This is a genomic window from Paenibacillus sp. NPDC056722 (assembly GCF_042790635.1).
GTDB lineage: Bacteria > Bacillota > Bacilli > Paenibacillales > Paenibacillaceae > Paenibacillus_AQ > Paenibacillus_AQ agri.
This window is the reverse complement of record NZ_JBHTYV010000014.1, coordinates 1-56,523: the sequence shown is the minus strand read 5'-3', so window position 1 is coordinate 56,523 and position 56,523 is coordinate 1. Positions and strand designations below refer to the sequence as shown.

Genomic DNA, 56,523 nt, shown 5'->3' with positions numbered 1-56,523 from the left:
ATGCTGTCTACCCCTGTCTACCCCTGTCCATTTTGCTAGACTCGTTGATCTTCTAAAAACAATAGATAGCGCTTACATACTATGTTATATACCACTCACGATAGTCGTAATTCTGTGTAGAACAGAAAGGATGAGAGTGATGGGCGTCAATAGGCATAGCCGCGCAGCAAAATGGATGAGGGACAAAGAAATACAAATGAAAGGGCGTGGTCCGCCTGGAGAGGAGGGTATGGATAGGCTACTAGATTTTAAAATTCAAACCAAAAAGGAGAATTTGTGATGAACAAAAATCGAGTTAGCACTACCCCATCTATCAGTAAAATAGTTATGCTCCTCTTCTTGTCTTTCATTCTTGTGTCTTCGAGCCTTGTCGTGGGGCCAGCACAACAGGCCGATGCCGCTCCTCTTCCTAAGAAAATCATCGCTTATGTAGCCGGCTGGGCCAACTTGACCGCGAATGATATCAAAGCAGAGCAATTGTCTCATATCAATTACTCCTTTGCCCTGATCTCCAACGGCAGAGCCACTATTACGAATAATGACCGTACGAATCTGCAAACTATGGTCGGACTGAAATCCAGAAATCCGGATTTAAAAGTTCTATTATCTGTCGGGGGCTGGGGTGCGAACGGTTTTTCAGATGCTGCACTTACAGACGCCTCCCGTACAACCTTTGCCGACAGCCTTGTGCAACTGGTGACCGCCAATAACTTGGATGGCGTCGATCTGGACTGGGAATATCCAACTAACCCTGCAGCAGGCACAACTGCACGGCCGCAGGATAAACAAAATTTCACCCTGCTTCTCTCGAAGGTTCGCGACAAACTGAACGCCCAAGGACAAATTAATGGCAAACAGTACCTGCTGACTATTGCCGCTGGAGCCAGCAGCAGCTATCTGAATGGCGTAGAAATCAATAATATCACGCCTCTGCTGGACTGGATCAATCTGATGACGTACGATTTCCACGGAAGCTGGGATGCGACCACCGGTCACCATACGAATTTGTCCGGAAGAGATATTAGCGTAACCTCAGCGGTCAATTTATTTCGAAATGGCGGCGTTCCCGCAAGCAAACTGGTCATTGGCGGAGCTTTTTACGGCCGGTCCTGGACAGGTGTGCAGAATAGCAATAATGGCCTCGACAGACCTGGCTCCGGGGGCTTCGAACCCGATTACAACACGATTGTCAGCCAGTATTTGAATAAGAACGGATATACACGGTATTGGGACAGCAGTGCACAAGCCCCTTACTTGTTTAATGGAAATACCTTCATCTCTTATGACGATCCGCAATCGCTCACTTTGAAGGTACAATATGTGAAGAATAATGCTCTGGGCGGCATTATGTTCTGGGAGTACAGCAATGACAGATCTGGTGCACTGCTTCAGGCCATTTACTCCGAGGTAACTGGTAATGTGACACCCAATCCAACAGGATACTCCTATCTGGTTGCCCAAGCCAATCAGCAAATCGTCTCTGCTGAAAACTACGGTAATGAGCAATTGGTTGCCAACAGAGCAGCCGCAGGAGACTGGGAGCTTTTTGAATTAGTCACGAACTCGGATGGCACCGTGTCCCTCAAGTCCAAAATCAATAGCAGGTATGTCACCGCTGATCTCAATACAGGTGGTGCACTGATCGCCAAAGCTACAACCATCCAGCAGTGGGAGAAGTTTAATCGTGTGGATTTAGGAAATGGCACGATTGCACTGCAAGCACTGGCCAATAACTTGTATGTTACTTGTGATTTAAATAACGGAGGCAAGCTGGTTGCCAGCCGCACGGCTGTGGGCGGAGCATGGGAGGCTTTCCGGGTGAGCAACAATTAATCGAAGAGCACGGGAGAGGCTGGCCTTCACCTAAGTGAACGGTTGAATTTCTCCATGATCTGCTCGATGAGCGGAGGCTATTATTCACAGATACAGCAAAAGCCAGCCGGTCTCCAGTAACAATGGGACTCGCTGGCTTTTTCAATATTAGGTGTATATCTAATTGCCAATAAAATTTCTCAACTGCTCTAGTAGAGCATCCATCTCTTCATCCGTCCCCACGCTGATTCTCAGCTTATCCGAGAGCCGCGGGGCGTCAAAATAACGGACATAAATATGCTTCGACTTCAAAAAGTCGTAAACATCACTAGCTGCGTGTTGCTGTGGCTTACATAGAAGGAAGTTTGCCTGCGAAGGCAGCACTTCAAAACCAAGATGAATCAGCGTCTCACTGACCCGTTCGCGGGTAGAAACAACCTGCTTAATGGTCTTTTGCAAATACAGCTGATCTTCAAGGGCCGCAGCGGCCATCAGCTGACTGAGATGACTGACATTGTAGGAATCCCGACATTTATCCAAGGCATCCACCAGTATGGGGGCCGCTAAGCAGAACCCTACTCGAATACCGCACAGTGAATAGGATTTGGAAAAGGTCCGCAGCACCACGAGATTCGGATAACGTGCAACTAACTTATAAGCTGATGTGGTTGCTGGCGCAAAGTCGATATATGCCTCGTCGATAACTACTAGCCCCTCATAGCTCTGAAGCAGACGTTCAATCTCGGCAAGCGGTAACAGCAGTCCCGTCTGTGCATTAGGGTTAGCAATAAAGATACCTTTAGCCCCTGTATTAATAAGAGCTTCTATATCAATGGAGAAATCATCACGTGTCGGCACATATTCGGTTTGCACTCGATGAATGTCCGCGATCGTCTTGTACAGGGTGTATGTAGGATAAGGAGTGGCGATAGAATCTCCTTCTTCCAGACAGATTTGAAACAGATACGCAATAATCTCGTCAGAACCGTTGCCGCAGAACACATGCCCGGAACTAAGATTGAAATGCGTCCCGATTAACGTCCGTAATCTTTGGCTGGTGGCGTCCGGATAATAGCGAAGCTGTCCATAATCGAACCCGCTCAGTATCTCCTTCACCCGTGGCGACGGCGGATATGGATTCTCATTGGCGTTAATCTTGATCACTGGCCCGTCCATCTGCGGCTGAATCCCCGGCACATAAGGCGCTAGCTGCTCTATCGTCTGCTTAATGTACATAGACTCTCTCCCCCAACTCAATAAATTGAGATTCTTTCAAAGAGAATACCAAGTACAGGAAAATAATTCAATTATAGAATGCTAGACCTTTGCAACAATCACCAATCCAAGCCGTGCGCTTCAATAAACTTACTGGTTGCATCTGCCCGTTATCTATAGATACCTTTCCTGATGTAACGTATAGATCTGCTCTAATTGCTCCTGTAGCCGGTCGAAGACTACAAATCTGTCGGCTCTGATGTACTCCCTCTGACCTGCCATTAGCAGCATCACAGGCACTGTGAAAATCAAAAATTGTGACGCCACCTCTTCCACCACATTAGCATCAATATGTCCGAGGTGAATTTGCGGGTATGCATCCAGCAGTTCTCTTAGCTTGGGCAGGATCGCATGGCATACACTGCACTCCGGTCTGGACACGTACAGAAAGCTCAGCTCATTCTTTTCAAGGAACTCATGAGTCATTTCGATTGAAATTATTTCTGTAATTTCTTTCATACGGAACCTCCATTCAAAGGTTCTTGAACACTGCTCAAGTGTCTTAGAACCGGGCCGCGAACAGCATATAATCGGCGAAATCCCCTTCTGTGCAGAATCCGAGCGGCCTTCTTGCTTTTACAATAATTATCCGCCAGTATCATCACTGCATCCCCGGAGGATAAACTCTGATTCCACACAAAGGGCAAGCGGCCCAGCGATATGTTAATCGTGTCAGGGATGTGTTCCTTGTCGTATAAAACGGCATCCCTGACATCGAGTACTTTAATAGAGGATGGCGCAACCATCAAACTGTCCTGTAAATTCATTCGCAAGCACGATAACGATGGAACCGGCCAAAGCTGAAGCACCATCCATACTAGAGCAATAATAAGGGTTGTATATATAACAATCATGTCTTTGGCTATCGCTTAATGTCCCAACGCATCGACAAACTTCTCACTGTCAATGGCCGCCATACTGCCACTGCCTGCTGCAGTAATCGCTTGCCGATAACGGCTGTCCTGTACATCTCCACAAGCGAAGACCCCGGGAATATTCGTCTCAGATGTACCTGGCACCGTTATAATATATCCGTTATCATCCGATGTGATCTGTCCATTCAGGAAACCTGTGTTAGGTCTGTGCCCAATAGCGACGAACACACCGTCCGCATGTATCACTTCTTCTTCCCCAGTAGTATTGTTGATGACTCTCAGTCCCGAGACTCCCCGCTCACCAGCAGCGACTTCTATAGGTGTTTTATTCAGCGCCCATTGTATCTTTTCGTTAGCGCGGGCACGGTCCTGCATAATTTTAGAAGCCCGCAATTCCTCACGACGGTGAACCAATGTGACTTTGGAAGCAAAACGGGTCAGGAAGTTGGCTTCCTCCAGCGCAGTATCTCCCCCGCCGACTACAATCAGCTCTTTACCACGGAAAAAGAATCCGTCGCAGGTAGCGCATGTACTTACGCCACGTCCGACATTTTCTTGTTCGCCCGGAATTCCCAGGTACTTGGCGCTTGCCCCAGTAGAGATAATCAATGTTTCCGTTACAATCTCACCTTTGCCCTCCACTTGCAGCTTAAATGGACGTTCGGATAAATCTGCTTGGTTCACCCAGCCTGTAAAAAATTCAGCGCCGAAACGCTCGGCTTGTTTACGCATATTGTCCATCAGCTCGGGCCCCAGAATGCCTTCTGGGAAACCGGGAAAGTTCTCGATTTCAGTTGTAGTGGTTAACTGACCTCCTGGTTCGGGTCCTTCAATCACCAGTGGATTCATATTGGCACGAGCCAGATAGATCGCTGCGGTCAGCCCGGCAGGACCTGTACCTACGATTACGGATTTATACATTTTGCACCCCTCCATGTTTATTATCATGCTGGTACGATTCATTTTAAATTTAATAATCACTTACAATTCGAAAATAACTATTCAATTGAATAATTGAATTATAATCCTGATGGGGTCCTTCGTCAAGCCACAAGTTACTATTACAAATTAAAGTGCTTCATCTTCGCTTCATAGGCTTCTCAATCGTCATTTACCAACAACAAAAGCACAGCCTTAAGCGGCCGTGCTCCGAATCAACTCTATAAGCGTACAGACTCATACATGTGTTTGGTACAACTGAATGACTTCGGAAACCGCCTGTTCGGCTGACTGAAGCGCACCTTCCAGATGCCCGCCGTGTTCAAGCGAGGTTTCGGTTCCGGCAAAAAAGATTTTCTTGCTCCAAGCCCCCGCTCCGCTCAGGCGCCCATAATTAGGGAAGTCGGCGAGTGGTGTGGAATCCTCCTCCACAGCTGTCTCAGGGTCCATCGACCAATCTTTGTAAAGGAGCCCGCTCATCGCTTCAGCAGATGGACCAAAGAGGCGAGACAGTTGCTCAACCACGAGGCTCAGGACTTTGTCCTCCCCAAGTTCCCGCCTCATCTCAGCCCTCATCCCGAAGAAGCCAAAGAGCGCACCGGAGCCTGTAGCTGGCGAGGCATCATGAATCTCCTGCAGCGGTCCAACCCAACTGGAAACAAGACCGGAAAGACCATCTTGCCGCCAAAAGGGGGTGTCATAGACTGCAACCACCTTGGCCTGTCCCGCCATCCAAGTCGGTTTGTCCATCAGACTGGCCATAAGTTCAGATGAAAGAGCCGGCGAAAATGTAATATGACGAGCCACGAGTCGAGGTGGTAACGCCAGGATCACTGCACTTGCGGCTATGCTTTTCTGTGTACCATCAGGAAAATCCGCTCCAAGGGTAATGGTCTGATCTTCGTCAGCACGTATCGAGGTTACCCGCGTGTTCAGTTGAATCGTACCTGGTGGAAGCGTAGCTGCTACAGCATCAATAAGACACCGCACCCCTCCGGTGAGGCGGATAGAACGTTCCACTGCACCTTCTGCCAGCATAAAACGCTGCGCGGGTTCATACTTGTATCGCTCGGATAACATGGCTCCTTCGGTATGCTGAGCAAAGACTTCTAAATCTAGCTCTTGAACCAGACGGGCGATCATCGGCTCATATTGCGGCCAGAACCATGTTGGTCCAAGGTCAAACTTGCCGAGTTCAGGCTTATCCGGGGCTTCTTGGCTTAAGACTCTACCGCCGAACCGCTCTCGTGATTCCAGAATCACGCAAGGAATGCCTTGTGAAATAAGCAAAGACGCCGCACGCAGTCCGCTTAAGCCAGCTCCGACAATGACCACTGGATCATTACTTTTCTCTTCTATCTCTACTTTCACCCTCAATAAACCTCCAATAATAATTACAAAAGCGTAGTAAATGCTCTCGATCTCACATCTCTGGAATTCATCAGTCTCTATTCCATTCGTGTACGCCTTCATCTATGCGATAGGCTGTGAAGCCTCTATTCTGCATATGCTCTACAGCCTGTGTTGTATAAGAGCAATAAGGCCCTCTGCAATAAGCAGCCAGCTCAATATGACATGGTACCGTATGCAAATACTCATCCAGTTCCTCCAAAGGAACAGATAGAGCCCCTTGAATATGCTCGGCTTCGTATTCATCCCTTGGGCGAATATCCAGCACAATTACTGCATTCGTCTCCATCTTTTGCAGCAGCTCCTGCTTTGAAATCGTCTGTACCCCTTCATATTGCTTCAGCAGATCCTCTTTGATCCGCGGCAAATCAGAAAGCCGGTTCTCAGAGACGTTCCACAAAGACATTAGAAAATCTATAACTGCAGGATCGCCCAACGAATAGATGGCATAGGTCCCTTTTTTACTGAACTTCACTAATCTTGCTTCCAATAAAATTTGCAGATGACGCGATACGTTCGCCACACTCATCCCGGTCTGCTCAGCCAAGCACTCGACGGTTTTGGACCCATTGGAGAGAAGATCCATAATCTCAAGTCTTTTATCACTGGATAAACATTTACCGATGCGAGCATATTGCTGATAGACCCTCTCTTTGATAGATGTATCACTGTTGATGGAATTCATACAAATTCCCTCTTTCCTAATTCAATTGAATAATTGAATTATAACTTTTTTTCATTTATACTTCAAGTGTTCCTAATGAACACGGATATGCATACTTATTATTACCCCTAAGGAGGAAAATACATGAAGACGATGAAAGCCTTCTGACAGCGAGCTCATTATTGTAGCCGGCTCCGGACAGTCACTGGAATGGTCAACAATGGACTTTTTGAAGGGCCCTCATACCGTTCGCGGCTCTTTTACTGGACATGCTCCAGAGGTAGAATAAGCCATTAAATTCAGCCTTTATAAAAGAGGTGGATTGTCCTATTTAAAGAATAGGGCGTTCTTTTTCATACTACTATAGGGTTTCTCGATACAAAAAAACCGACAGCGCTTGTACTAAGCACTGCCGGGATTTTTTAAACCCTAGCAATTACACCAGGTTTAAGATTTTATCCTTCAGAACATTCTTCGGATTGACGCCGACCATTGTGTCCACCAGTTGTCCATCCTTGAACAACAACAGTGTCGGAATACTTCTGACGCCGAACTGTGACGCCAACTCTGGCTCATTATCCACATTCACTGTGGCGAGGGTTGCTTGATCCTTCATTTCGCCTGCCAGTTCTTCAACGATTGGAAGCTGGATTTTACATGGCCCACACCAAGGGGCCCAAAAATCAACCAAAGTAACACCAGATTGAATTTCGTTTTGAAAAGATTGTTTAGTCAGTGCAGTTGCTCCCATAGGAATAGCCTCCTTGTGTATATGAATATAATATATTCAATTGAATAATTGAATTATAGACAAAAGATGATTTTTCGTCAAGGGGCAATCTTATTCTGATATACATTCATGCACAGAAAGAGCCCATCCTCAGATGGACTCTTTCTGACACTTAACTAACAGGTGTACGATGAATTAATGATAAGAAAATCGGACTAATGCTTACTGCTGCGAAACCAGTCAATTGTTTCTGAGATAGCCTGAGCATGCGGAGTGGTATGATCTCCGAACTTTTGCACATACTTGCTATGGTTTACTACATAAGGAGTCGTATATATATACTCAACCTCTTTCATTTCTCGCATAAAGGGATTGAACAAACTCATTAATTGAAATACCAAACTGGGAGCAGCACGCACCTTAGACGGAATCTGGAGTTGTGAGTAAACTTGGGAGATTAAATTTCGGGTAGTAGTTGTTTCAGCACTGGCTAGATGCCAAATCTGTCCTAATGCGTCATCGGCTAATGCTAAATTAACAAGACCTGCGGCAAAATCTTGTATGTATATATGGGTATGAGGAACATCGATATTACCAATGACTTGCGCTGGCTTACCCTGTAACGCCTTCTTAAATACCATGTCCCCGCCCAAAATGGAATGCAGTACGCCTGGACCATAGAAATCGGATCCTCTACCGATCACCGCGCGAAGCTTCCCGCTTCGATATGCCTTCAGAATTTCATCGGCCATTTGTGCCCGGGTTAGTCCTTTACGCTCTACAGCTTGATTCGGCATTTTCTCATGATATGCCTCTTTGGAGGGTCCATACATATATAGATTATCTGCATATACCAGTTTGGCTTCGGCCTTCATCGCTCCCTCCATTATTCCTTTCGTAAGCCGAGGGAATTCCTCAGGCCATTTCGTATAATTCGGTTTAGCACAATGATAGACCACGGCAGCTCCTTTAAACACCTCACTTGCCTGTTCGGCATCCCCAACATTCGCGTGAGTTAGCTCTACCTCAGGGGGAACATCGACAATGCTGTTCAGATTTACTACCTTGGTTCGGATCCCTCTCTTAAGCAATTCATTCATAACGGCCACTCCTAGTGGACCACTCCCAACGACAACATGCAGTTGATTAGCATTCAAACTGATTTCACCACCATCTAAATTTTTACATTAAATTGTATTAGGTAAAGTATTGCCTAGACCAATTCTCATTGTCAATGTTTCCCTTATATGTATCTGCTCTATATTTCTCGAATGTTATGAATATAAAAAACTCCTACTCGAGAAAGCTCTCTAGTAGAAGTTATGTTGTTTAACTCTAATCCTCCAATAAAATACTTAGCAACAGCTAGTCTTAGGTCCACAGCAGCCCTCATTGGTGCGTGATCCCGGCAGTATCGAGACTCCGTCTTTATTCATCATATGTTGCTGCTCACCACCGTGCTCCTCGTTGGATTGCCAAGGCAATACAACATAGTGGCTACCCGAGATTTCTTCCACTCGCTGGATCCAAGTTCGCTCACTTGCTGCGCGTTGCTGTAGAATGGCATCTTTGGTTCCGGTAAGGGCCATGCTTTGGTTAATCAACCACCACTTGGGATAAATCCCCGCTCGTCTTAGATCAGCCGTGAGTCTTTCCGCTTCGAACACCGGCGTAACTTCTGCATGGGTGACGATGATGACTGCCGTCTCCTCTTCGTTTCTCAAGCGTGGCAATAATTTTTTCACAGATGGCGGTACTTCCCCGGAAGCGTTCGCAATTTCCTTATGATACGATTCTGTCGCATCGAGCAGTAACAGCGTATGACCGGAGGGCGCCGTATCAATCACTACGATTTCGTTATCTGCTCTATCCACCAGAACAGCAAACGCACGAAACACTGCAATTTCTTCTGTACACGGAGAATTTAATTCTTCCTCGGCATAAGCAATGCTGTGTTCGTCCATAGTTTCTCGCGCTTTATCCAGGACTTCTTGACGATACTTCTCCACTTCAACTTTTTGATCAATTTTGCTCATGCTGAGTAGGCCTTTAATGTTGTCGTGCATGATTTGGTCTAGCTGTGTTGCAGGATCTGTCGTCGTAAGATGTACCTTTAGACCACGTGCTGCCAAACCAACAGCGATAGCGTTCGCAATCGTGGTTTTCCCGACGCCACCTTTTCCCATTGTAAAAATAACACGTTGACCCTTAGCTTCAATGTCGTCCAAAATTGCCGCCAGACCTGAAACCTTTAATTCTGTCGTATTCACTTCAAGATTAGGAACATCTTGCTCATCAGCGAATAAACGACGAACATTGGCGACCCCGGCCACATTAAACGACACCAATGGTACGGCATAGGTTGGCAGAGATTGCAGTAAAGTAGATTGTTGAGCTAGTGCGTCTTGTTGCCGCTTCGTATAAGCTGCCGCTGTGTTATCACCAGCTAGTGGCTTCATTAATAGCCCGTTGACAATAAGTATTTGATTCTTGATTCCTGTCTCCGCCAATTCCTGGGACGCACGTGCAGCTTCTTCCAGCGGTGCGTGATCCGGCCGTGTTACAAGTACAAGAGACGTTTGCCGTGGATCGCTGAGCACATCGACCGTTTGCTTATACACCTCTTTACGTTTATCCAATCCGGCTAGCAAGCCCCCCTGAGTTGTACCTTCCTTACTGTTGTGCAGAAATTCATTCCAGGCATTGGGGAGTTGCAGAAGACGCAAGGTATGTCCTGTTGGCGCTGTATCAAAAATAATATGATCAAACGATTCCGTTAACGCCTGATCGGTTAGCAAATGAGAAAATTCATTAAAAGAAGCAATCTCAACTGTACAAGATCCGGATAGCTGTTCTTCCATCTGATTAATCACTACCTCAGGTAGCTTACCGCGATAGGGTCCCACAACATCCTCACGATAACGGGACGCAGCCTCCTCCGGGTCCAGGTTAGTGACGAACAAATTAGGAACTTCCGGGATCGACTTATAGTTCATATCCAAATCCATCTGAAAAACATCCTGCAAATTAGAGGCTGGATCGGTGCTGACCAACAGCACTCTTTTCCCCTGATCCGCCAAGGCTACTGCTGTCGCACATGCCGTTGAAGTTTTCCCTACGCCCCCTTTTCCTGTGAAAAATAAATAAGGTGTAACTTGGATTTGGCTCACATCAAATGAAGGTATCATATCGATTCTCCTTTGCCTTCAAGTCGTTCAAGGGACATTGTCGTCCACTCAGATAGTTCCTCATTGGTAGGTAATGAACGTGTCTTCACAACAACGCCATTGAGTAAAGTAACAGGCAGGCTGCTGGGATCACTCGCTAGTGCTTCCTTAACCGCCTCATTTTCTTCAAACTTCGTTGTATCACTCAGAAGGTTATATCCACTAACATCGAACCCTGCTTGAGATAACTGGCTAACGGCTACCGCAAAGCGAATCGATGCCCGTTTTTCTTCCGGGTTAGTGACACCTGTTGAGCAGCAGCCTCCGGATTCGAACACTTCTATTTTGATCATTTAAAAAAGACCTCCAATTAATCAATTTTTTTTGATGTATTATTTAAAAATTTTACCCGCTTATCCTTTCGGCGGGTAAAAAATACAACAAACGTCGTCAGACAATAAATACTGCATGGCCTCTTCATTAATTCTGTAGTAATTCCAGCGGCCCTCTTTGCGGCATTTCAGCAAATCTGCATCGAGCAACAATTTGAGATGATAAGATAGCTTAGATTGCGGCAGATCCACGATCGCCTCCAAATCACACACACATACCTCAGAACGCTTATTGATCTCATATAAAATCGACAAGCGCTTCTGATCTGCTAACGCTTTGAACTTTCGTTCATAGTTAGCAAACAGTAGCGAATGCTCCATGGTTATTATCACCATCCAATTCATCAATTTTTTTTGATGTATTCATCATATGCTACATAACTGAATAAGTCAAATCATAATACTCAATCGTATCAAGTTCATCCAATTCATAACCACATTCCGGCAACCAAACTCCATATATATAGTTGTATGTATGTTTTAGATTATTTAGTGAACCCTTATGCGTGAAAACGGCATACTTTGAGCTTAGTATTGTTCTTTGGGTCATTCCGGAAGGGACTGGTGCAAGAACGTGCACCTCAAGGCATGCAATATAAGTAAACTCACTCTTGTCCGTAATCTCTGGATTGTTTAACGAGAACAAATTATTTCCTGGCTAAATACAAGTCGATCGTATCATAAACAATTAATACATCACCAAATTTTATAATGGCTTCTTTAATCTCATCTTCAAACCTTTCTTTTGTAATGGATGGCATAGTTCTATGGTCTGAGTATGTATTCAATAATGCGATATAGTCAGTCGAAGAAAAGCTTCTGGTTAAATGATATAGCTTAAACACAACATCCCTAAATCCATAGGCATGAATAGTTTTGGATATGTTATTATATCTTGCAGTGTCATTTTCTATAATCGTGGTATTAGAAGGTCTATATTTTTGATAGATGGCTTGAATATTCTGATGTAATTCATCATTTTCTCGTGCTACAAAGGGCCGGTTCCAAAATAATGCTAGTGTCCCATCGGTTTTTAATAATTTCGAGACTTTAGGATAGCTCACTTCTTCTGGAATCCAATGAAATGCAGTAGCTGAATAAATTAAATCTATGCTGTTATCGGGGCATTCAAACTCTTCAAATGTAGTATTGCATACCGTAAAATTTTCAAACTCTCGGAACTTTAATCTTGAATATTCTGCGAGATCTGTTCCTAATTCAATTGCTGTTAATTCACAGCCTGTTTCCAAAAAAGGTCTTGTAGCCTGACCTGTGCCAATACCAACCTCAATTGCTTTGTTATCTTGTTCAATTTGAGCGTGGGCCATAATATCTTGGAATAACTTATCACAATAGGTGGGTCTCCACTTATCGTAGTTCTCCATATCCTCATTAAATGTAAGTCGCTTATCCATAAATATCATCCTCCCGCTCAATCACTCACTTATATTCTTCATCATAATAATATCTCTGCCGTATTCTTCAGATTCAACTACATCGATTTCATGATACCCAAGCTTCTCATAGAAACTTTGTGCCGTTATACTACTAGGTAATTTAAGCGATGTGATTCCAGTATCACGGGCAATTCCTTCAATGAAATTAATAAGTATCCGTCCAATGCCTAAATGATGATGGTCTTTATCAACAAAAAGAGTATAGATAATATCCTTATCCAAACTAATAGTTCCGATAATCGTATTATTCATAACAGCCACAAACACTTTCCTCTGCCCGGCTAGACTAACGAGATACTCCGGCGTAAAAATACTATACATATTAGTAATAATCTTCTCGGGATAATCTTTACTGTTAACGTGTGCTAGATTGTCTCGAATAATGGTTGAGATTTTTTGACTATCCTCTTTAGTGAATTCTCTAATTTTAATTTTTTCATTCATGAAACTCACCCCTGTTTATTCTAATGGAACATAATGCTTCAATTCCGATTCAGTAAAACCTTTTTCTCTGCCTTCTTGTGTCAATCTATGACTAAACTGCAGGACTTCATTATGTGCAAAATATACATATTCAACATCTGGTTCATCTTTAAAAATGACTACCGCATAAAATGGCGGTAATTTTATTCCCCATACTCCTTTTACGGACGCTATTTCTTCTCTACTATATTTCTTTTCTTCTATCAGATAATCCGTTACTCTATTTGCATATACGATTTTGTTTACCTGAACGTAAGCAACAGGTGTTATTACTAATGCGGTTACTAGAATGCCTACTATGATTATTAGAATTTTTATTTTCGTCGTCATTACAATAATCCTCTCACCTTTCTCAATTTTTATTTTGAGATTTTCTTTTCTTGGGACTTCAAAATTTAGCCACCTCATCTCCACAAAACAACCCAGCCTTAGATAACTCTTATCTTAAGCCGGGTCGTTTGTTGTCTCTATCGAATTATTTTATTTTTTTCATAAGGTCATTTAAGTTTCGTACTATTGAATGTCTGGGACTAGTAATCCTATTATATAAATACTGCTTTATATCCCGGCTCAATACCATAGAGTGAACGCCAAGCTTCTCAGCCCCATCACAGTTTCTAATGTTATCGTCAACAAATATAGCCTCAGATGGAGAGACTTCTAGCTCTTCAAGAGCAGCCTTGTACATTAGCTCATGTGGTTTGCTGACCCCTTTTATTGAGGAAATAATAAAGGATGAAAAGTAATCCCTTAGCCCGGCTTGTTTAAATACATTATCCAAAGATGGCCAAGCATCCGAAACAACAGCCAGCTTATAAGTTTTGCTCAACTCTGGTATTAATTCTATAGCATCACTATAGAACTTGTACTTATCATAATTAAAAACTAAATCAGACGCGATAGCTTTGATCAGTTCCTCATCTAATCCTAACTGAGGTAATTCAGCTGCGAAAATTCTATAGAACTCAATGAAATGAAGCAATTCTTCATCTTCATTTCTAATCATACTCTGCCTTGATATATATGTATTTGCTTTATGAAATGCTTTATTTCTAATCTGCTTGTCTATTGATCGGAATATCTTCTCATCGATAAAGTTAAAAAAGTTGGGGCTAATAAACCAATGCCCTGTAACAGGACCATTTAACACCTTACCTGAATCGAAAAGGATTGCATTAATACCGGTATTAGAGGTTCGATAACTCATATTCTTATACCCTCTTCTCGAAAATGTATAGGTCATCTTCTAACCTATCTTTGCTGAATCCGCATCCGGCAATTCCTTTCAAAGCTGGCTCGCCTAGAATTCTCATTTAATTGTTATGTTTTGCCGCCTTAGCCATGCCTTCAAGTCATTTCTATGAGTTTCTTTTTCTATGCCCTTAAAATCAAACCTGATCACACGCTGAGACCAGCTTTTCTTACTGGTTTCAAATTCTATGAAATATTTATTGATATTGGTATACTTTATTTCATTAGCTTCAAGAGACACACCATCAATTATCACGTTGTTATCTGTTATAACAATGCTTCGTTTTTTCCTAATCTCTTTTATCATGAATACTCCAACGACGCTTATTAATACGATTAATATTGCTATGTAAAATTCTTTCCATTGCTCTAGATCCCAAATCTGATGAATTAATATTGAAAAAATACCCATCATACTAAAAAATGCTGCGTATTTAGCCCCTAAGTACGGCAAACTAATTTGATATTCATTGTTATTTATATAGTTTTTCATGCTGCTCCTCCTTTTAATGTTCGCTTTTCTAAAAATCTATCCCAAAATTATTTTTTCCTTTCTAACTCTTCATCAAGTTCTTTTAAATGTTGTTCAGTTTTTATAATCAAGAGTGTGAATGGTACAAAGATCAGTCCAGTAACAACAAGTGAAAGATATGTACCTTCGAATAGAAGGCTTAATATTAAGCCAATTAATGCATACGCCAGCCCATATCTGATCATTAATTCTGCACTGTATCTATTGGCTTCATCCCATAATAACTGACTTTTCATCGATCTCCTGGTTCTGTATCCATATAGTGAATTTATCGTTTTCGGAGGTTTTTTCTTCACAATGAATCCGGTTACACAAGTGATTAGTCCTATTAGAAGAGTGATAATTAAACTAGCTATTTGACTATCGTTCATGAGTTACCCCACTCTATTCAAGTTTTTAACTCACTTTTTGAAAATCAGTTCAATTACCGGCGGTCCTGATTCTTGAGGATAAACATTTAAAGTTATTGATATCGTTATCACTATCAACATGATCCATATCATAAAATTTAAAAACGGTTTAAATTTCTTTTGAAGGATCATTCCAACTACTATTATGGATGTATTCATGACATAAATCGTTGGTAATGCTACAATCCTCCCTAAACCTGTATTTGGATAGTAATGAATTAATAATGATATTACTATGATCGTGGGTGAAATGCATAAGAGATATTGGATTAAGAATCTCACCATACTATTCTTATTTAATTTCTTGATTTCAATTAGAAAGATATCCATTAAATTTCTTAACACTCTATTCAATTCTGTTCTCCTATCTCATTTCCTATTAAATTTAGTTGGCTCTTACATGCTTAATGATGCTTATATTTGGGTTATCTTGTTTTAAAAGTACATCCAATAGTCCATCTGGAACCAACTTTATATCTGAATCTGTTTTGAAAAAGTTCAAAGGTTTCCATTGAGCTTTATATTTAATATCTCCTTCTATTCCCTCAATTTCATCAAGATCATATAACGTTTTTTCTTTCAGTTTCACTTCATAAATGAAATTCACTTCATGTCCCCTATCATCCTCAGTACCAAATATATTTTCTATGACAGAAATTAATGTAGGCTCTTCAATTTCTTGATTCAGTTCTTCCCTAATTTCTCTTATCAATGCTTGTTTGCTATTTTCACCAAACTCAATAGTCCCACCGATAGGTCGGTAGAAAGTTGTACTTATACCTGGGAAATTGATTACTTGAACTAAAATGTCTTCTTCTCTGCTAATGATTCCTAGGGAAACTGATCTAATTCTCATATGATTAAGTCCTCCATCCATTTATTCCTATAAGGGAGTCCGCTTTCTTCCATACTTTCACAAATTTATTTCAGTCTATATTCAAATTCTATCTCAAGTTTAATTCCAATTCCATTAAATTCATAGAAATCTATAATTTGAATAAGACCCAGTCGATGAACTCAACCGGGCCTTTTCTAATATTAAGTATGATTTTGCTTCAGAAATCTTCTACAGATGGTCTCACATAGATCTCTTATACCTTCCGAACAGTAGGCGAGTAAAATACATCACTATGCATATGCTGAATTTTGTCCCAGTTGCCAGGATTGGTCGTGTCTGGAGAGCGGTGCTCCAGAATGGCCTGATATAGGGCCGTTTTTTCTTCCATATGGGCAACGTGCTGTTTGGCTTCTTCGAGCTTAGCAAGCGCCACTTCTTTGTGCTCCATCATAAGTGCGGAGCGCTGCGGAATGGTTGAATCTCCTTTGAGACAAAGATCGACGTATATTTTTATGACTTCAATCGGCATACCGGATTGCTTGAGGCATTTGATGCCATTTAGCCAGTTGATCGATTCTTCGTCGAACATCCGAATATTATTATGGTTGCGCTGTACGCTTGGCACCAGACCTTTATCCGTATAAAAGCGTACAGCGTGCTCGGTTAGTCCCGTTATTAGGGCGGCTTCTTTGACTGTATGCATTGTGAATCCTCCTTGGAAAATAAATATTTGAAGACGCCTTGCCTTCGTGTAACACGAAGGTACTAAGATCATTGTAATGCAAATGGGCTGTAAGTGGAATTTCCCTCTGCAGTACCCGCTTCAGTGGACACATGCCGTTTGCTATTCAACATTTAAATATTAGGAGGAATTACAATGCAAACCGTAACATTAAACAATGGTGTAAAAATGCCGATCATCGGCTATGGTGTCTACCAAGTTCCGAATGCTGAAGAATGCGAGAACGCGGTATATGAAGCGCTGATGGCCGGATACCGCTTGATCGACACCGCCGCCGGTTATCTGAACGAGGAAGCGGTCGGACGCGTAATCAAGCGCAGCGGTGTACCGCGTAAGGAGCTATTCATCACGACCAAGCTTTGGGTTCAGGATGCTGGTTACGAGAGTGCCAAGCTGGCGTTTTCCAAATCCTTAAATAAGCTACAGCTCGACTATCTCGATCTGTACCTTATTCACCAACCGTTCGGCGATTACTACGGCGCTTGGCGTGCGATGGAAGACCTGTATCGCGAAGGCAAAATCAAGGCGATCGGTGTCAGCAACTTCCTGCCCGAACGACTGATGGACCTCATCGTGCATAACGAAATCGTGCCCGCGGTCAACCAGGTCGAAACACACCCTTTCTACCACCAGATCGAGAGTGCCGCTTTTATGAAAGAGCATGGAGTACAGCACCAGTCATGGGCCCCGTTTGCTGAAGGACTTAACAACTTGTTTGGCAATGATGTGCTGGCCTCGATCTCAGAAAAACACAACAAGTCCGTAGCCCAGGTCGTGCTTCGCTGGCTTGTTCAACGTGGAGTCGTTGCTATTCCAAAATCAGTGCGTAAAGAGCGAATCGCTGAAAACTTTAACATTTTCGATTTTGAGTTGAGCGCAGACGATATCGAACAAATTTCCACTCTTGATACGCAGGAAAGTCTTTTCTTATCGTACCGCGATCCGGAAGTCGCCAAGATGATGGGGAACTGGAGAGTCGAACTGTAAACTTGATCGAACCGTTAACTCATCACACGTTTATCCTCATCTATTAAGAAAGGACAGGGCAGGTTCCTCACACTTGATCCTTTAAGCCTTCCATAATCCTTTGTTTAATTTGTAAAAAGAGGGCAGCCTGAATCGTTCTTTCAGGCTGCCCTCTATCTTGTTGTTCCACACTTTTATTTCAGATATTACTTCATATCACTTAATGTACCTTGAGACACACCAAACATTAATGAGAAATCGTTCTGACATAACTTGTTCATTTTACGAACACGTTTTAACTTTTTTCCTAAAGTCACATTTATTTTCATAGCTTTAATCTATGAGCATTTTGCATAAGCTCCTCAAGTTAGTACGTACTCTTCTTCACTCTATGTCTGCACTGAATTACCAAATTACCATCTCGGATTCAGGAGACTTATAAAAAACTAAAAATATCTTAAGCATCAAATTTAATCTCTTTGAGCAATACGATAGTCTATACTAATATCACCACCATTAGGCGTTGGTACAGCTTTAAATTTATATTCGCTACCTAAGGAACCAACTGGAGCACTAATGTGGCCACTCTTACCTGGTGCGAGAGTTCTTTTCTGATCTCCATTAATTGTGATTCTCACGCTTACATTCCCAGTATTTTTAATCCAGAAGTTTACTTTTTCCCCATTACTCTTTTTTAATCGGTATGTAGCCTGAAATTCAGTTCCTGAAGAACTGCCACTTTTAGCTGCATAATCTTTCGACGAACTTTCAGTCGATTCCGCAAAAGCAGGTATAATACTAGTTCCAGCAATTAGACAAACTACCAGAGCAGATGATACTACTCCTTTGAAAACGGATTTAAAATTCACGACCAAGCACTCCTTATTAAATTTATATGTAACTATTCCGCCTTTAGATAGTTACTTTTTTTAAAATTACATGTCTGTACATTCCTGTTTCCGTAGTGGTAGTTCCGTAACGGAGTGCCTCTATTTGTGCTGTCTGTTAAAAGACATGTGATGAAAGGCCGAAATGGAAAGTATGGAACCGACAATAATTACCATGTGAAAAAAGTTGGAAACTATCACTAACTAAAACTTAGCAGGTCAGTGAAAATCTTTAACTTCGTCACCTGTTATTCTCTCTACTTCTTGAAAATAAATCATAATTTTTGTGAGGTTTAGCCAATTTGAACAGTGGTGTGTTTTAACTGATAATAAGTTACATCTTGAAATCCTTGTCTGGTTAGTGAATCAGAGTACTCGGCTACATCAATAACATATTCTCCTGCAAGTTTATTCTCCTTAGAACCCTCTATTACAATTTGATGAATTCGAGACTTAGGTGATATTAAACGCAGACACCGGCGGGCAGCCCAACGGTAATGAAAAATATCACCGGCTCTTGAATACCTAACAAGTTCGTTCTCCATTAATTATCCCCCCAGCTAAATCAGAAGCAATTCACATCATCTATGCGTCCGAAACTTATGTGGAATCCCCTTCTGTTGTTTAACCTTCCAAAGAAAGTCTCCAATTACAAAAACGCTGGCTTTATTCATTTTTGCGGAATATCGCTTTTCTTGTGCATCCACTAACAAAAGCTCGAACACATACTCTTCAGCACATATTCCGTGCTCATCAATTTTTAGTCTAAACGGATCTGATGATTCAAAGCCAACCATCAAGTGTCCAACTATTTCTGTTTTTGGTGGTAACGATAATTTGAAATCCGTACCTATAAATTCATCCAATCCATATACGTGATGCCTTGACAGTTCTTTTCCTTGATCATTGCGGACATACAATGTGCCACTGATTATCGTAATAGGCAATTCTGTTGTATTAGCAAACACAACTTCAATAGATGCGCAACCCTGTGCATCATGTACAGCGTGTAGCGCATAATCTAGAAATCTTATCTCGAACTGTCCTTTGTTTAAATACATATAATTATAGTCACTGCGTTTGGCTACTGTATTCGTACTACCTTTGCGAATTAGGCAATATCCCTCATTCAGTCTGTCAAATTTCTTCCTCATCATGTATGGCTTATTTTCATTTTTATAAATCTTAAACACACCTAACACCACATCTTTATATTCATATTTGAAATAATCAAACTGTATTTCTGGTTCGATATTATTCAGAACCACCTGCACATAATTAGATGAATCTATAAATTCTTTCGGATCTATTCCTCTTATCTCCTTACCTTCTGGTCGATCCTTGACTCCAATAATAATAAATTTATCTCCATTATGCCGGGAATTGGCCATCGCCATTATATCCATTAGTAAATCCATACTCTTGTCTTTATGGTATTGTCTCTCTTTAAAGTCCAGATAATCACACTCATAGCCAAATTCGATTAATTCAAAAATCTTATCCATCCATAGACACCTCACTATAACCTTATGTACAACGGACTATATGTTTACTTGAGAAATTCGACATAAAATAAGGAAATCCTACTTTATTCACAAGAATTATCCAAAACAATGTCTATGGCATCATAATAAAAGAATAAGCAAAGTAGTTATATTTTGCTATTCTCATCCTTTCTATAACAGAATAATCAAATGTCTTTAAAGCAGCTTATCTACAGCTTCTTCCCGCTTTCTCTAATTAAACTTATCTTTTTATTTTTTAGTGAGACTTCGTTCTCATCTTCTCCCTTAACTCCACTATCAACTAAAAAAGAAAAGCCGAGCAGACTGGAGTTAATCCAGAATCTGCTCGACTCTAATTCATCTATAATTACTTTTTCAAGTTTTATTTACTGGGATAACTTTTTACGTAACCCCTATCCCTTACTCCACAGTAACACTCTTCGCCAAATTCCGTGGTTTATCCACATCGTGGCCCAAGGCCAGCGATGCGTAGTAAGCCAGCAATTGCAGGGATACTACGGACAGAGCTGGTGTCAGCAGCGGCAGGGTTTGTGGAATAACGAACGCCTGGTCAACAGACTTGAGCAGGTCGGTAACATGCTCTTGGTGGGTTATCGCCATCACGTCTGCGCCGCGGGCTTTCACTTCCTTGATGTTGCTGACTGTCTTCTCAAGCACGCTCTCTTGAGTAGCCAGAGCGATAACTGGAACGCCATCTTCGATCAGCGCCAGGGTACCATGCTTCAATTCACCTGCAGCGTAAGCTTCGGAGTGAATGTAGGAGATCTCTTTCAGCTTCAGCGAGCCTTCTTGAGCGACTGCGTAATCTACGCCGCGGCCGATGAAGAAGAGGTGCTTGTGCTCAGAAATTTGCTCCGCATAGTTCTTGATGGCTTCTTTTTGAGCCAGAATTTCTTCTACTTGCTCTGGTAGAGAATCCATAGCTGCCAGGATTTCTTTCACTTGTGCTTCGGACTGTGTACCGCGAACTTCTGCCAAGTACAGACCCAGCAACGTGAATGCGATCAGCTGCGAAGTGTAAGCTTTGGTAGAAGCAACTGCGATTTCCGGGCCAGCCAGGGTAACCAGTACACTGTCTGCTTCACGGGCGATGGAGCTGCCCACCACGTTGGTAATAGCCAGTACATGCGCACCATTCGCATGGCCTTCACGCAGAGCTGCCAGGGTGTCAGCAGTCTCACCCGATTGGCTGACTACGATAACCAGCGTTTCTGGGCTTACGATCGGAGCGCGGTAGCGATATTCCGAAGCGATATCATTTTCTACTGGAATGCGCACCAGAGTTTCAATCAGGTTACGTCCAACGAGACCCGCATTGTAGGCGGTACCGCAAGCGACGATTTGAATGTTACGAATGTTCTTGATTTGTTCTTCAGTCAAGTTCAGCTCAGGCAGAATCACTTTGGTGCCTTCTGCGTTGATGCGACCGCGCATAGTGTCACGGTAAGCTTTAGGTTGCTCGTGAATTTCTTTCAGCATGAAATGCTCAAATCCGCCTTTTTCTGCGGTTACAGCATCCCAATCGACAGTAATCATTTCCCGAGAAATAAAGTTACCTTCAATCGTCATCAATTCGACAGCATCCCGTGTCAATACAGCCATTTCGCCGTCGTTCAAAATATATACGTTACGAGTGTATTCCAGCAGTGCCGGAATGTCAGACCCGATAAAGTTTTCGCCTTCTCCAAGGCCGATAATGAGCGGGCTGGCTTGACGCACAGCAACCAATTTATCCGGTTCATACTCTGTCAGAACTCCCAGTGCAAAAGCACCACGCATAAAGGTAATCGCTTTTTGTACAGCCTTCACGATATCCCCGTTATACTCGCGGGCAATCAGGTGGGAAATAACTTCTGTATCTGTCTCGGAAGTGAACTGGGCGCCTCCGGCGATCAGCTCTTCTTTCAGCTCCAGGTAGTTCTCAACAATCCCGTTGTGCACTACGGAGAATTTGTGGCTATTGTCCGTGTGTGGGTGGGAATTCTCGTCAGAAGGTTTACCGTGAGTAGCCCAGCGAGTGTGCCCGATGCCAGCACTTCCTGCCAGTGGACTGGTTTCCAGCTTGGATTGCAAGTTCGCCAAACGGCCTTTTGCCTTAACTACTTGCAGACCTTCCTGGGTGAACACAGCGATTCCCGCGGAATCATATCCACGATACTCCAGCTTCTTCAAACCCTCGACCAAGATTCCTTGCGAATTCTGATTACCAATATATCCTACAATACCACACATTATATTTTCCTCCGTCCAAGTTATCGTAATGTGGGCGGCAATAGGAAAGAAACGTGCCGTGCGGCATGTTGATGAGAGTTAGCCAATATTCTGTTGTAATTCAGGCGCAACAAAATAAACTTTCACTACTTCACAAAATCATGAAATGTACAGCTTTCCCCTCTGCCGTGGCAGAACTATAGTGTTTCCCTCTGCTTGCGCACACCCATGAATTATTAATTTTATGCACCCATGAAAGCGTTGTGTGTAAGGTCGCCCTTGCATTTTCCGCTTGCATTCACGGCTCTGGTGCATCACCGGGAGGTCCCCGCCGAACATTTCGAACACCTCCACCTCGTCAGCTTACGTCTGCCGTGATCCGTTCAAGCTAATTAATCCTCAGCTTTCCCTTCTCCCCCGCGCAAGACCAAGCTCTGGCGCTTGTTATTGCTGATACCTCACGATCCTCGCTTTCCTTCTTGAATGAATAACACTTTATCTATTATATGCACCTTGTCGTACTTTGGCAATGCTGCTGACAATGTTTTCTTTCTGAAACAATGACATCTTAATTTGAAAAATAATTGCAGAACGTTAAACCGGTGCAGCGGTTCGCCCACCGGTTCACCGTTCATTACGCTTAGTAATTACACCAGTTCACGTTGAACAACTTCTACAATCTGTCCTACATACCGATCCAGTTCATCCTTGTCCGGACCTTCTGCCATTACACGGATAAGCGGTTCTGTACCCGATGGACGCACAAGTACACGGCCGTTGCTGCCCAGTTTGGCCTCAACTTCACCAATAGCCGCTTCAATCGCCGGATTATCCGGATAGTTGGTCTTATCCTGCACACGCACATTCACTAGCACCTGCGGATATTTGGTCATCATGGATTTCAGTTGACTCAGCTTCTGACCCGAAGCCTTCAATGTATCCACCAATTGGATCGCTGTGAGAATACCGTCACCAGTTGTATTGTAGTCCAGGAAAATCACGTGGCCGGATTGCTCGCCGCCCAGATTGAAGCCGCCCCGGCGCATTTCTTCCATCACATAACGGTCGCCTACTGCAGTTTTAGCTGTGTTGAGGGACAATTGCTCAGTTGCCTTATAGAAACCAATGTTACTCATCACTGTGGACACGATAGTGCCATCTTTAAGCTTACCTGCACGGTTCATTGCATCGCCGCAGATACACAGAATAAAGTCACCGTCTACTTCGTCACCTGTATTATCAATGGCAATCAGGCGGTCAGCATCTCCGTCAAAAGCAAGTCCCAAATCCGCGCCATGCTTCAGCACTTCTTCACGTAATTTCTCCGGATGTGTAGAACCGTATCCGTCATTAATATTCAGCCCGTCCGGCTCTGCTCCGATAGCGATAACTTCAGCGCCCAGCTCGCGGAACAATCTTGGAGCCAGCTCGTATGCCGCGCCATGTGCGCAGTCCAGCACGATTTTAATGCCTTTGAAATCCTGGGAAATGGTTGTTTTCAAGTATTCCAAATAAAGATATTTGGAATCATGATCGATAGTCACTTTACCTAGACCGGAGCCTACAGGGCGCGGCAGCTCGTCTTTTTCCGCATCCATCAATTCTTCGATCTGCAGCTCAGTCTCATCTGTAAGCTTGAAGCCGTCGCCGCCAAAAAACTTGATTCCGTTATCCTCTACCGGATTGTGTGAAGCAGAGATCATAACCCCTGCGTCAGCCTTAAGCAGACGCGTAATATACGCTACCGCCGGTGTGCTAACGACACCCAGTCGGATGACTTCCGCCCCAATGGATAGCATGCCTGCTACCAGTGCGGATTCCAGCATAGGACCGGAAATCCGTGTATCCATACCAATAACAACCTTCGGTTTCTCCACATTTCCTGTTAGTACATATCCACCGCAGCGGCCAATGCTATAAGCCATTTCTGCTGTCAACTCGCGGTTCGCTACACCGCGAACACCGTCAGTTCCAAAATACTTCCCCATGTCTTTTCTCCTTTGATTATGCTGCTATAGCTTAATGTATAATGTATGCTTAAACTGTCTTCGGGTGTCATCAAGAAACACCTGTATAGACATCTTGTTCCCTTAAAAGTTAGGTTCCGCCTGTGCCCGTGGCCTCTCCATTGCTCCCGGTACCTGCGTTCCCATTGGTTGAACCACTATTTTCAGAATGCTGTTCTGTAGGAGTCGGAGTCGGCGTTCCAGCTGTATCTCCACTATGTGTAGGCTGGTCCACCGGGTCCTTGCCCTCCCCTATAACTGGCTCAGCGCTTGGCTCAGGCGTATTCTCGCTCGCCCCTGTACTCGAGTTCTGTGAAGGCTCTGTGGACACTTCTGGTGTCGAGGAGTCCTGCAACTGTACAGTCGATTTAAGCTGCTGACCTGCCGGTTGCTTTAGGGCAATGAACTTGGGCAGAGAAACCTGAAGGGTGACATCATGCGTACCGGCTGTTAAATTGCTAACGTCAGCAACAATGCTGATCTTGTCCACACTCAGCTGACTCAGAAGATCAGGCGCCCCCGATACTGTTAACGAAAGGGTCTGGTCTGCTGGATCTGTTATGATCGCCTTCAACCCGGCAGCGGCACCTTCCAGCTTGATGGGTACCCCTTCAAGGGTACGCTCCGCATTCTCGGAGGTCGTCACTGTCACATTGACCTTGCCCGGCTCGATTTTATCGATACCAGTTGGTGGTACCAGGTCCACTTTGAGCTGCTCCGTGCCGGCCGATTTAATCTGGCTAAGATTGACGGTCGCCTCGTAGGCTGTCAATGTTGCCAACGCTTCTTTCTGACCATATACGGTTACCGAAGTCTGATCCGCCTTCACCTGAGACAACACCAGTGAATCGGGCAGTTGACCGGTATAGCCGATCTCCAGCGGTACGTTTTTGAACGGAAGGGTAATTGGAATTTCTACCGAGACGTAGGCTGGCTTGATCACCGCATCCTTGATTTCATTCCCGTTGCTGTCATAGGCGAACAGCTTCATTCGCTTCTCCTTGAAGGTCTCACTATCACCATCAAGCTCAACGGTCCCCTGCACCTTGGCAACCTTGCTCAGCTCACTGGCAGCGAGAGTGACCTCTGCTTCCCCTGTTGGCTGAATCACCGGTGTGCCGAGTTGATAGCCCTGGGCGGGCGTTCCTTTGGTCAATAGTGTAATTGGAAAAGCCTTCGTATTGCGCAGCTCCACGTGCACATTCACTTCATCCGGCGTCAAGGATTCTAGAGTCACACCATTCGGAAGTGAATAGGACAAGGAGAGTCTGTTATTTCCCGGCTTCACCTTGCTAAGATCAACGCTTACCTTGTAAGAATCGGAGAACCTATAATTCAGATCCGACTTTTTTCCCCGGACCTCCATTCTCACACTATCCACATCCAAAGGTTCCATCACATATTTGTCCTCATCAAAACCGGTCACTTCGATCTTCACATTCTCAATAGTCTTCGTATCCATACGTGAAGTTGTCTGGGAGACGGGAGCCGTATCGGCATGAACCATAGCCCACAGGATAATCCCCAGCGCCAGCGCCAGAATCTTGTTGAAGTTATTGTTGTTCATCCATTTATTCATCACGCTTGTCCCCCTTCCGTTTCCAGAAAGCAGAACCCTTCTCCTTGAGCGGAGAACTCGCACTTAGTTCTTGATACAGCTTGGAAATTAGCGATTCTTCCTTGATATCCCTCACAATCTGACCATTGATCGCCAGAGAAATCTGTCCCGTCTCTTCCGACACCACAACCGACACAGAATCTGCCACTTCACTGATCCCGATCGCCGCCCGGTGGCGCGTCCCTAACTCTTTGCTAATAAACGGATTCTCGGACAGTGGCAAGTAACAGGCAGCAGCCGCAATCTGATTACCCTGCATAATGAGCGCCCCATCATGCAGTGGAGTATTGGGGATAAAAATATTGATCAGCAGCTCCGAGCTGACCGCCGATCGCATAACTATGCCCGATTCCGTGTATTCGTTAAGGCCGGTGGCTCGTTCGAACACGATTAAGGCCCCAATTTTTCTATGAGATAGGTAATTCACGGCTTTAATGACTTCTCCGACCAGCTTGCCGACTTCTTCATCGTTCTCCGCACCACGTCCGAAGAACTTCCCTCGCCCAAGCTGCTCGAGACCACGCCTCAGCTCCGGCTGGAAAATAATGAAGATGGCAAACACCCCAAACGTATAAATCTGATTCATCAGCCACTTCAGCGTATACAAATCAAGGATCGTGGCGAATGCCCAAATGAGCACAAGCACCAGAATCCCTTTTAACAACTGAACCGCCCTTGTACCCCGGACCATATTCAGCACTTTGTAAATGATATAGCTGACAATCAGAACATCTATAATATCTTTAAAGGACTCTTTCCAGGTAAGGTCCATGAAATAGCTCATTGCTCAAACCCCCATCAATTCTAATTAGCTGGGTTTATTTATGTAAATGGCTAAACAGTGCCATAATATATCTAGGTTATAACGTTCACGCCCAGGTTGCAAGTTTAGCCCCCCTCACAAATTAAGGATGCGTCAAAAAGGCAACAAAAAAGCGCCATCTTTCCGGAAAAAGAGGCGCAAAGGATATGCCTGCAAGGGGCCACTGCTTAACGGTAGGCAACTTCAGAGAACATGTTCGTGACTTTATACCAGATCCAGCCTACCGCTTGGTCTATGCTTTTGACTTGGCCAGAAATATGGGCCGTTGAAGCCTGATACAGAGAGCCGTCGATGACCGTTACATTGCCGTTGACTTCCCCATACACCTGAGTTTTGCCATTCTCCACCGTAAGATCCCCGGTAATGATTTTGCCGGAAGGTACAATGACTGTATCTCCCTTGATGACAACCTGATCCAGGTTGGTACCCCGAACCACCAGTTGTCTATCCTGATTCCAGAAAGAAACAGAGCTCATCAGCATCACCAAAATAAAGATCGATGCCGCCGTAAGGGCGGGATGTCTCTTGATCCAGGTAATAAACCGTTTCTCCTTCTTGGATTTCGGTAAAGAATTCATTATCCGGCCTACAAGATCTTCCGACGCGACAGGACTTTGGTGCATCAGGGAAAACATCAACATATCGGTCTGTTCCAATTCATTGAACTTCGCACGGCATTCCGGGCAGGATAGAAGATGCTCCTTCAATTCCCTCTGCTGCTGTTCGGGCAAGTCGTCATCCAAATAATCATGCATCATAGAGACGGCCAGTTTGCATTCCATAGGAGCCAATCCTTTCGTGAGTGCTATTTAATTTTTCCAAGACACAGGGTCGGGTCATAAGACTTGCTCATCATACATACGTCCCTGATCTGAAGATGTTTCATAATTTCGCTGGTTATTTTTACATTTTAGGACCTAATTTTTTACGTAAAAATTCACGTCCTCGGTGTACACGGGTCTTAATCGTGGTCACTGGCATATCCAGTACATCGCTGATCTCCTGAAGTGACAAGTCCTGCAGATATCTCAGGATCATCACGGATCTGTACTTCACAGGCAAGCTGTCAATCGCCTCATAGATGGTTCTCTGTGTCTCAGAGAGCAACAGTTCCGTCTCTGGTGTCACATTATCGCTCGGAATCATGGAATAGCCGTCAATGCCATCCTGATCGTTCATCTCCGCATCCAGTGAATAGGTCGGTTTGCGCTTGCGCAACCGGTCTATGCAGAGGTTCGTGCCGATCCGGTAGATCCATGTCGAGAACTTCTGTTTGTCATCATACCGATCGAGATTTCTGTAGACACGCAAAAACGTCTCCTGAACAATATCCTCCGCTTCATGGCGGTTGTTCAGCATCCGGTACGCCAAATGATATATTTTGTCTTTATATAGTTCCACAAGCTCGGCAAATGCCCTTTGGTCGCCCTTCAGGGCGAGCTTTGTCAATCTGCCTTCCAAATTCTCCACCTGTCAACTCCCCCAGACTTGCCGCCCTTGGCATTCAAAACTAACTGAATATCCACGGTACAAGCATTTAAATCGTAATTCAAGTTTGTGTAAAAATCAAGGATTGTATTGTTACCTTCTATGTCATATGAGGAAAAAAATACTGCTTACAGCAGCAAAACAAGAAGCTGTACTGTCCTCGCTTCCATCTCAACAAAAAAAGCCGTCCGCCCAGACAAAGGGCGAACGGCTTCGTAACCATCGCAAACTCTAAATATAACGTGTTAATGTATCAGCCAGTATTCCGAAGTCCGGCAGCGACGCCGTTGATGGTCAGTAGTACCTCACGCAACAATTCAGCGTCATCCCCATCCTGATCGCGCAGCTCTCTCAGCTCAGACAACAACTGTACCTGCAGGTAGCTAAGCGGATCGACATACGGATTCCGCAGGCGGATCGACTCCTGAATAACCGGAACGTTATCCAGAATATCCTGCTGACCTGTAATTTTCAGAATCAGCTCCGAGGTCAGCTTGAATTCCGCATCAATCTGACCAAAGATGCGCTGACGAGCCTCTTCATTTTTACCCATGCCGGCATATTCCTTCGCAATCACGAGGTCCGCCTTGGAGATGGCCATTTGCAGCGTGTCGATCAGTGTTGTGAAGAACGAGAATTTCTCATACATCGTTTTCAGGATGCTAAGGTTCTCCTCTTTACCGTCATAGAAGCTTTGCAGACCTGTTCCAGCAGCATACCAAGCTGGAAGCAGATACCGGCTCTGCGTCCAGGCGAATACCCAAGGAATGGCCCGCAGATCTTCAAACCGGTCGCTGTTCTTGCGCTTGGAAGGACGGGAACCAATATTTAGCTCGCCCACCTCAGGCAGTGGAGTCGACTCCTTGAAGAACGTCAGGAAGTCTGGATCACGGAAGATCAGGTCCTGATATTTGTTCAGGGAGACTTCCGAAATTTGCTTCACAATCTCTTCCCACTTGGACTCGTCCAGATCAGTTTGCGGCAATCTAGCATTAACTGCAGCCGTTACCAGCGCCGAAGTCGCTTGCTCCAGACTGCGGTAAGCAATCCCCTTCATCGAGTAACGTGAAGAAATAACTTCACCCTGCTCTGTAATCTTGATGCCGCCGCCGATTGTAGAGGCCGGTTGGGCCAAGATACTGCGGTTCAGTGGCATGCCTCCGCGGCCAAGCGCACCGCCGCGACCGTGGAAGAACTTCAGCTTGATGCCGAATTTATCAGCGGTAGCAGTGATTTCATTCAAGGCCACCCGCAATTCCCAGTTCGCAGTAACCACACCGCCGTCTTTGTTGCTATCCGAATAACCCAGCATAATTTCCTGCATATCGTTCATCGCCAGTACCGCTTGACGGTATACAGGCAGATTGAATAACGTCTCCATGATTTGTGGTGCTTCATGCAGATCATCAATGGTCTCGAAGAGTGGTACAGCTTGAAGGGTACATACAACTGTGCCGTCGTTATCTTTACGGAACAAGCCCACTTCCTTGGCGAAGACCATCACCTCAAGAATATCACTTGCTGCCTGTGACATACTAATGAGATAACTGGTGATGCATTTCTTGCCATATTCATCCTGTGCTTTGAAGATTGTCCGATAAACTTCCAGACATTCTTCCGTGCTCTCACTGTAGTTCTGGTATGGAGAGGTCAACGGACGCGGATCATTGAGCAAACCTTCGAGAAGAACGATCTTCTCTTCTTCCGGTAGCTTAGAGTAATCCGGTGTGATGTTCATCTTCTCCAGAATCTCAGTCATTGCATTCTCATGCTCCTGACTATGCTGGCGAACATCCAGTGTAGCTGTATGGAATCCGAAAAGTTCTACTTGGCGGATCAGTTTCTTAATATAGGTATCGGCCACATAATCGGCATAGTGATGCCGCAGACTGCGGTCGATGACGTTTAGGTCGTGGATGAACGCCTCAGGTGAGGTATAACGCTCAGGTGTGCCTTTTTTCTCATCGTCGAGTACATTCTGTGTCTTGGAGATCATATAGCTCAGCTTGATCCGGTAAGGCTCGTTGTCATTGCGCCAAGCATCGCCCCGGGTCAAATTGATAATTTCCCGATCCTCTTCAATGGAATCCAGCAGCTCTTGTGTAACAGATACAATACTGGTACTGAAGCTAAGATACTTCATCAGTTCCCGCATAATCCGCTGGTATTCCCTGATAGCCAGCTTGCGCTGCATTTGCAGCGTCTGCAGGGTCACGGCAGCCTTCACGGAAGGGTTACCATCACGGTCGCCACCGATCCAGGAACCAAAACGCAGGTACGTAGGCACATGCCAGTTCTGACCCGGATAATATTTACTTAGACATCGTTCAAGTTCTTCATATACATCCGGCAAGACATGGAAAATCGTCTCATGGAAATAGTACATTCCGTTACGAACTTCATCCAGTACTGTAGGCTTACGGTCACGCAGTTCATCCGTCTGCCACAGCGTAATGACTTCATTCAGCAGCTTCTCACGAAGCTGTTCCCGCTCCCGGAAGGTTAAGGTAGGATTATCAAGGTACATAACATCGTCGGCTATCCGTTTATGAATATCGAGAATGGCCCGGCGCATTGCTTCCGTCGGGTGGGCTGTAATGACCAGCTCCAGAGACAGGCCTTGTATAATCTCCCGAACCTCTTCATGTGAGAAATCACGTTCTCGAAGTCCTTGAATCGCACTTTCTATAGAACCAGGCTGTACAGTTTCACCGGCTGACCGCTCATAATCACGTTTGCGGCGAATCCGATGATTCTGTTCGGCAATATTCACCAATTGAAAATAAATGGCGAATGCCCGTATAACCTGATGACGATTCTCCGAATCCAGAGAATTAATTAACTCCTTAAATTCACTGTGCAGTTCTGGCAAATACAATGAGCGCAAAGATTTACTGGTCTCGCGGATCTTCTCCACGATTTCCAAAAGTTCGTTGCCGCCTTGGTGAACCAAGACCTCGCCCAAAATGTTCCCCAGGAACCGTACGTCCCGCCGCAGCAGATTGTTCGAGTTGCTTTTGCTAACGGTAGTCGTAAGTTCGGTCATGCTGCTCCCCCCATCCTCTCACGGATCAATGTCTTTAGCATTGTCTCTTTGAAGCTTTCCTCATATCATACAATAAAATCGCCCGGAAATCTTCATCTTTATTACGCGGTAAAGCGATACAGTAATTTTGATTATACACGAATTTCTCCATTATTACAGTCATTTCATCATAATGTATTTCTACATATTATACGGGATATCGTCAATAGCATATTCAACCCTGCTCTCTTGACCGCAGAAGATCCATAAATAATCCCATAAGTGGAGAGAAAAAACGTTCCCGATGATAAGAGCAGAAAATGTGCCGCTGGAACGGATAATTGGGAATACTTCGCATCATTAGCTTCCCCCTGGACACCTCATCCTCTACTGCCATTCTGGAGATAAAAGACACATGTTTGCCACCCAGCAAGGATTGCTTGATGCCTTCCAGCGAATCCAGAAGCAGCGAAGCCCTCGGTGTGAAACCTCCCTGCTGAAACCACTTATTAGTTAATTGCCGCGTACTCGACTCCATGTCATGAAGAATAAAGCTTGCAGAGGCAATCTCAGCCGGCTGCAGCACACTGCGGGAAGCCAGTGGATGTTCAGGTGAAAAGACAAGCACCAGCTCATCTTCACATAAGGAGGTGCTGAGAAGACCCGGCTGTTCAAAACGCTCGGTGGAGAGAATACCGATGTCAATCTCATGGTTTAACAGCATTTCCTTGATAACAAGGGAGGGTTTTACTGTCAAAGAGATTGTCGTTCTGGGGTGCCGCTCACTGAACTCTCCCAAAATTCCTGGCAGCAGATAAGTGGCTGGTACATAGCTTGCGCCAATTTTCAGCGTACCGCGCCCGGCGTTCCCGAACTCCTTGACGACCCGCTGAGCTTCTGCCGCCAGTGAATTAATTTTGACCGCATAGTGGAGGAATGCCCGTCCGCTCTCCGTCAGGATCATCTTGTCCATTCTTGGTTCAAACAGCTTCTCACCCAACTGTTCCTCCAAATTCTTCAAATGGTAGGTAACGGTCGGCTGCTTCAGCCCAAGCGCATCAGCTACAGGTGTGATTTTCTTATGTTTATTCAATAGCTCCACAATTTGCAGCTTAATTAAATTCAGGTTCACTCTTATCCTCTCCCTCATGGTGCTAGATCCATCCTAGCATAGAAAAATTCTATGAGTGTTAAGGGAATTGCATGAAAAAGTTAATAACGAGGTTACACTCGGCAAACATACCGGGAACCCTTCTTCTTTACACTAAGTACATACCAAGACCATTCATCAAAAAGTAAAAATTAAATATTAATGACAGGGAGAAAGAAATGAACGAGTTAATCATTCGCGATCTTGCCAAAAGCTTCGGAGATGTTCAAGCCCTGAAGCCGGCTAATCTGCACATCAAGGCAGGAAGCTTCACGACACTGCTCGGACCGTCCGGCTGTGGCAAAACCACATTGCTCCGTCTGCTTGCAGGTCTTGAGACGCCAGATGCAGGAGAGATTTTGGCGGATGGCGAGCCCATTTATTCAGCGTCCCGGAGAGTGAATCAGCCGGTTCACCGCAGAAATTTCGGGATGGTCTTTCAGGATTTCGCGCTCTGGCCGCATCTGAGCGTCTTCGAGAATGTTGCCTTTGGACTGCGGGCAGCCAGGCAGAAGCAAGATTTACGGGGAAGGGTGCTAGAGGCACTGCGGACGGTCAGACTGGACGGGCTGGAAGAACGATATCCTCATCAGCTGTCAGGCGGACAGCAGCAGCGGGTAGCCTTTGCCAGAGCAGTCGTTACCCGTCCACGGCTTGTCCTTTTCGATGAGCCACTGAGCGCTTTGGACGCCATACTCCGCGATGAAATGCGGGTCGAACTGATCTCGCTTGTTAAGAACATTGGGATTACCGCTTTATATGTAACCCATGACCAATCCGAGGCTATGTCGATGTCAGACGAAGTCGTAGTCATGCAAGGCGGCCATATCCTTCAGAGCGGCTCTCCTGAAGAAATCTATCGTACACCTGCGCATCCTTTTGTCGCACGGTTCATTGGTAAATCGAATTGGGTGATTCCGGATCAGCAAATGCTTCGTCCAGAGCAGCTCCGCTGGTCCCATGAGGGCGATTCCAATCTGTCCTTTCATGGCACGATCCGGCACGTCAGCTATATGGGCGATCGTTACGAAATGATCCTGGATATGCAAGAAATGGGGCAATGGATTGCCTATCATGAACAGCGGCTACGCGTCGGCGATAACGTATGTCTGTATGCATCTCCGGGGCAAATTCACAAGCTGAATCCATCCGGAAGATAACTTTTGTACTGAACTTCAACCTATTCTATGGAGGTATTATCAATGAAAAAATGGGTCAATCAGAAACGAATCGGTAGTCTTCTTCTCACCACAGTCTTAGGGCTGAGTCTTGCAGGCTGCGGCAACGCCAACACACCCGCTGCGGATGCAGCCAATAATGGAGCGACTGGGAACACAACTGTGGATCCAACGGCCTCTCCCGCTGGGACAAGCCTTAGCGGTAATCTCGTAGTATATAGCGCAGGCCCTGAAGGACTGGCGAACAAGATCAAGGAAGGTTTTGAAGCAAAGACCGGGGTAAAGGTCGAGATGTTCCAAGGCACCACTGGTAAAATCCTCGCCCGTATGGAAGCGGAAAAATCAAATCCGGCCGTGGATGTTGTCGTTCTGGCTTCCCTTCCTTCGATGCAAGGAATGAAAAAAGACGATTTGCTGCTTCCATATAAGGAAGCTGTCAACTCGGACAAACTGGTGAGCGACTGGTCTGATCCAGACGGCAGCTATTTTAGCTACAGCGCCTCTGCACTTGGCATTGTTTACAATACGAAGAAAGTAACTACACCTCCAACTTCCTGGTCGGATCTCGGCAAGCCAGAGTGGAAAGGACAAGTTAACATCCCTGATCCATCGCTGTCCGGCTCGGCGCTTGATTTCATGACTGGCTTTCTGAGTGCTCAAGGCGAGTCCGGTTGGGACCTCTTCAAGCAATACAAGGCTAATGGAGTAGCGATGGCTGGCGCGAACCAGGAAGCACTTGATCCAGTAATTACAGGTGCCAAGTCTGTAGTTGCTGCAGGTGTAGATTACATGGCTTACAAGGCAAAAGCTGCCGGTGAGCCGGTTGACATCGTCTATCCTGCCGAAGGAACTGTGATCAGCCCACGTCCGGCTGCGATTATCAAAACAAGCCCAAATGTAGACAACGCCAAAGCTTTTATCGACTACCTGCTTTCTGATGAGGCCCAAGCCATGGTCTCCAAGGCATACCTCTTGCCAGGACGCACAGATGTTAAGGCTGAAGGACGCGCCAACCTGGATGAGATCAAGACTTATGATGTGAAATGGGACTGGATGAACGACCACGGCGATGAGATCTCCACTACCTTTACGGATCTGTTCAAATAAGCATTATGAAGAAGTATTCTGTACGTACCTTTCCATGGAGAGGGGGCAGCCTGGCACTGGGGATATTGGCGATCCTGGTGCTGCTGCCGCTGCTCCTGATTTTCTGGACAAGTATTTATCCAGGCGGCAGGCTTGATATTGCTGCTCCCTTAAAGACCATTATGAACAACAGCGGATTGATAGAAGTTCTCCTAAACTCGCTAGGTCTCGGAGTTAGTGTTATTGCCCTGACTACCGTTTTTGCCCTTCCACTGGCCTGGATTATGGCGAAAACGTCCATCGGCCGTCATCGCTGGCTGGATGTGGTTCTGTTGATTCCCTTCATGACACCGCCCTATATCGGTTCTATGGGCTGGATGCTGTTTATGCAGTCCGGGGGATATATGGAGCAGTTGCTGCCCGCTTCTGCGGCGGTTACTCCCTATTTCTTCTCCTACTGGGGTATGGTTCTGATTATGAGTCTGCATTTATTCCCTTTTCTCTATCTGCTACTGCGTAATTCGCTGCTGCAGATCGGCGGCAGTCTGGAAGAGGCCGCTGCGGTTCATGGCGCATCTTTTGCTTATAAGAGCAGGAAAGTAATCCTCCCCTTGTTATTATCCAGTTATGGGCTGGGCGCGCTGCTGATCTTTGTCAAAACAATTGCTGAATTCGGGACGCCGGCAACCTTTGGCCGCAAAATCGGCTTCTATGTTCTTACTTCCGAAATTCACCGCTACATCGCTAGTTGGCCGATTGATTTCGGTAAAGCTACCTCATTAGCTTCTGTATTGCTGGGGGTATGTTTGGTTATGTGGTACATCCAGACCTTGATTAGCAGTCGTTACTCCTACCGTCTGGTTGGCGGTAAAGGAATGCGTAGCAAAAGCAAAACCTCAAGGGGACTTGCAGGCTTAGCCAGTTGGGGGTATCTAGTATTCCTGCTAATTGCTTCGATTGGGGTGCCTTATTTCTCCATTATTACTGCTTCGCTGCTCAAACTGCGGGGAGAAGGCTTGTCTTGGGGGAATTTGACACTAAATCATTATCGTGAGCTGCTGTCCCCTGGTTCTCCGGGAATGCACGCGCTAATCAATAGCTTAGGCCTAGCCGTGGCTGCTTCTTGTATTGCAGTAATTCTAGGCACCTGGTTTGGACTAACCATTGGCAAAGCCACGTCATGGAGGCAGAAGCTCACCGACCTTTTCAGTTTACTGCCGAATACCGTACCAGGCATTGTATTAGTCGTGGGCTTGATTCTGTTCTGGAACGCCCGCTGGATGCCAATTCCGCTATACAATACGTACGGCATGGTCGTACTGACTTATGTAGTGTTGTTTCTTCCTTATACCGTGCAATATGTAAAATCAAGCTATGGGCAGCTGGACCCCGCCTTGATGCAGGCGGGCCAAGTGTTCGGCGGCAGCCGGATATATGTTTTTAGGCGTATCCTGCTGCCGCTGATCCTGCCCGGCATGGCCGCGGGTTGGATGATGACCTTCACCATTTCCAATCGGGAATTGGTCGCCTCGTTGCTGATCCTGCCCCCGTCTATGCAGACATCGGCAACTTATATTTTCGCCCAGTTTGAGCAGGGCGCTGTTGCGCTCGGTATGGCCATGGCCGTCGTTTCTGTCGGCATCACAACCGCCTTGCTACTGGCGATCGAATATCTAAACCCTGACAGAAAGCGGAGACAACGATGACTACACTAACCATATGGGGGGGCGCCGGGGAGCATGGGCGCTCCTCTTATCTTATCAGGAACGAACAGAGGGGCATCCTGCTGGATTGCGGAGTCAAAAAAGAAGCCGGGAGCGAATATCCGCTGCTGGAAGCAGAGCGAATTCCGGAACTGCTGGCTGTCTTTCTCTCCCATGCCCACGAGGATCACTCCGCTGCGCTGCCTCTTCTCTATAAATACGGATATAAAGGAAAGGTGTGGACGACCCGGGAAACCGCGCTGCAGCTGCCGGATTATTTTACAGCTTGGCGTAATTACGTGACAGCAGGACCGACTCCACTTCCTTTTGAAGAGGCAGATTGTGAAGCGATTGAGTATGCCTACCTGGAGGAACATACTGCCCCTTTAACATGGCTTAGTCTGACTCCAAATCTTCGTGTGATGTGGGGCCGCAGCGGTCACATGATCGGATCGATCTGGGTAGCTCTGGAGTGGGACGGTAAAACCATCTTCTTCTCTGGCGATTTTACTGGGGAATCTCAGTTGCTGGCGGTGGATGATCCAGGATTGGCATTGTTCCATTCTGCTGTGCAGAAGAACGAAGAGAACAGCAATAGGAAGGCAACCCGGAAGCAGGCGGAGGAAATAGCTGAAACGACAACTAAAACGATAATTAAAGTGATAAACAATGAGGCGGTCAGAGAAACGGGTGAGACGGTCTCAACTGTAAGTACGACGCCCCAACCTTCCGTTGATCTCTCTATTATCGATGCAGCCTACGGCGTTGATCCCGAGACCCAGAGTGACAAGCTGCTGCAATTGGAGTCCGCAATCCTCAGCACATTGGAGGCAAATGGGACCGTCCTTTTACCTGTTCCACTGTATGGGCGAGGTCAAGAACTGCTTGTCTGGGCCGGGGAACAATTCCCGGATACAAAGCTAGTCGCGGAAGACAGATTGCTCGCACCTTTACGTGAGCTTGAACAAAGCTCCTTTTGGCTCAGGGAGACAGCTACCTCACGTATTCAAGCATTGCTGAACAGTGACAAGCTGCATATTGTTTCAGATCCGGACCAGCGTAGGCAGGCTATGGATCAATCTAGTGGGGCTATTATCTTTACAGGGGATGGCATGCTACTCTCTTCTACAGCCCGCTGGTATTACGATCAGTTATCGACCAACCCTAGCAGTCAGGTTATTTTCACTGGGCATCTACCGGCAGGCAGCTTTGCGCAGAGACTGGTGACGTCCCCTCCTGCTGGCGGACCTGCCATTTCCTTAATCCGCTACAAGGTCCATCAGGGTCTGCCGGATATCCGGGACATGCTGCACAGCATTCCCAGCCATGAGAATGTACTTGTTCATGCACCGGATCATCATAACCGGCAGGCGATCACCCTGCTCCAAGAAGAGGGCGCTACCGGTTTGCATTCACTTTTACCTGGAGACCAATTGCACTTCTAAATAAATCTACTTCTATGTAAAAGGCTGATACAATGGAACCCTGCGATTCCTGTATCAGCCCTTTGTTTATTATTCATTATTTTAACGATTGCATGTAATCTCCACCGTCTTGGTTAGCGCATCGTAGCCCGTAACCTTCGCGCCCAGTGCTTCGACAAGCACTCGTACCGGTACATAGGTCACTCCCTTATCCAACAGGCCGTCAGCGACTTTAACTCCGTTCACTTTTACCGTTGCTAATGTTTTTTCTTCCATAACCTGCTCCTTCGGCTCCTGTTTCGGAGTGATTACTCGGTATGCTGCTTCAACTGCAGAGTCAGCGGGTTGTACTCCAGCTCTTAACTGAGCCAGCGTTAATCCGAAAGTCATTTGAAAATGGGGGTAGTCCTTGAAGCTGGTCCAATCTCCGCCCCATTCAAAGCCTAATCTCTTCCCTTCCTCTGCAACTTCCAGCCAATCTGCTATGTTGTTCCCATTACCGTCCAGCTTCATATCCCATGAGACACTACTCCCATTCGGCAGCAGCAGCGCAAAATCCACAGCCAGTCCATAATTATGGTAGCTGTAACCCCCTTTGGCATTGGTAACAATGGCCCCTGGCTTGGTACGCCCCTGCGCATACAATGCATCCTGTTCGGCGATGGTACGCAGCCCTTGTGTAATAACAATAGGGATGCCGCGCGCATAACAGCGTTCAATCAATGCCGTAGAAGCAGCAAGGATAACGGGATGCAGACCGGAGAGCCTGGATGCCGATTTACTTTTCACCTGAGTCAGTGTCAGCATTGTGCACCAACCCCCTTCTCGTCTGTTTTATAAACTCGTTACCGTAAACAGCCAAAGCCCCGCACAGGATGCCCTGCATCACACTTTCTACGTTAAAACTCATGATATAGGAAGAAATTATGATCGCTGCCAATGTCACAGCATAAATAATCGTCCAATTAGGCACCCTGGGTGTACGTCTGAGGACGTAACCTATAATCCAGCAGACCCCGATCACAATAAACAAATCAGGTTCAATATAACTTGCAATAACACTCCATTCCATAAAATATCATCCCTTCTATTCTTCCAACTTATTTATCCGGTGATGCGCCTGTTTTGCAGATTCCTCAACCCGAGTAACGCGTTCGGTCAGAATATCCGTTCGTTGGCCCTGAACTCGTACATCAGCCTGAATATCGTCAACACCACGTTTAATATACTGAACGTCTGTACGCAATGTAGCGCTCCCCGATGCCTCCTGGGTGACCTCTTGTTTAAATGCTCTATTACGCCCTACCCACCCCAGCACCACTCCACTCACCGCCGCGATCATTGCAATTAGAGTTGTAATCTCCAATCCCGTTTCCCCCTCAACTAATAATGTACTTTTTATATCCCCATAAAAACATGTTCTAGATCTGCAAAACGTCGCCGAAAAGAAAAACTGCAATTCCAATACCTTAAGCAAATTTGTGATTCAGATTCACATGAAAGTCTTTTAAAGTACGACAACACCTGATTAAAGCAGATCTAAAGGTTTTCCATATGCGTTCTGTAACATAGCCTTAATACAAAAATAGCCCCCGGGAATCCGAGGGCAAAATAAGAACGCCTTATTCGGCGTCTCCTACAATTTCAGCAGCCTGATCTGCTGTAATCTTTTTGGCGTTTATAAACACTTGTATTTGATTCAGTGTGTAATATCCAGCATTGTAGTAACGCTTGATAATCGCATACCAATCCACTATAATACACCTCCTTCCACCAATGACAAGAGCAACGTTGCCTGCCCTGTCTCCGCCTGCTCCAATCTGGCCTGAGTCATAGTCAATTCTAAGGTCAGAGAGAGATTTTCTGATTCAATAGCTGCGATTCTATCGGTTAAGGGGCGTTGATACATAGGCTCTTGTGGATGTTCCAGATCAGAACTAGGATCTGGATAGCTAAACTCCAAATCCTTAGTCTTGATGTTTACACGATAACTGCTGCATTCCATAAAATCCTGCTTGTACGCGCCATACTTTAACTCTATAACGCCTACGGTTTTCTCCACACGCTCAGCAAGAGCTTTATATGTTTTAAAATCTTGCTCCCAAGTAGTTTTCACCACATCGCCAGAACGTTCTCCAGTATCAACGATAAAATTGCCTGTATCTTTTTCATAATAAATCTTTCTTCCTATTTCCATTATCCCCACGCCTCCCAATACGAAACACCATTTCCTGCTCGTAATTTAAAACCGTCATTACTTATATATCTATTAACACCATCTAGGCTATCGGTCACTGTGATGTTATTCCAAAATTGTGTAGTTGATATCGACTCCATATAATAAACTGCAAATTTCAAATCGTAACTCTTCGTCCAGCATACGATGACTTTCGGTCTGAACGAAAGACCTGAAACCTGCGGCTCATACTGCTCTGTTGCCCACGATCCAGAGGCGTATAATTTAGACTGCAGTGAACCTTGAACACCATATATCCATACTCCGTTCCGAATATTTCCCGACTGTATATTCACATCTGCTCTCGCAAGCGCTGCACTTACTATTATTTCAGGAGTTCCGGTTGTTGATGCATTAACGTAAGCGCCCCACGGTATCCTTATAAATAGATTATTCCCGTCCCACCCTGAACTTGTTGCGGCGGTATACGAGCCCTGAACTGGCATAGTGCCTTGCACACCAAAAATATTTACATCTGATCTGAAATATGCGGGGTTGAAATTAGGCTCACGATATCTAACCCAATCAACACCATTTAGAAAGTGACCATTCGGAGCTTGAAGATACAAATACGGAATGCCATCACCTGAGTATGCTCCGTAAGAAACCTGAGTGGCAGGCCAATGGGAACTGACTGCTGGATTAGCTATTGGGATAGTCCCCTTAGTTCCAGCTATTGTCGTATCACTAAGAACCTTCGCAGCTGGAACACCTACTCCTACCACAGTAATAGCGGTATCATATATCCCCGCTGCCTTAACAATTGCAGAAGGCCCCGGTGTAACTGTACCACCAGTTTGAACCGGAAGAGTGCCTGTGATATCTCCCGCATCCGTTGCCGCTGTTTTACCCGCGCGAATGTCTCCTGCTACCGCATTGCCAGAGCCACCCGCGCTATCGGCCAAAAAATCCGTACCCACACGACGAAACGAATAAGGCTTGCCAGCGATGAGCTTGCCAATTGCATAAGCGACACCTTTTTGATCTTTGAGAGGTGCCGCTGCAAGACCATTAACGCTAAGTGTAGGGTTTGCCCCATTGGTGATGTGCGGAACGATAGTAATACCGAATCCATCCGGTGCAGTTGTAGGAGCTGGAGTAAGTGCTGCGGTATAAGCTGTTGCCGTACCGCTAGTGGCTGCGTATCCTGGCTGGCGAATATAGTCTGCTTTTGCTGCTGCGACCGCTGCGTCCGCCTTCGCCTGTGCACCAGCAGGTGTCTCTTTACTATTCAGCTGTCCCTGAATTCCGCTGGTCACACCATTCAGATAGCTGAATGCCGTATTGGATACCACACCTGTCCCAATCTTCGAAGCGTCAATGCCTGCTGCCGCATTCACATCAGAATTGACAATCACACCCGGTGCAATCGCCGTTACACCGTCCCCGTTACTGGTCACATCGCCTGTATGATTAGGATGCACATAATTGTTAGCCCCGGCAGCAACGCCATTCAGCTTCGCTTTATCCGCAGCCGACATACGCCCATTCTCAGTAGGGGAGGCAAGCTTCACGACCTCAGTGTCCAGCTTGTCCATATTTCCGTTAAGGTCGGCTATATCAACGTAATCCGTACCCTCTGGTTTTTTCAACCCTAAATTCCCTGTTGTCTGCATGTGTCACTCTCCTATCTATAAGTTCTTAATTCATTCCATGTCTTGATTGTTGCTGTGTTCCATTTGAGAGCTTTGAGCGACTCCCACCAAGTATAGGTATAGACAAAAGAGTAACTTAAATGCGCAGGTTTAATCTCCTCGATCATCTGTATCAGACCCGCCATATTCTGCGGAACGCCGAGTGTACCCACGAAATGCACCTCAAAGCTGTACTCATTCGGCACCTCTACAACCTTTACATCCCCTCCGGAAAAAGCAGACGCTGTCCGCCGGATCATCTCCGGAGTCGTGGTTCCATTGCCCCGCCGCTTCGCTACAATCATTTCTCTACGACTGGCATAGGACTTTGACGTGTCGGTGCTCAGCCCGAGCTCCTTCTCGAAGCGCCCCAGCCCCCAGGTAGCAGACTCTACCACCAGTTGCGTGGCACTATCTTCTATCGCATACATAAGCTGCCCGCACTCCACAGCCTGAATATTCTGGAGCTCTTCCATTTCCAGAACACCCTGGTAGTAGTCCGGCAGATAACTCATCAGATCGGGTATATTGAAATCGGGACCTTCTTGGACCGACTTTTCAGAAGAAAAGGTGATCGTGCCGTATAGATGCTCACCATAAGCCATAGCTATACCCCCTTAAGCTGATTCCATTTCAGCGGTCCCTTAGGCATATATTCCGAATGGGTATGGGAAGCAGGTGGAAATACTGAGGGTTTGCCATCGATGCCAGCCCACGGGACGCTATCTGCTACTTGTGCAAAGTCAACTTTCCCATTGTTGTTTGTATCGTAGATGCTTTTCAACATGTCCCCGGTGCTTTGAGCTGCCACGAGCAGTACATTCCCACTGTTCGCCGTACCAATATACAGCTTGCCGGAATCAGTGCAAAACCCCAACTCGCCTGCAGCCAGCGTACCCAGCGCGTTTTCCAAACCACGGCGAATTTGAATCAATGTCTTTCGCGCCATTTTATCGCCTCCTAGAAAGTGCCGCCATCGATGCTAGCTACCATAAGCCTATTGCTGTTGGAAGGGTCATATACAATACTGGTACCATCCACATTTGCAGATACGCCGCCAGCATCTACAGTGATCCCTTTGCCCGCTGTGACTGAAATACCATTGGTATTAACCGCAATACCGTTACCACCACCTATATTAAGGGTTACTGTATCGGCCTGCCCGCCCCCGGTTAGTCCATTTCCGGCCGTAATCGTCTGCAGAGCACCTCCAGTACGTACCCAGGTAGTGCCATTCCAGCTGTATATCTTCTGTTCATCGTCTACATAGGCGGTCCAGCCTACGTCAGGTGAATAATACGTCCACACGGAAGATTGATATTCCACGATCTGGTTTGTTTTTCCCGTCCAGACTCCTTTCGCCCCAGCTGGAATAATAAACCGGTCACCCTCAACCGGATTGGTGGGCGGAGTGGATACGTTCTGACTTTTTACAGAAGCTTGGGGTTCAATGTTACGCTTAGCTAACTCAATCTCATTTCTGATTTTCTGAGCGGACCACAGATCCGTATTGGCATTGCTTGTATCATTGATAACCCGATGTTTGGCAATATCGTCAATATGAGACTTGATCTCTGCAGCGGTTTTCACATTGGTGCCATCTGACACTTTGTTGATATGTCCTCCGCTGACGTCTGTCTTCAGCACTTTGGCATAAGTCGTACCATCCGCAATATCATCGAGTGTACCGGTCAGATCACTGAGCTTCTGAGGATTGACCCGCCGCCAGGCGGAGCCATCATCGGTGTACAAATAACCGTTATTCGTTCCGCTCGTCACATAATATAAACGTCCTGCTACCCCGGCAACAGGCCTTGAAGCTTCCGGACCGGACAGCGCCCGGCCGACCATGGAGTTGGAGGCACCATCACCGATAAAGACCTCCTTCGTATCGATGCAGAACCCAAGCTCACCAGCCTTTAGTACCCCATAAGTAGTCAGTTCTGCCTTTGTTCCTCGTTTAATTTGTATCGTCTGTGCCATGTTACACCTCTCTTCTAAATGATCCTCCGTCAATCCGGCCATGCTCTTTATAACGTTCCACTTCACTCTGGACAGCCGTAAGGCCACTCTGAAGGACATTGATGTCCTCCGCTTCCACCGTGTCGCCAGGAGTTTCATAAGTAACGTAGGCTTCAGAGACATTGGAATTGGCAAATATTCTGATTACACGCTGCCATGGAGCATCATCGGGAAAAGATACCGTAAAATTCCGCAGTTCCTCACCGCTATAACGTGGCCCCGAATAAACCGTCAGACTCTGATTATTAATATTGTCATGAGCAAGAGGTCCATCATATACACCATTAACAAGCGTTAATTTCTCTTCAATTAAATAGCTTCCGCCATTTGGCTTTTTATTAAGTTTATTCTTGAAAATATCAATCCCGTCCGGATATCCCACCCCCTACACCCCCAGCGCAACATTGCCGAACAACGGAACTTCCTCTGCATCAAGCGATACATTTCCCATCCCGCCATTTAACTTCAGCTCTGTGTAATCGACGATGCCCTCCGTACCTAGCAACAAAGCACCAATCACCGACTGACTGATATAGGTGGAGGCAAAAGCTTTATCCTTGCGGTATTTTTCTAATACAGATGCAAACTCCGCATTCACCGCCTGCAATGTGTACCCCGCAGCAAGTGTGACTTTAGCCTGAATATTAATGTTCTTGCCCACGGCTGGCGTTACTGTCACAAGGGCACCGACTGGGGCCTGTCCCTCCCCTTTACCAGATGCCGGATCGATATACTCCTGGACCTTTGCTACCAGCAACTGAGAACCAGGTTTCTTGTCAGCATCCACAATGACGACCTTCACCGTCTTGGGACCCGACCACAGTGGAAAAACACGCGCTCCCCCCACCCCGGCAATCTGCATCGCCCATTCCACATAATGATACTTATTCCCGCTGGTGGAGGGACGTCTTGCCGCATCAAAATAACGCTGCCGCAGTGTTTCATCCCCCTCGGCATCCTCTCCAGGAATTAATAACGCCGTAATCTCCCCCTTTGCCAGATCAGCAATATAATCCACCGGCAGCAAGGGCCCGAAATAACGATTGCCCACCGCACCAGCCGTTTCACATTCCAGACGATACACACCAGGCGATAATTTCTGTGTAGCCGTGTAGTTTAACATCTCTAGCGAGAAGCGACTGCCAATTGGAACCTCTTGGGGCTCCCCTTTATTGTTAGAAAAAACACCCTGAAGTTCAGCCTTACTAGCCGCGCGCCGTTTAATCCCTAACCAGGCAATAGAACGATCCAGATATTCACCGCTGGCGGTATCGGCAAAATGCAGATTGGTATTCAGATCCAGCTCCATATACATCTGGGCCATTTCGGCTGCTGCCGGGGCAAGCGCATCATAGATAATGCTTCCTTCCCGTTTATCCAGACCATTCGGTACCCGGTCCAACATTCGTTCCAATAGCGCTTCAAAGCTCTGTTCCTCAGCCATCTCCATTCATCTCCTTTCTGACCCGGAAGCTGCCATAGCTCGTAACCAACGTGCAGCTTACATCCAGATTGTCTCCGTTAAAAGCAATGCTCAGCTCTTCTACCCCGGTAATCCGGTCATCTTGAAGCAGTGCTTCTGTTAAAATACGCCGGAGCTCCGCACGAACCAGCAAGCGGTCCTGTCCCAAGACCAAATTCCACTCCGAACCATAGTCGGTACTGTAGATCAGGTGCTCATAGCGAAGCGTGTTCAGTATTTTGGCTGCGGCCTGTTTGACTGCTTCCAGTCCATCCGTATGGCTGCTGATGCGTCTGCGCTCCCAATCCATCCGATAGGTTAGACTGGGCATTTCCACAGTTTCAAAAGTACCCGACGTTTCTTCAACAGCAGTGGTAATCGGGCCCTCTTTTCCAATCTCAGGGATCATGACGGGTTCACCAGCCTATCCAGTACAACATAGCTCTGGCCGCCCTGCATCCGCACCATCAGCACCCGGTCTCCAGCAGCAAGCCCGCGCCGCAGTATCACTTCCTGGCCGTTTAACTGGATCTTACTTTCAATGACCGATTCCGGAAGAACCAAGGCATTACCTGTTAAAATAAACCGCTGATCCACCTGGATCTGAAGCGGAGCCGTCCCTGTAACGAGCCCATACGAAAAAGCCACCGGATTGGTGCTTCCCACCGCGCCGAGGCTCGCTTTTTTAATAATATCCAACATTTTATTACACCACCTTAATATCCAGAGACATGGTATGCTCATCGCCGGAGATTTTGTGCGTACACTGGTCCACCAGAAATAACTGGGTTTTGAGCTCATCCAGCAGCACATAAATGAAATTTCCCGCCCGCACACGAAGATCTCCAAGTGACTGCACAGAGAGGCTGAGGCTTTCCCGGTTGTGCAGCTTCAATAGATTGTTCGCTTTCTCCATATTCTGCGCGGCATTGGCTTTGTCGTCCGCTTTCTGATAGAGCCGTAAAATCCCCCAGCGTGCCACATTATCTATGTCAGTCACTGCGAAAGGCTCCCGCTGGCCGCTTTGCTCATTATCCTGGTAGAGAACAATCGTGTTGTACGTATCGTCATCGATGCTCTTTTTCAAAGAATACTCGTACAAGTGATGTCCATCCCCAAAAATCAGATTAAGCAGCATGGAATTCGGCCCTCGTAGAGTCAGCTTGCCAAAATCATCATAAAAAGACATCAGATTTCCCTTGTACTGCAGCTCGCTCCCGACAGCGCCCATGATAATATCAAGCAGTTTCTTGTCCGGCTCAATTAATGAAGGAATACGATAATCCGTCTGCTCCAGCACGCCAATCTGCAGCCCATAGTCCTTGGCGATTTTGCCAATCACATCACTGGCGGTAACATCCTGAAACACATAGGTTCCGTTCCCCAACAAATACCGGGTCTGATCATACGCCGTCAGATTGATCTCCTGATTTGAACCCGTACTTATACTGAAGACAAAACCATAGAACACATTGACCCCATCTTTTCGAAACTGCACTATATCACCGTTGTTGATCCCAAACTTGGGGTGCTGGTAGATTCCGCTATCGATCAAAGTGAGTTCCAGTGTTGCCGGTTTGCCGGTACGTGCTGTTTTCCAGGAAATATCCGATACAATCTTGGAGAGATCCCACACCCTGCCCTCCTTATTCTTTAAAAGCAGTTCCACAGTATCCCTCCTTACGGCATCTTAAGGACCTTCCCGATAGGCAGTTTCTTCAGCTGACTGTCAGGGATGCCGTTAAGCTTTTGAATGATTGTGTACTTCTGCCCGTCACCCAGCACCTTTTTGGCGATTTTCCATAGATTATCTCCCGCTTTCATGGTGTAGGTTGAGGGCTGCTTTTTATCGCTGGGACGCTGCTCTTCCTTCTTAACTTGGCCTTTTTTATCGACCTTAATTGGGAGCGCTTGGTAGAACACATATTTCTTCAGCGACAGTGAAAACTCGATGTCTCCCGAACTGCCAGCCACCAGCTTCCAACTGAAGTTCTCAATGCTCATGGCCATGTTGACCGCAAAATCACTGGACTCCCTCGGGTCCCGGCTCTGCTCTCCTGCCCTGAGCCCGGAAAAAATAAAACGGATGGGGCGCCGGCTCTCCATCCATTTCTTGATCAGCTCCACATATTCAAATGGCCGCCGCAGCCGGTTGGGCCCTTTCTCCTGAACAAGCACAAAGGGGTACCGCTGCCCCGGAAAAATACTCTCAATCGTAATCTCGGTCAGCTTCGGATAAGATATCGCATTAATTTCCCCGAAATCGACGATTGTATAGCTTTTGCCGTCACCGGATTCCTTCATTTCCAGCGTCTCCGGGTTCACCGGAAGCCGGAAAATCTCCTGCATGTTATTGAAGCTTAAGAAAAAACCGTACTCTTCCACGTTACGTGTACACCCCCTGTGCTGTCGAAATGAACTCTTCGTTCAGCTTCTGCCCGATTTTATTGATGATCGTATCAATATCACCGGCATTGTTGATGTTCCCTGTCGTTACCTGCACGGTCGGCGTCAGCTCCACAAAATTCTGGATCGCCTGAATCTCCGCCAGCTCGCGCATCATCTTCAGGTCTTCGCTGGAGATGTCGACGGTGTCATTGATTTTGCCGACTTCACCAACCTTGTTGATGTCGGGGGAAACATTATCGGCAGGACTTTTAATGCCGGGCGTTGCACTCTTTGAAGTATAATCTTTCAAACTAACTTTCGTATCAAATTTATCTGTGACCTTCTTGGCCCTTTGCGCATAGTCGACCATAACGGCTTGAGGGTCTTTATACTCTTTCTTTTTAGTATCATAAACTGGTTGATTACTTGTGGGCGCCTCTAACTTTCCTCTTTGCTTCAGAATCAAATCACTGAAAACGTGAGGATTTTTGGTATCAAGATAATTTATCTTGATATTAGCTAAGGACCCAAACCCCGGAATATTGCTTAGGAAATCCGTTAAATTTTTGAATTTCTTTAAAGCGGCGTTGATTGCATCTGCAATGATCTTAACGAATCCCCCTGCAAAGTTCTCCGTACCCAATGCCATCTTATAGAACAAGTCCAGAACGCCAGTAGCCAAGTCGTAGAACAGCTTCTTTACCGCATACGTCGGATCCAAAAACAGATTTCGGAAGAAATCAGCAAATGAGATAAACGCGTTGTAAAGATAAATTATTATATTCTGGATAAACACATTTAACCAGCCAAACGCCGCAGCCACGACAGAGACTATCTCCTCCGTAGAAACGCCTGCTTGTTGAAGACAATATATAAGCAAGGCGATTGCTGCCACAAACAGCAGAATAGGCAAGTTAGTTATCATCCAAGCAGCTGCAAGACTATACACCTGTCCAATCATAGCTGCTAATAATACAAAGGCTATTGCTCCAAGGATCGGTCCTATAACATCCCAGTTCTGTTGCACAACCGTAGCCATATACATTAGTCCTTCAACTACCATGCTGATGACTGTTGCAATAACCATGAATATATTAGCCATGAAATTCATAGCAGCAACCATTTGATCCGATTGAAAGGCTGTGTTCAGCATATCAAGTGCAGGACGCAGGGCTTCAATAGCTTTTTGTCCCATTGAGCCGACAACATTGGTCGTACTCTTTTGGATGTTCGCCCACTTCTTCTTATCCTCGTCAGTTGCATTCGGTTTAATTATTTTCTCTCCCAAGGATTTTACTTTACCGAATAGTTTACTGATGTCCAAAGAAGCTACCAGCTTAGCTATAAATCCCGACTTTTTGTCTTTGTCTTTATCTTTGTCTTTCTTTGAATCCTTTTCTTTTTCCTTTTCTTTTGACTTTGATCTCTTTTTCTTTGAGCTCACTACCTCGGAGTCTTCGGATGAACTACTTACATCCTTAGCCTCTTCCTTTTTGTTCTTGGTATGCCCAACAACCTTTTCCCCCATATTGCTAGTTGCCTTAAAACCACTGACATCCAGAGCTTTCATGATCTTTTGTATTTTACTTATCAGACCCTTTTTCGTCTTCGGGAGACCACTGTCATCTGAATTGTCAGCTAAAACACGATTTACATTCCCTGTTTTTCCAGATATATGGTCTGCCATTTGCTGTGAACGCATGAAGCCTTCCATAAAGGATTTGTTCTTCTCCTCATAGATCCGCTCTAAAATCTTCTGAAGGTTATTCAATGAGTCACCGGACTGATCAAAGTTTTGATTCAATCGCTCCCATTGTGCGTTTACATTCTGCCAGACCGTTACTGCAGTTACCGGAACCAGTGCTGTACTTGTCACTGGATTTTCCACACTACCACCTCCTTTACCTATCTCTTCCTAGCCCTGCTCTTCGCATGTTCCCGCTTCTCCTTCTCTACCCTGACAGCGATCATGGCGTAGATCGCGGCCCGTTCGCGTGGGGAGAGCTTCATCAGCTCGTGCGGCAGGATATGCAGCTCGTGGAGGGCGTAGTAGGCTAAGTTAGCCTCACCGTCGCCCTCGTTGATTAGTTTTTTACTTCATCCACCAGCTCGTTCATATCCGTGGCGAAGCCATTCAGGGCCTGTACCCGCTCTCCGAGCGCAGCAAATTCACCAGGAAGCAGCATTTTCCGCAGCAGCGATTCCGCACCCATCACCCCATAGGAACGCTGAAGCTCAGCATTTCGCAGGTCCGGATGAACGACACTGGACGTCATCAGCTTCGCCATATACTCATTGGGGTCAATATCCGTTGTATAGACGCCATTTTTCCCTTTGATCTTACGGGTTGCCGCCTTACGGCATTCCTGATTCTCGTCTTCAGTCATGCTGCGCAGCTTCCAGGCCACGGCACTCCCCTCTTTATCCTTGAAACGCTGAGAGACCACAAAATCCTCTGTCGTATCGCATGCTGCATTTTGGGCAAAAAACAAACTTAATTCACTCATATTAATCCTCCTAAGTTGGTTATTATGATGTTCTTTCCGGTAAAACGGACAGAGAAGAGACCCGTCGTGTAATCACGCCCGGGCCTTACCCGCTCTTATCCATAATTAGTAGAATTGCTATTACTGACCAGCAGGTGTAGCAAAGGCCTGAGCAATCTCTACGTCTTCAAACGTAAAGCTCACTTCTTCCTCCAGCGCATCCGACTCGGTATCCAATGAAGCCATGATGACACTGTCCAGGTTTACACCCTTCAGCACAATACGCTGCGCTCCCACACTGGAAGACGGATCATGGTTCGTAACTTCGATGTCAAAATACTGATCCACACCGGTCTTCATGTAATCCAGCATCATCTGACGGAAACGGCTGGTCATGTAGAAAATGGTCATCGATCCGCTGCCGGACCAACCCGTCGCTTTATGCTGCACCCCGCGGCGGCCCAGCGTTTTCACTTCCGCCTTTGTTTTCTCGACGGTGGCCTCCAGCGTCTTCACATAGAACATCTCTTCCGTCTGTGTACCAATCACGGCATATGCACGGCCCTCTTGGCCGGAAATTGTATCGCTAGCTTTCAAAAATGCCATCTTAAACCACCTTCACTTTCATATATACTTTTTCTACGGAATCCACCGGCTTCACTGCAACTTCCAGCACAATGCTATCACTGTCCGTCCCTGCAATAACCACAACATCAGTCTGCGCATTGAAAGCTTCAATCGCTCCGATATTCTGGAGATCGTTCATGTAGCTTACACACTGGGACCAGAACAGCGCACGGCCATCCTCATTGTTAGCCACCTTACCAACAAAGTAGTGTTCAAAAATAGATTTGAGATCGTTCGCGATTCCATCCAGTACCCGCAACACACGGTTTTTGGAGAATGCTCTGGCTTTATCCGGGGAGAACGCCGTAAAGGTGTTAATATCCTGTTCCACTACCGCCCGGCCGCTGCTAAATGTGAAGAGCAGATCGCCGTTCAAGAGGGCAGCCGTCGTCTCGGAATGACTCAGACGAATGTCGGCATCTACCGCATCATCATACGCTTGGTACGTCAGCGATTCATTAACCGCCGCTGCAGCCGTAGCACCTGCCACCCAGGCGACTGCCGCTGTCTTGTCCACAATCGTACCGTCAGCGAGCACAACACCATTTTTCACACTGATAACACCCTCATGGCCAGCCGTAGCATAATCCGACAGTACCGCTTGAACCTTCTTACCTTCCGCATCGCGCAGGCGCTTCACAAAGGAAGTGTAGAGCCCTTTCAGCGCATTATCTTGGGAGAGCAAGCCTACAGTCTGGAAATCCTGAACCTCCAGAGCCGACAGGAAATTGCTGTGCTGCTGATTGGTTACTGTGCCATTCGTACCACCTGTCAGCGGCAGTGCAGCCGTCAGCTTCAGCCCCTCTGTACCGTTCAGCTGGAATTTGACCCAGGCGCTTGCGACCAGTTCCTCGGCTTTGGCAACAGTTTGCTTGTCCACTTCAGAACCATCCAGCAGCGTCTTCACGTCGAAAAGCGTGTTGTTCTCAATATTCTTTTCGATCACAAGGGTAAGATCATTCCCGCGCTCGCCGCTGTATTTAGCCGTTGCTTGCAACCCGCTGCCGGTAATAGCCGCTTTTACACCGTCATTCAGACGATACAATAGCAGCGTACCCGCACGTTTCAGCACTTCACGAACCGGCAGCAGCGCCGGATGGCTCAAGCTGTGACCCAGCAATTTATAAATATCATCTTGGGGCGTAACCTTCAGAAGGGTTCCGGATGGACCCCATGGCAGTGTCAGGGCCAGCGCCGTAATACCGCGTTCACCCATTTTACCAATCGCGCTTTGTTCCGAAGCTACGTTCACGTACACCCCAGGGCGCACCTTATTTTGTGTTGTCCATGTTCCACCAGCCATTAAATAACCTCCTTATTTAAGAAAAGCTCCATCAATTGTTGTGCTTCTTCCAGCGAATAACGTTGTTCCTCTTGCAAAATAACATCCAGTACATCCTTTTCCTTCGGTGTGAACCGGGAAGACTTCATTATCTGTTCTTTTCCAAACACATTACTGTCTGCCTGATTTGTCGTCATTTCAATCGTTCTCCTCCCGTCATCTGGCCCATCTTCACGGCCTCGGCCTGTTCCTGATGGAGATATACCATGTAATCCGCAGTAAAAAGAGGACCTTTACCCTCAGTCCCGGCTTCCCAAGCCTGACGCACCACACGATATACACCGCTCTCTTGTTCCATCGCAGCCAGCGCTTCACTCAGCTTATCAGCCATACGTTCAGCCTCCAGCGGGCCTGCTTTTTCATAACGGATACCGAAGCGGTACACTGCCAGATACCTGTTCTCACGCTGCCGGTCATACGTGGCTGAGATGAGCCCGGGTTGAAAGTACGGAGTCTGCGGCTTGTCCCCCTCAACATATAAAGGAACTTCCGGAAAATGACGCTGCAGCACAGCAGCAATAAACTCCCGCAGTTGTTGTACGCTCATCGTTACGTTCCTTCCCTGACCGCGATCGGCGGTTCTTTCATGACATCAATCTTAAACGCTATGAACAATCTCTTTCATCCCTCCCGTTCCTGGATAAACAAAAACGGATACAGTCCTTATAGCAGGAACTCTATCCGTTTAAGACTATGGCAGCTGAGCCAAGAAACTTTTCACCGCGCTCTTAGTGTTTCAGCCTTGCTGGCCTGATGTGTAGTGGAGCATTCATGCTCCAGCGGTGTCCTTTTGCTTCATTTGCCATGTTATAATCATACCCCCTTATTTCGTGCACAGAGACGGTGTTACGGCGAACTTCAGCAGGGCTTACGGATGGAATAGAGTGGTTTTTAGTAGAGAACATGTGTTCTGTTTTGTTGCATATATAAATATTAAGTGAACCAGATCTAACGTATAAAAAAGCTGCACCACCCACATTGCGGATGATACAGCTTCTATAGATTTAATAGTTTCAATAAACTGTGATCCCAGGTTCCTTTCTGGGATCTTTAGAGGTGGCCGATACTCTCTAAGGAGGATCCACCTCTTTCTAGCTTCGGCGACTTTGACGTAACTTTTAACAGAGAGTCCAGTGACAGCAGCCCAAGGTCGGTTAATGCCAGCGCCATTTTATAAAAAGCCTTGGAACGTATCTTTACGTATGTGTCCTTGCTAACGGGTGGATCAAACACATGATTGTATATGGTGTAATCGTACATCTCATCTCTTCTCATGTACCGTTCCCGTACCAGCTGCTGCTCTCTTGTGTCCAGCCTGTCCACCACCGTGTCGATTGCGGCACAATAAGCTCTACGAGCAGCAGGCACATCCACATTATGTGTGGCGAGCGCCGCCGTCTGATCTGTAATAGCATTCGTTGGTCCATGAAAACGTTCAGTATAGGAATAAGTGATACTTGCTTCCTTAGCCTCAAAGGTAACGGTTTTAAAAATACGGTATTTCTCCAGCATGCTTTCTATAGTGATCTGTGTCCGGCGACGGTCCAGTTCAGGTAAAGAAGATAGGTTCAGCACAGCATACACTCCCTTGTATTATATTTGCAGTATTTCTCCAAGATTTGTGGTAAAATTCTACTTGTTCGTATTTTGTTCGCCTTTTTCAATAATATACCACCTCTCTTCCAATTCCGTAAAATCCGATTTAAGGCTATATGGGTCGGTTAATAGCTGTTTTTCATCACATATCTTGCCTTTTGGCAATAAACCATTCTTTGTTGTTTACCTCTTGGCAAAAATGGCTTATATTATTTACAGCAGCTAACAGTGCAGAAGGAGTGGGTAGTGATGGAACAAGAATTTGGCCGTTTTTTAAAAGAGCTTCGCGAACAAAGAGGACTAACCATCAATCAATTGGCATCTGCAGCAGGTATCAGCGGTTCACAAATCTCACGGATCGAGAATGGTCTGAGAGGCATCCCCAAACCGGCAACCCTACGCAAGATCGCTGAAGCAACAGGATGTTCTTATGAAGAACTGATGGAGCGTGCAGGGTATTTGCAAGATCAAGGTGCTGCTGAAGCCGAAATCGTCCCTGAATGGGCTACAAACAAGGACAAGCGTGATTTCCGTAAAATGCTGGAAGATGACGGTGAATTGATGTTCGATGGTATTCCGCTGGATAAGGAGGACAAGCAGAGGATTAAAGACGTGCTTACGGGGTTGTTCTGGGAGGCCAAACAAATGAATAAGCGCAAAAAGCCCAAACAGGATTAAGTGTTCAAGACTTCAGTAGGATAAAACAACAAATACACTAAACGTACTGCAGGTGAAGACAATGGATGAATTGATTAATAATCTGATTAAAAAATATAAGACCAACTGTCCTTTTGAACTTTCCAGGGCACTCGGCATTCACATTCGTTTTATGAATCTGGGGACAGGTACGAAGGGATTATATTATCGAAAATTAAGAAGAAGATTTATCGTCATTCATAATGAACTGCCTGTAGAATGGCAGCGATTCGTTTGTGCGCATGAACTGGGGCATGATCGACTTCACAAAGGTATTAACCGTTTTTTCCTGGAAGAGAACTCTTACTTCGCCCCTGGTAAGCTGGAGAGGCAAGCGAATGCCTTTGCGATCCAACTGCTGACGGCCAATACTGCGCCAGAACAGGACGAATCACATCAAGGCTACTATCTGAGATTAGGGATCCCACCGGAGGTCCGACTATTTTTGCAGGATTAATTTAGAATGTACACTTCGTCATCCCCATCTACCAGTCAATTACATAGATCTGTCCTGCCGATCAGATGATTGATAATTCAGCTTAACTGTAGAACTTTGCAACCTCCCAAGCTTCTTTAGGCTTGTTTAGGCTTGTTTAGGCTTCTTTTTAAGTTCTCTAGGCTTTTTCAAAGCTGTAGTACTTATGCACATCTCTCATTATTAGCAAAAGTTACACAACAAAAAAACTCTTACCAGAGTAAGAGTTAATTAGCAATTAAATATCGGGATGACACGATTTGAACATGCGACCCCCTGGTCCCAAACCAGGTGCTCTACCAAGCTGAGCTACATCCCGAAAGTATAAGATTATGGAGCGGGTGATGGGAATCGAACCCACGCTATCAGCTTGGAAGGCTGAAGTTCTACCATTGAACTACACCCGCAAAAAAATTTAAAATCGGGATGACACGATTTGAACATGCGACCCCCTGGTCCCAAACCAGGTGCTCTACCAAGCTGAGCTACATCCCGATAATATAAAATGGCGCGCCCTGAGAGATTCGAACTCCCGGCCTTTTGATTCGTAGTCAAACGCTCTATCCAGCTGAGCTAAGGGCGCAAAATTATGGAGCGGACGACGGGAATCGAACCCGCGACCCTCGCCTTGGCAAGGCGATGCTCTACCGCTGAGCCACGTCCGCATAAGTGGTGCGCGTGAAGGGACTTGAACCCCCACGTCGTTAAACGCCAGATCCTAAGTCTGGTGCGTCTGCCATTCCGCCACACGCGCATAATATTAATAAAGTGAGCCATGAAGGACTCGAACCTTCGACACCCTGATTAAAAGTCAGGTGCTCTACCAACTGAGCTAATGGCTCATAAGTTAGGTGTATCCGATCAGTAACCGGACTCTCACCAAAGCTTAACTTCACTTGTTTAGAGTGAAATGGCTGGGGATATAGGATTCGAACCTATGGATGACGGAGTCAAAGTCCGTTGCCTTACCGCTTGGCTAATCCCCATTAATGGATACCTATATATTATCCAGTATCTCCTCAGTTATGAAGACGATAATGGTGGAGGCTGAGGGGATCGAACCCCCGACCCTCTGCTTGTAAGGCAGATGCTCTCCCAGCTGAGCTAAGCCTCCATATGTATAGTAACCCTTGATGGGTAACGATAAGTAAAAATTGGTGACCCGTAGGGGATTCGAACCCCTGTTACCTCCGTGAAAGGGAGGTGTCTTAACCCCTTGACCAACGGGCCTTAAACTTGTGGAGCTCTCAACCGGATTCGAACCGGTGACCTCTTCCTTACCATGGAAGCACTCTACCTACTGAGCTATGAGAGCATGGCTCCCCGAACAGGACTCGAACCTGTGACAACTCGATTAACAGTCGAGTGCTCTACCAACTGAGCTATCAGGGAATACTGCTTGGCGGCGTCCTACTCTCCCAGGACCCTTCGGTCCAAGTACCATCGGCGCTGGAGGGCTTAACGGTCGTGTTCGGGATGGGTACGCGTGGA

Annotated in this window: 61 protein-coding genes, 12 tRNA genes and 1 rRNA gene; 8 read left to right on the top strand and 66 right to left on the bottom strand. The window is 46.0% G+C overall.

Annotation, left to right across the window (positions count from 1 at the left end):
• Nucleotides 1-279: 279 nt before the first annotated feature.
• Nucleotides 280-1,833 carry a glycosyl hydrolase family 18 protein gene (locus tag ACFRAM_RS24520; protein ID WP_246317057.1) on the top strand — a complete coding sequence of 518 codons (1,554 nt, stop codon included), beginning with the start codon at nt 280-282 and terminating at the stop codon, nt 1,831-1,833.
• Nucleotides 1,834-1,992: 159 nt separating this feature from the next.
• On the opposite strand, the gene hisC is transcribed toward ACFRAM_RS24520, so the two are convergent.
• From hisC to ACFRAM_RS24420, 20 genes are all read right to left on the bottom strand, one after another.
• Nucleotides 1,993-3,048: a histidinol-phosphate transaminase gene (hisC, locus tag ACFRAM_RS24515; protein WP_379469000.1), complete on the bottom strand. Its 1,056-nt coding sequence runs from the start codon at nt 3,046-3,048 to the stop codon at nt 1,993-1,995.
• 153 nt (nt 3,049-3,201) lie between these two features.
• Nucleotides 3,202-3,546: a thioredoxin family protein gene (locus tag ACFRAM_RS24510; RefSeq protein WP_379468998.1), complete on the bottom strand. Its 345-nt coding sequence runs from the start codon at nt 3,544-3,546 to the stop codon at nt 3,202-3,204.
• Nucleotides 3,543-3,833: a rhodanese-like domain-containing protein gene (locus tag ACFRAM_RS24505; RefSeq protein WP_379469194.1), complete on the bottom strand. Its 291-nt coding sequence runs from the start codon at nt 3,831-3,833 to the stop codon at nt 3,543-3,545. Before ACFRAM_RS24505 ends, ACFRAM_RS24510 begins: the two co-directional genes overlap by 4 nt.
• A gap of 123 nt (nt 3,834-3,956) precedes the next feature.
• Nucleotides 3,957-4,883: a thioredoxin-disulfide reductase gene (gene trxB / locus ACFRAM_RS24500; RefSeq protein WP_379468996.1), complete on the bottom strand. Its 927-nt coding sequence runs from the start codon at nt 4,881-4,883 to the stop codon at nt 3,957-3,959.
• A gap of 255 nt (nt 4,884-5,138) precedes the next feature.
• Nucleotides 5,139-6,272, bottom strand: a complete 1,134-nt coding sequence (locus ACFRAM_RS24495; RefSeq protein ID WP_379468994.1) for a flavin monoamine oxidase family protein — start codon at nt 6,270-6,272, stop codon at nt 5,139-5,141.
• Nucleotides 6,273-6,342: 70 nt separating this feature from the next.
• A complete protein-coding gene (locus ACFRAM_RS24490; RefSeq protein ID WP_379468992.1) occupies nt 6,343-6,996 on the bottom strand; it encodes a metalloregulator ArsR/SmtB family transcription factor in 654 nt (217 codons plus the stop codon).
• Between the two features lie 415 nt (nt 6,997-7,411).
• Entirely contained in the window at nt 7,412-7,726 is a 315-nt protein-coding gene (trxA, locus tag ACFRAM_RS24485; RefSeq protein ID WP_379468990.1) for a thioredoxin, read from the bottom strand.
• A gap of 194 nt (nt 7,727-7,920) precedes the next feature.
• Entirely contained in the window at nt 7,921-8,862 is a 942-nt protein-coding gene (locus tag ACFRAM_RS24480; RefSeq protein ID WP_379468988.1) for an NAD-dependent epimerase/dehydratase family protein, read from the bottom strand.
• Nucleotides 8,863-9,060: 198 nt separating this feature from the next.
• Nucleotides 9,061-10,893, bottom strand: a complete 1,833-nt coding sequence (gene arsA / locus ACFRAM_RS24475; protein ID WP_379468986.1) for an arsenical pump-driving ATPase — start codon at nt 10,891-10,893, stop codon at nt 9,061-9,063.
• The gene (locus ACFRAM_RS24470; protein WP_379468984.1) at nt 10,890-11,225 is read right to left on the bottom strand and encodes an arsenic metallochaperone ArsD family protein; all 336 of its coding nucleotides are present in this window, start codon (nt 11,223-11,225) and stop codon (nt 10,890-10,892) included. The genes arsA and ACFRAM_RS24470 overlap by 4 nt, the downstream gene beginning before the upstream one ends.
• Before the next feature lie 60 nt (nt 11,226-11,285).
• Nucleotides 11,286-11,585, bottom strand: a complete 300-nt coding sequence (locus tag ACFRAM_RS24465; RefSeq protein ID WP_246317058.1) for an ArsR/SmtB family transcription factor — start codon at nt 11,583-11,585, stop codon at nt 11,286-11,288.
• 52 nt (nt 11,586-11,637) lie between these two features.
• Complete coding sequence (locus ACFRAM_RS24460; RefSeq protein ID WP_379468981.1) at nt 11,638-11,910, bottom strand: GyrI-like domain-containing protein; 273 nt, start codon at nt 11,908-11,910, stop codon at nt 11,638-11,640.
• Between the two features lies 1 nt (nt 11,911).
• Entirely contained in the window at nt 11,912-12,679 is a 768-nt protein-coding gene (locus ACFRAM_RS24455; protein WP_379468979.1) for a class I SAM-dependent methyltransferase, read from the bottom strand.
• Between the two features lie 21 nt (nt 12,680-12,700).
• Entirely contained in the window at nt 12,701-13,165 is a 465-nt protein-coding gene (locus ACFRAM_RS24450; protein ID WP_379468977.1) for a GNAT family N-acetyltransferase, read from the bottom strand.
• Between the two features lie 15 nt (nt 13,166-13,180).
• Nucleotides 13,181-13,612: a DUF3139 domain-containing protein gene (locus ACFRAM_RS24445; protein ID WP_379468975.1), complete on the bottom strand. Its 432-nt coding sequence runs from the start codon at nt 13,610-13,612 to the stop codon at nt 13,181-13,183.
• A gap of 67 nt (nt 13,613-13,679) precedes the next feature.
• A complete protein-coding gene (locus tag ACFRAM_RS24440) occupies nt 13,680-14,411 on the bottom strand; it encodes an HAD-IA family hydrolase (protein WP_379468973.1) in 732 nt (243 codons plus the stop codon).
• 102 nt (nt 14,412-14,513) lie between these two features.
• Nucleotides 14,514-14,948 (bottom strand): hypothetical protein, encoded by a 435-nt coding sequence (locus ACFRAM_RS24435; RefSeq protein WP_379468971.1) that lies wholly within the window; start codon nt 14,946-14,948, stop codon nt 14,514-14,516.
• Nucleotides 14,949-14,995: 47 nt separating this feature from the next.
• Nucleotides 14,996-15,358, bottom strand: coding sequence for an SdpI family protein (locus ACFRAM_RS24430; protein ID WP_379468969.1), 363 nt, complete (start codon nt 15,356-15,358; stop codon nt 14,996-14,998).
• Between the two features lie 424 nt (nt 15,359-15,782).
• The gene (locus ACFRAM_RS24425; RefSeq protein ID WP_379468967.1) at nt 15,783-16,253 is read right to left on the bottom strand and encodes an NUDIX hydrolase; all 471 of its coding nucleotides are present in this window, start codon (nt 16,251-16,253) and stop codon (nt 15,783-15,785) included.
• Nucleotides 16,254-16,488: 235 nt separating this feature from the next.
• On the bottom strand, nt 16,489-16,938 hold the full coding sequence (locus tag ACFRAM_RS24420) for a MerR family transcriptional regulator (protein ID WP_379468965.1): 450 nt from the start codon (nt 16,936-16,938) through the stop codon (nt 16,489-16,491).
• A 174-nt stretch (nt 16,939-17,112) separates the two neighbouring features.
• On the opposite strand from ACFRAM_RS24420, the gene ACFRAM_RS24415 reads away from it, so the two are divergent.
• Nucleotides 17,113-17,964 carry an aldo/keto reductase gene (locus ACFRAM_RS24415; protein WP_379468963.1) on the top strand — a complete coding sequence of 284 codons (852 nt, stop codon included), beginning with the start codon at nt 17,113-17,115 and terminating at the stop codon, nt 17,962-17,964.
• A 449-nt stretch (nt 17,965-18,413) separates the two neighbouring features.
• Here ACFRAM_RS24415 and ACFRAM_RS24410 read toward each other — a convergent pair whose 3' ends face one another.
• The 11 genes from ACFRAM_RS24410 to ACFRAM_RS24360 all read right to left on the bottom strand — a co-directional run bounded on the left by ACFRAM_RS24410 (nt 18,414) and on the right by ACFRAM_RS24360 (nt 32,659).
• Nucleotides 18,414-18,812: a hypothetical protein gene (locus ACFRAM_RS24410; RefSeq protein WP_379468961.1), complete on the bottom strand. Its 399-nt coding sequence runs from the start codon at nt 18,810-18,812 to the stop codon at nt 18,414-18,416.
• 311 nt (nt 18,813-19,123) lie between these two features.
• Entirely contained in the window at nt 19,124-19,375 is a 252-nt protein-coding gene (locus ACFRAM_RS24405; RefSeq protein WP_379468959.1) for a hypothetical protein, read from the bottom strand.
• A gap of 36 nt (nt 19,376-19,411) precedes the next feature.
• Nucleotides 19,412-20,335 carry an AlbA family DNA-binding domain-containing protein gene (locus ACFRAM_RS24400; protein WP_379468957.1) on the bottom strand — a complete coding sequence of 308 codons (924 nt, stop codon included), beginning with the start codon at nt 20,333-20,335 and terminating at the stop codon, nt 19,412-19,414.
• Nucleotides 20,336-20,755: 420 nt separating this feature from the next.
• A complete protein-coding gene (gene glmS, locus ACFRAM_RS24395; RefSeq protein WP_379468955.1) occupies nt 20,756-22,588 on the bottom strand; it encodes a glutamine--fructose-6-phosphate transaminase (isomerizing) in 1,833 nt (610 codons plus the stop codon).
• A 626-nt stretch (nt 22,589-23,214) separates the two neighbouring features.
• Entirely contained in the window at nt 23,215-24,555 is a 1,341-nt protein-coding gene (gene glmM / locus ACFRAM_RS24390; protein ID WP_175371806.1) for a phosphoglucosamine mutase, read from the bottom strand.
• Nucleotides 24,556-24,664: 109 nt separating this feature from the next.
• Nucleotides 24,665-26,152: a CdaR family protein gene (locus ACFRAM_RS24385; protein ID WP_379468952.1), complete on the bottom strand. Its 1,488-nt coding sequence runs from the start codon at nt 26,150-26,152 to the stop codon at nt 24,665-24,667.
• Nucleotides 26,145-26,975, bottom strand: a complete 831-nt coding sequence (gene cdaA / locus ACFRAM_RS24380; protein WP_379468950.1) for a diadenylate cyclase CdaA — start codon at nt 26,973-26,975, stop codon at nt 26,145-26,147. Before cdaA ends, ACFRAM_RS24385 begins: the two co-directional genes overlap by 8 nt.
• A gap of 206 nt (nt 26,976-27,181) precedes the next feature.
• On the bottom strand, nt 27,182-27,796 hold the full coding sequence (locus ACFRAM_RS24375; protein ID WP_175371809.1) for a zf-HC2 domain-containing protein: 615 nt from the start codon (nt 27,794-27,796) through the stop codon (nt 27,182-27,184).
• Between the two features lie 121 nt (nt 27,797-27,917).
• Nucleotides 27,918-28,484, bottom strand: coding sequence for an RNA polymerase sigma factor SigW (sigW, locus tag ACFRAM_RS24370; RefSeq protein ID WP_066366323.1), 567 nt, complete (start codon nt 28,482-28,484; stop codon nt 27,918-27,920).
• 271 nt (nt 28,485-28,755) lie between these two features.
• Entirely contained in the window at nt 28,756-31,548 is a 2,793-nt protein-coding gene (gene ppc, locus ACFRAM_RS24365) for a phosphoenolpyruvate carboxylase (protein ID WP_379468948.1), read from the bottom strand.
• 214 nt (nt 31,549-31,762) lie between these two features.
• Nucleotides 31,763-32,659, bottom strand: a complete 897-nt coding sequence (locus ACFRAM_RS24360; protein WP_379468946.1) for a LysR substrate-binding domain-containing protein — start codon at nt 32,657-32,659, stop codon at nt 31,763-31,765.
• Nucleotides 32,660-32,856: 197 nt separating this feature from the next.
• Here ACFRAM_RS24360 and ACFRAM_RS24355 point away from each other — a divergent pair, with 197 nt between their 5' ends.
• Genes ACFRAM_RS24355 through ACFRAM_RS24340 form a run of 4 tightly spaced genes read left to right on the top strand, consistent with a single transcriptional unit; the run spans nt 32,857 to nt 38,089 of the window.
• On the top strand, nt 32,857-33,837 hold the full coding sequence (locus tag ACFRAM_RS24355; protein ID WP_379468944.1) for an ABC transporter ATP-binding protein: 981 nt from the start codon (nt 32,857-32,859) through the stop codon (nt 33,835-33,837).
• A gap of 42 nt (nt 33,838-33,879) precedes the next feature.
• Complete coding sequence (locus tag ACFRAM_RS24350; protein ID WP_379468942.1) at nt 33,880-34,962, top strand: ABC transporter substrate-binding protein; 1,083 nt, start codon at nt 33,880-33,882, stop codon at nt 34,960-34,962.
• A 5-nt stretch (nt 34,963-34,967) separates the two neighbouring features.
• Nucleotides 34,968-36,647, top strand: coding sequence for an ABC transporter permease (locus tag ACFRAM_RS24345; protein ID WP_379468940.1), 1,680 nt, complete (start codon nt 34,968-34,970; stop codon nt 36,645-36,647).
• The gene (locus ACFRAM_RS24340; RefSeq protein ID WP_379468938.1) at nt 36,644-38,089 is read left to right on the top strand and encodes an MBL fold metallo-hydrolase; all 1,446 of its coding nucleotides are present in this window, start codon (nt 36,644-36,646) and stop codon (nt 38,087-38,089) included. The genes ACFRAM_RS24345 and ACFRAM_RS24340 overlap by 4 nt, the downstream gene beginning before the upstream one ends.
• Nucleotides 38,090-38,170: 81 nt before the next feature.
• Here ACFRAM_RS24340 and ACFRAM_RS24335 read toward each other — a convergent pair whose 3' ends face one another.
• From ACFRAM_RS24335 to ACFRAM_RS24230, 22 genes are all read right to left on the bottom strand, one after another.
• Nucleotides 38,171-38,875 (bottom strand): M15 family metallopeptidase, encoded by a 705-nt coding sequence (locus tag ACFRAM_RS24335; RefSeq protein WP_379468936.1) that lies wholly within the window; start codon nt 38,873-38,875, stop codon nt 38,171-38,173.
• On the bottom strand, nt 38,847-39,140 hold the full coding sequence (locus ACFRAM_RS24330; RefSeq protein ID WP_379468934.1) for a phage holin family protein: 294 nt from the start codon (nt 39,138-39,140) through the stop codon (nt 38,847-38,849). The genes ACFRAM_RS24335 and ACFRAM_RS24330 overlap by 29 nt, the downstream gene beginning before the upstream one ends.
• 15 nt (nt 39,141-39,155) lie before the next feature.
• On the bottom strand, nt 39,156-39,434 hold the full coding sequence (locus tag ACFRAM_RS24325; RefSeq protein ID WP_379468932.1) for a hypothetical protein: 279 nt from the start codon (nt 39,432-39,434) through the stop codon (nt 39,156-39,158).
• A 256-nt stretch (nt 39,435-39,690) separates the two neighbouring features.
• On the bottom strand, nt 39,691-39,822 hold the full coding sequence (locus ACFRAM_RS24320) for an XkdX family protein (RefSeq protein ID WP_379468930.1): 132 nt from the start codon (nt 39,820-39,822) through the stop codon (nt 39,691-39,693).
• The gene (locus ACFRAM_RS24315; protein WP_379468928.1) at nt 39,822-40,265 is read right to left on the bottom strand and encodes a hypothetical protein; all 444 of its coding nucleotides are present in this window, start codon (nt 40,263-40,265) and stop codon (nt 39,822-39,824) included. Before ACFRAM_RS24315 ends, ACFRAM_RS24320 begins: the two co-directional genes overlap by 1 nt.
• Nucleotides 40,265-41,920 (bottom strand): hypothetical protein, encoded by a 1,656-nt coding sequence (locus ACFRAM_RS24310; protein WP_379468926.1) that lies wholly within the window; start codon nt 41,918-41,920, stop codon nt 40,265-40,267. Before ACFRAM_RS24310 ends, ACFRAM_RS24315 begins: the two co-directional genes overlap by 1 nt.
• Nucleotides 41,921-41,931: 11 nt before the next feature.
• A complete protein-coding gene (locus ACFRAM_RS24305; protein ID WP_379468924.1) occupies nt 41,932-42,543 on the bottom strand; it encodes a putative phage tail protein in 612 nt (203 codons plus the stop codon).
• 2 nt (nt 42,544-42,545) lie between these two features.
• A complete protein-coding gene (locus ACFRAM_RS24300) occupies nt 42,546-42,887 on the bottom strand; it encodes a hyaluronate lyase N-terminal domain-containing protein (protein ID WP_175371824.1) in 342 nt (113 codons plus the stop codon).
• An 11-nt stretch (nt 42,888-42,898) separates the two neighbouring features.
• Nucleotides 42,899-43,921 (bottom strand): DUF2793 domain-containing protein, encoded by a 1,023-nt coding sequence (locus tag ACFRAM_RS24295; RefSeq protein WP_379468922.1) that lies wholly within the window; start codon nt 43,919-43,921, stop codon nt 42,899-42,901.
• 1 nt (nt 43,922) lies between these two features.
• Nucleotides 43,923-44,342 carry a phosphoglucomutase gene (locus ACFRAM_RS24290; RefSeq protein ID WP_379468920.1) on the bottom strand — a complete coding sequence of 140 codons (420 nt, stop codon included), beginning with the start codon at nt 44,340-44,342 and terminating at the stop codon, nt 43,923-43,925.
• A 3-nt stretch (nt 44,343-44,345) separates the two neighbouring features.
• Entirely contained in the window at nt 44,346-45,404 is a 1,059-nt protein-coding gene (locus ACFRAM_RS24285; RefSeq protein ID WP_379468919.1) for a baseplate J/gp47 family protein, read from the bottom strand.
• Nucleotides 45,397-45,831: a DUF2634 domain-containing protein gene (locus ACFRAM_RS24280; RefSeq protein WP_379468917.1), complete on the bottom strand. Its 435-nt coding sequence runs from the start codon at nt 45,829-45,831 to the stop codon at nt 45,397-45,399. The genes ACFRAM_RS24285 and ACFRAM_RS24280 overlap by 8 nt, the downstream gene beginning before the upstream one ends.
• Nucleotides 45,828-46,124 (bottom strand): DUF2577 domain-containing protein, encoded by a 297-nt coding sequence (locus tag ACFRAM_RS24275; protein ID WP_175371829.1) that lies wholly within the window; start codon nt 46,122-46,124, stop codon nt 45,828-45,830. Before ACFRAM_RS24275 ends, ACFRAM_RS24280 begins: the two co-directional genes overlap by 4 nt.
• A gap of 4 nt (nt 46,125-46,128) precedes the next feature.
• The gene (locus ACFRAM_RS24270; protein ID WP_379468914.1) at nt 46,129-47,091 is read right to left on the bottom strand and encodes an XkdQ/YqbQ family protein; all 963 of its coding nucleotides are present in this window, start codon (nt 47,089-47,091) and stop codon (nt 46,129-46,131) included.
• Nucleotides 47,092-47,102: 11 nt separating this feature from the next.
• On the bottom strand, nt 47,103-47,807 hold the full coding sequence (locus ACFRAM_RS24265; protein WP_379468912.1) for a LysM peptidoglycan-binding domain-containing protein: 705 nt from the start codon (nt 47,805-47,807) through the stop codon (nt 47,103-47,105).
• A 1-nt stretch (nt 47,808) separates the two neighbouring features.
• On the bottom strand, nt 47,809-49,698 hold the full coding sequence (locus tag ACFRAM_RS24260; RefSeq protein ID WP_379468910.1) for a hypothetical protein: 1,890 nt from the start codon (nt 49,696-49,698) through the stop codon (nt 47,809-47,811).
• 196 nt (nt 49,699-49,894) lie between these two features.
• Nucleotides 49,895-50,317 carry a phage tail assembly chaperone gene (locus ACFRAM_RS24255; protein WP_175371833.1) on the bottom strand — a complete coding sequence of 141 codons (423 nt, stop codon included), beginning with the start codon at nt 50,315-50,317 and terminating at the stop codon, nt 49,895-49,897.
• Between the two features lie 120 nt (nt 50,318-50,437).
• Nucleotides 50,438-50,902: a phage tail tube protein gene (locus ACFRAM_RS24250; RefSeq protein WP_175371834.1), complete on the bottom strand. Its 465-nt coding sequence runs from the start codon at nt 50,900-50,902 to the stop codon at nt 50,438-50,440.
• A 1-nt stretch (nt 50,903) separates the two neighbouring features.
• Nucleotides 50,904-52,226, bottom strand: coding sequence for a phage tail sheath family protein (locus ACFRAM_RS24245; RefSeq protein WP_379468907.1), 1,323 nt, complete (start codon nt 52,224-52,226; stop codon nt 50,904-50,906).
• Nucleotides 52,226-52,402 (bottom strand): hypothetical protein, encoded by a 177-nt coding sequence (locus tag ACFRAM_RS24240; RefSeq protein WP_175371836.1) that lies wholly within the window; start codon nt 52,400-52,402, stop codon nt 52,226-52,228. Before ACFRAM_RS24240 ends, ACFRAM_RS24245 begins: the two co-directional genes overlap by 1 nt.
• Nucleotides 52,399-52,812 carry a phage tail terminator family protein gene (locus ACFRAM_RS24235; RefSeq protein ID WP_379468905.1) on the bottom strand — a complete coding sequence of 138 codons (414 nt, stop codon included), beginning with the start codon at nt 52,810-52,812 and terminating at the stop codon, nt 52,399-52,401. Before ACFRAM_RS24235 ends, ACFRAM_RS24240 begins: the two co-directional genes overlap by 4 nt.
• 503 nt (nt 52,813-53,315) lie before the next feature.
• Nucleotides 53,316-53,837, bottom strand: a complete 522-nt coding sequence (locus tag ACFRAM_RS24230; protein ID WP_175371846.1) for an ArpU family phage packaging/lysis transcriptional regulator — start codon at nt 53,835-53,837, stop codon at nt 53,316-53,318.
• 273 nt (nt 53,838-54,110) lie between these two features.
• Here ACFRAM_RS24230 and ACFRAM_RS24225 point away from each other — a divergent pair, with 273 nt between their 5' ends.
• Both ACFRAM_RS24225 and ACFRAM_RS24220 read left to right on the top strand, forming a co-directional pair.
• Nucleotides 54,111-54,539 carry a helix-turn-helix domain-containing protein gene (locus tag ACFRAM_RS24225; RefSeq protein WP_379468903.1) on the top strand — a complete coding sequence of 143 codons (429 nt, stop codon included), beginning with the start codon at nt 54,111-54,113 and terminating at the stop codon, nt 54,537-54,539.
• 61 nt (nt 54,540-54,600) lie between these two features.
• The gene (locus ACFRAM_RS24220; RefSeq protein WP_379468900.1) at nt 54,601-55,014 is read left to right on the top strand and encodes an ImmA/IrrE family metallo-endopeptidase; all 414 of its coding nucleotides are present in this window, start codon (nt 54,601-54,603) and stop codon (nt 55,012-55,014) included.
• A 263-nt stretch (nt 55,015-55,277) separates the two neighbouring features.
• Here the strand turns inward: ACFRAM_RS24220 and ACFRAM_RS24215 are convergent.
• The 13 genes from ACFRAM_RS24215 to rrf all read right to left on the bottom strand — a co-directional run.
• Nucleotides 55,278-55,351 (bottom strand) — tRNA-Pro (locus ACFRAM_RS24215).
• 14 nt (nt 55,352-55,365) lie between these two features.
• Nucleotides 55,366-55,439: transfer RNA gene (locus ACFRAM_RS24210), tRNA-Gly, on the bottom strand.
• Between the two features lie 14 nt (nt 55,440-55,453).
• Nucleotides 55,454-55,527 (bottom strand) — tRNA-Pro (locus ACFRAM_RS24205).
• Nucleotides 55,528-55,538: 11 nt separating this feature from the next.
• A tRNA-Arg gene (locus tag ACFRAM_RS24200) sits at nt 55,539-55,615 on the bottom strand.
• A 7-nt stretch (nt 55,616-55,622) separates the two neighbouring features.
• Nucleotides 55,623-55,697 (bottom strand) — tRNA-Gly (locus ACFRAM_RS24195).
• Nucleotides 55,698-55,702: 5 nt separating this feature from the next.
• Nucleotides 55,703-55,786, bottom strand: a tRNA-Leu gene (locus ACFRAM_RS24190).
• Nucleotides 55,787-55,801: 15 nt separating this feature from the next.
• Nucleotides 55,802-55,874 (bottom strand) — tRNA-Lys (locus ACFRAM_RS24185).
• A 69-nt stretch (nt 55,875-55,943) separates the two neighbouring features.
• Nucleotides 55,944-56,018, bottom strand: a tRNA-Gln gene (locus ACFRAM_RS24180).
• Nucleotides 56,019-56,070: 52 nt separating this feature from the next.
• A tRNA-Val gene (locus ACFRAM_RS24175) sits at nt 56,071-56,146 on the bottom strand.
• A 41-nt stretch (nt 56,147-56,187) separates the two neighbouring features.
• Nucleotides 56,188-56,262: transfer RNA gene (locus ACFRAM_RS24170), tRNA-Glu, on the bottom strand.
• Between the two features lie 9 nt (nt 56,263-56,271).
• Nucleotides 56,272-56,347 (bottom strand) — tRNA-Thr (locus ACFRAM_RS24165).
• A gap of 1 nt (nt 56,348) precedes the next feature.
• Nucleotides 56,349-56,424: transfer RNA gene (locus tag ACFRAM_RS24160), tRNA-Asn, on the bottom strand.
• Between the two features lie 5 nt (nt 56,425-56,429).
• Nucleotides 56,430-56,523, bottom strand: a 5S ribosomal RNA gene (gene rrf, locus ACFRAM_RS24155); the annotation flags it as partial.

Excerpts from the sequence above, each read along its gene's own strand:
- ACFRAM_RS24520 (WP_246317057.1), top strand. The coding sequence starts at position 280 with ATGAACAAAAATCGAGTTAGCACTACCCCATCTATCAGTAAAATAGTT.
- hisC (WP_379469000.1), bottom strand. The coding sequence starts at position 3,048 with ATGTACATTAAGCAGACGATAGAGCAGCTAGCGCCTTATGTGCCGGGG.
- ACFRAM_RS24510 (WP_379468998.1), bottom strand. The coding sequence starts at position 3,546 with ATGAAAGAAATTACAGAAATAATTTCAATCGAAATGACTCATGAGTTC.
- ACFRAM_RS24505 (WP_379469194.1), bottom strand. The coding sequence starts at position 3,833 with ATGGTTGCGCCATCCTCTATTAAAGTACTCGATGTCAGGGATGCCGTT.
- trxB (WP_379468996.1), bottom strand. The coding sequence starts at position 4,883 with ATGTATAAATCCGTAATCGTAGGTACAGGTCCTGCCGGGCTGACCGCA.
- ACFRAM_RS24490 (WP_379468992.1), bottom strand. The coding sequence starts at position 6,996 with ATGAATTCCATCAACAGTGATACATCTATCAAAGAGAGGGTCTATCAG.
- trxA (WP_379468990.1), bottom strand. The coding sequence starts at position 7,726 with ATGGGAGCAACTGCACTGACTAAACAATCTTTTCAAAACGAAATTCAA.
- arsA (WP_379468986.1), bottom strand. The coding sequence starts at position 10,893 with ATGATACCTTCATTTGATGTGAGCCAAATCCAAGTTACACCTTATTTA.
- ACFRAM_RS24470 (WP_379468984.1), bottom strand. The coding sequence starts at position 11,225 with ATGATCAAAATAGAAGTGTTCGAATCCGGAGGCTGCTGCTCAACAGGT.
- ACFRAM_RS24465 (WP_246317058.1), bottom strand. The coding sequence starts at position 11,585 with ATGGAGCATTCGCTACTGTTTGCTAACTATGAACGAAAGTTCAAAGCG.
- ACFRAM_RS24455 (WP_379468979.1), bottom strand. The coding sequence starts at position 12,679 with ATGGATAAGCGACTTACATTTAATGAGGATATGGAGAACTACGATAAG.
- ACFRAM_RS24450 (WP_379468977.1), bottom strand. The coding sequence starts at position 13,165 with ATGAATGAAAAAATTAAAATTAGAGAATTCACTAAAGAGGATAGTCAA.
- ACFRAM_RS24445 (WP_379468975.1), bottom strand. The coding sequence starts at position 13,612 with ATGAGGTGGCTAAATTTTGAAGTCCCAAGAAAAGAAAATCTCAAAATA.
- ACFRAM_RS24440 (WP_379468973.1), bottom strand. The coding sequence starts at position 14,411 with ATGAGTTATCGAACCTCTAATACCGGTATTAATGCAATCCTTTTCGAT.
- ACFRAM_RS24435 (WP_379468971.1), bottom strand. The coding sequence starts at position 14,948 with ATGAAAAACTATATAAATAACAATGAATATCAAATTAGTTTGCCGTAC.
- ACFRAM_RS24430 (WP_379468969.1), bottom strand. The coding sequence starts at position 15,358 with ATGAACGATAGTCAAATAGCTAGTTTAATTATCACTCTTCTAATAGGA.
- ACFRAM_RS24425 (WP_379468967.1), bottom strand. The coding sequence starts at position 16,253 with ATGAGAATTAGATCAGTTTCCCTAGGAATCATTAGCAGAGAAGAAGAC.
- ACFRAM_RS24420 (WP_379468965.1), bottom strand. The coding sequence starts at position 16,938 with ATGCATACAGTCAAAGAAGCCGCCCTAATAACGGGACTAACCGAGCAC.
- ACFRAM_RS24415 (WP_379468963.1), top strand. The coding sequence starts at position 17,113 with ATGCAAACCGTAACATTAAACAATGGTGTAAAAATGCCGATCATCGGC.
- ACFRAM_RS24405 (WP_379468959.1), bottom strand. The coding sequence starts at position 19,375 with ATGGAGAACGAACTTGTTAGGTATTCAAGAGCCGGTGATATTTTTCAT.
- ACFRAM_RS24400 (WP_379468957.1), bottom strand. The coding sequence starts at position 20,335 with ATGGATAAGATTTTTGAATTAATCGAATTTGGCTATGAGTGTGATTAT.
- glmS (WP_379468955.1), bottom strand. The coding sequence starts at position 22,588 with ATGTGTGGTATTGTAGGATATATTGGTAATCAGAATTCGCAAGGAATC.
- glmM (WP_175371806.1), bottom strand. The coding sequence starts at position 24,555 with ATGGGGAAGTATTTTGGAACTGACGGTGTTCGCGGTGTAGCGAACCGC.
- ACFRAM_RS24385 (WP_379468952.1), bottom strand. The coding sequence starts at position 26,152 with ATGAATAAATGGATGAACAACAATAACTTCAACAAGATTCTGGCGCTG.
- cdaA (WP_379468950.1), bottom strand. The coding sequence starts at position 26,975 with ATGAGCTATTTCATGGACCTTACCTGGAAAGAGTCCTTTAAAGATATT.
- ACFRAM_RS24375 (WP_175371809.1), bottom strand. The coding sequence starts at position 27,796 with ATGGAATGCAAACTGGCCGTCTCTATGATGCATGATTATTTGGATGAC.
- ppc (WP_379468948.1), bottom strand. The coding sequence starts at position 31,548 with ATGACCGAACTTACGACTACCGTTAGCAAAAGCAACTCGAACAATCTG.
- ACFRAM_RS24355 (WP_379468944.1), top strand. The coding sequence starts at position 32,857 with ATGAACGAGTTAATCATTCGCGATCTTGCCAAAAGCTTCGGAGATGTT.
- ACFRAM_RS24350 (WP_379468942.1), top strand. The coding sequence starts at position 33,880 with ATGAAAAAATGGGTCAATCAGAAACGAATCGGTAGTCTTCTTCTCACC.
- ACFRAM_RS24345 (WP_379468940.1), top strand. The coding sequence starts at position 34,968 with ATGAAGAAGTATTCTGTACGTACCTTTCCATGGAGAGGGGGCAGCCTG.
- ACFRAM_RS24340 (WP_379468938.1), top strand. The coding sequence starts at position 36,644 with ATGACTACACTAACCATATGGGGGGGCGCCGGGGAGCATGGGCGCTCC.
- ACFRAM_RS24335 (WP_379468936.1), bottom strand. The coding sequence starts at position 38,875 with ATGCTGACACTGACTCAGGTGAAAAGTAAATCGGCATCCAGGCTCTCC.
- ACFRAM_RS24330 (WP_379468934.1), bottom strand. The coding sequence starts at position 39,140 with ATGGAATGGAGTGTTATTGCAAGTTATATTGAACCTGATTTGTTTATT.
- ACFRAM_RS24315 (WP_379468928.1), bottom strand. The coding sequence starts at position 40,265 with ATGGAAATAGGAAGAAAGATTTATTATGAAAAAGATACAGGCAATTTT.
- ACFRAM_RS24310 (WP_379468926.1), bottom strand. The coding sequence starts at position 41,920 with ATGCAGACAACAGGGAATTTAGGGTTGAAAAAACCAGAGGGTACGGAT.
- ACFRAM_RS24305 (WP_379468924.1), bottom strand. The coding sequence starts at position 42,543 with ATGGCTTATGGTGAGCATCTATACGGCACGATCACCTTTTCTTCTGAA.
- ACFRAM_RS24300 (WP_175371824.1), bottom strand. The coding sequence starts at position 42,887 with ATGGCGCGAAAGACATTGATTCAAATTCGCCGTGGTTTGGAAAACGCG.
- ACFRAM_RS24295 (WP_379468922.1), bottom strand. The coding sequence starts at position 43,921 with ATGGCACAGACGATACAAATTAAACGAGGAACAAAGGCAGAACTGACT.
- ACFRAM_RS24285 (WP_379468919.1), bottom strand. The coding sequence starts at position 45,404 with ATGGCTGAGGAACAGAGCTTTGAAGCGCTATTGGAACGAATGTTGGAC.
- ACFRAM_RS24280 (WP_379468917.1), bottom strand. The coding sequence starts at position 45,831 with ATGATCCCTGAGATTGGAAAAGAGGGCCCGATTACCACTGCTGTTGAA.
- ACFRAM_RS24275 (WP_175371829.1), bottom strand. The coding sequence starts at position 46,124 with ATGTTGGATATTATTAAAAAAGCGAGCCTCGGCGCGGTGGGAAGCACC.
- ACFRAM_RS24255 (WP_175371833.1), bottom strand. The coding sequence starts at position 50,317 with ATGAGTGAATTAAGTTTGTTTTTTGCCCAAAATGCAGCATGCGATACG.
- ACFRAM_RS24250 (WP_175371834.1), bottom strand. The coding sequence starts at position 50,902 with ATGGCATTTTTGAAAGCTAGCGATACAATTTCCGGCCAAGAGGGCCGT.
- ACFRAM_RS24245 (WP_379468907.1), bottom strand. The coding sequence starts at position 52,226 with ATGGCTGGTGGAACATGGACAACACAAAATAAGGTGCGCCCTGGGGTG.
- ACFRAM_RS24240 (WP_175371836.1), bottom strand. The coding sequence starts at position 52,402 with ATGACGACAAATCAGGCAGACAGTAATGTGTTTGGAAAAGAACAGATA.
- ACFRAM_RS24235 (WP_379468905.1), bottom strand. The coding sequence starts at position 52,812 with ATGAGCGTACAACAACTGCGGGAGTTTATTGCTGCTGTGCTGCAGCGT.
- ACFRAM_RS24225 (WP_379468903.1), top strand. The coding sequence starts at position 54,111 with ATGGAACAAGAATTTGGCCGTTTTTTAAAAGAGCTTCGCGAACAAAGA.
- ACFRAM_RS24220 (WP_379468900.1), top strand. The coding sequence starts at position 54,601 with ATGGATGAATTGATTAATAATCTGATTAAAAAATATAAGACCAACTGT.